The 55,403-nt window shown below is 68.4% G+C and carries 56 protein-coding genes and 2 tRNA genes; 29 read left to right on the top strand and 29 right to left on the bottom strand.

Annotated elements, in window-relative coordinates; genetic code table 11:
* Positions 1-75: 75 nt before the first annotated feature.
* The 4 genes from NKG96_RS08605 to NKG96_RS08590 form a co-directional block, all read right to left on the bottom strand.
* Positions 76-837 (bottom strand): sugar phosphate isomerase/epimerase family protein, encoded by a 762-nt coding sequence (locus tag NKG96_RS08605; protein WP_254534515.1) that lies wholly within the window; start codon positions 835-837, stop codon positions 76-78.
* Positions 838-1,058: 221 nt separating this feature from the next.
* A tRNA-Trp gene (locus tag NKG96_RS08600) sits at positions 1,059-1,238 on the bottom strand.
* A 62-nt stretch (positions 1,239-1,300) separates the two neighbouring features.
* Positions 1,301-1,525, bottom strand: a complete 225-nt coding sequence (locus NKG96_RS08595; RefSeq protein ID WP_254534514.1) for a DUF5795 family protein — start codon at positions 1,523-1,525, stop codon at positions 1,301-1,303.
* Between the two features lie 45 nt (positions 1,526-1,570).
* Entirely contained in the window at positions 1,571-2,584 is a 1,014-nt protein-coding gene (locus tag NKG96_RS08590) for a DUF5794 domain-containing protein (protein ID WP_254534512.1), read from the bottom strand.
* A gap of 468 nt (positions 2,585-3,052) precedes the next feature.
* Here NKG96_RS08590 and guaB point away from each other — a divergent pair, with 468 nt between their 5' ends.
* The 3 genes from guaB to NKG96_RS08575 are packed head-to-tail and all read left to right on the top strand — an operon-like array spanning position 3,053 to position 5,462.
* The gene (guaB, locus tag NKG96_RS08585) at positions 3,053-4,537 is read left to right on the top strand and encodes an IMP dehydrogenase (RefSeq protein WP_254534510.1); all 1,485 of its coding nucleotides are present in this window, start codon (positions 3,053-3,055) and stop codon (positions 4,535-4,537) included.
* A gap of 56 nt (positions 4,538-4,593) precedes the next feature.
* Positions 4,594-5,025, top strand: a complete 432-nt coding sequence (locus NKG96_RS08580) for a hypothetical protein (RefSeq protein ID WP_254534509.1) — start codon at positions 4,594-4,596, stop codon at positions 5,023-5,025.
* A gap of 50 nt (positions 5,026-5,075) precedes the next feature.
* Positions 5,076-5,462 (top strand): pyridoxamine 5'-phosphate oxidase family protein, encoded by a 387-nt coding sequence (locus NKG96_RS08575; protein ID WP_254534507.1) that lies wholly within the window; start codon positions 5,076-5,078, stop codon positions 5,460-5,462.
* A 331-nt stretch (positions 5,463-5,793) separates the two neighbouring features.
* Here NKG96_RS08575 and NKG96_RS08570 read toward each other — a convergent pair whose 3' ends face one another.
* Positions 5,794-6,189, bottom strand: a complete 396-nt coding sequence (locus NKG96_RS08570) for a hypothetical protein (protein WP_254534506.1) — start codon at positions 6,187-6,189, stop codon at positions 5,794-5,796.
* 723 nt (positions 6,190-6,912) lie between these two features.
* Between NKG96_RS08570 and gvpH the strand changes: the two genes are divergently transcribed.
* Positions 6,913-7,413, top strand: a complete 501-nt coding sequence (gvpH, locus tag NKG96_RS08565; protein ID WP_254534505.1) for a gas vesicle protein GvpH — start codon at positions 6,913-6,915, stop codon at positions 7,411-7,413.
* A gap of 326 nt (positions 7,414-7,739) precedes the next feature.
* Here gvpH and NKG96_RS08560 read toward each other — a convergent pair whose 3' ends face one another.
* The 3 genes from NKG96_RS08560 to NKG96_RS08550 all read right to left on the bottom strand — a co-directional run bounded on the left by NKG96_RS08560 (position 7,740) and on the right by NKG96_RS08550 (position 10,686).
* Positions 7,740-9,134: a TIGR00341 family protein gene (locus NKG96_RS08560; protein WP_254534504.1), complete on the bottom strand. Its 1,395-nt coding sequence runs from the start codon at positions 9,132-9,134 to the stop codon at positions 7,740-7,742.
* Positions 9,135-9,914: 780 nt separating this feature from the next.
* Positions 9,915-10,358 (bottom strand): Ig-like domain-containing protein, encoded by a 444-nt coding sequence (locus NKG96_RS08555; protein WP_254534503.1) that lies wholly within the window; start codon positions 10,356-10,358, stop codon positions 9,915-9,917.
* A gap of 254 nt (positions 10,359-10,612) precedes the next feature.
* Positions 10,613-10,686, bottom strand: a tRNA-Lys gene (locus NKG96_RS08550).
* A 167-nt stretch (positions 10,687-10,853) separates the two neighbouring features.
* Here NKG96_RS08550 and NKG96_RS08545 point away from each other — a divergent pair.
* The 3 genes from NKG96_RS08545 (at position 10,854) to NKG96_RS08535 (ending at position 14,197) form a co-directional block, all read left to right on the top strand.
* Positions 10,854-11,171, top strand: coding sequence for a DUF7344 domain-containing protein (locus NKG96_RS08545; RefSeq protein ID WP_254534502.1), 318 nt, complete (start codon positions 10,854-10,856; stop codon positions 11,169-11,171).
* Between the two features lie 271 nt (positions 11,172-11,442).
* Positions 11,443-12,891, top strand: a complete 1,449-nt coding sequence (locus tag NKG96_RS08540; protein ID WP_254534500.1) for a DHH family phosphoesterase — start codon at positions 11,443-11,445, stop codon at positions 12,889-12,891.
* 172 nt (positions 12,892-13,063) lie between these two features.
* The gene (locus tag NKG96_RS08535) at positions 13,064-14,197 is read left to right on the top strand and encodes a citrate synthase/methylcitrate synthase (RefSeq protein ID WP_254534499.1); all 1,134 of its coding nucleotides are present in this window, start codon (positions 13,064-13,066) and stop codon (positions 14,195-14,197) included.
* A 216-nt stretch (positions 14,198-14,413) separates the two neighbouring features.
* Here NKG96_RS08535 and NKG96_RS08530 read toward each other — a convergent pair whose 3' ends face one another.
* From NKG96_RS08530 to NKG96_RS08520, 3 genes are all read right to left on the bottom strand, one after another.
* On the bottom strand, positions 14,414-15,256 hold the full coding sequence (locus NKG96_RS08530) for a VOC family protein (RefSeq protein ID WP_254534498.1): 843 nt from the start codon (positions 15,254-15,256) through the stop codon (positions 14,414-14,416).
* A 74-nt stretch (positions 15,257-15,330) separates the two neighbouring features.
* Positions 15,331-15,615 carry a PRC-barrel domain-containing protein gene (locus NKG96_RS08525; protein ID WP_254534497.1) on the bottom strand — a complete coding sequence of 95 codons (285 nt, stop codon included), beginning with the start codon at positions 15,613-15,615 and terminating at the stop codon, positions 15,331-15,333.
* Positions 15,616-15,669: 54 nt separating this feature from the next.
* Positions 15,670-16,446 carry a helix-turn-helix transcriptional regulator gene (locus NKG96_RS08520; RefSeq protein ID WP_254534495.1) on the bottom strand — a complete coding sequence of 259 codons (777 nt, stop codon included), beginning with the start codon at positions 16,444-16,446 and terminating at the stop codon, positions 15,670-15,672.
* Between the two features lie 368 nt (positions 16,447-16,814).
* Here NKG96_RS08520 and NKG96_RS08515 point away from each other — a divergent pair, with 368 nt between their 5' ends.
* A complete protein-coding gene (locus NKG96_RS08515; protein WP_254534494.1) occupies positions 16,815-17,216 on the top strand; it encodes a thioredoxin family protein in 402 nt (133 codons plus the stop codon).
* A gap of 24 nt (positions 17,217-17,240) precedes the next feature.
* On the opposite strand, the gene NKG96_RS08510 is transcribed toward NKG96_RS08515, so the two are convergent.
* Entirely contained in the window at positions 17,241-18,512 is a 1,272-nt protein-coding gene (locus tag NKG96_RS08510; protein WP_254534493.1) for a S8 family serine peptidase, read from the bottom strand.
* Positions 18,513-18,640: 128 nt separating this feature from the next.
* Here NKG96_RS08510 and NKG96_RS08505 point away from each other — a divergent pair, with 128 nt between their 5' ends.
* Positions 18,641-19,849: a CNNM domain-containing protein gene (locus tag NKG96_RS08505; RefSeq protein WP_254534492.1), complete on the top strand. Its 1,209-nt coding sequence runs from the start codon at positions 18,641-18,643 to the stop codon at positions 19,847-19,849.
* Here the strand turns inward: NKG96_RS08505 and NKG96_RS08500 are convergent.
* From NKG96_RS08500 to NKG96_RS08485, 4 genes are all read right to left on the bottom strand, one after another.
* Entirely contained in the window at positions 19,821-20,696 is an 876-nt protein-coding gene (locus NKG96_RS08500; protein WP_254534491.1) for an alpha/beta fold hydrolase, read from the bottom strand. The genes NKG96_RS08505 and NKG96_RS08500 overlap by 29 nt on opposite strands.
* Positions 20,697-20,925: 229 nt before the next feature.
* Positions 20,926-21,993: a phosphotransacetylase family protein gene (locus NKG96_RS08495; protein WP_254534490.1), complete on the bottom strand. Its 1,068-nt coding sequence runs from the start codon at positions 21,991-21,993 to the stop codon at positions 20,926-20,928.
* Positions 21,990-24,092 carry an acetate--CoA ligase family protein gene (locus NKG96_RS08490; protein WP_254538103.1) on the bottom strand — a complete coding sequence of 701 codons (2,103 nt, stop codon included), beginning with the start codon at positions 24,090-24,092 and terminating at the stop codon, positions 21,990-21,992. The genes NKG96_RS08495 and NKG96_RS08490 overlap by 4 nt, the downstream gene beginning before the upstream one ends.
* Before the next feature lie 252 nt (positions 24,093-24,344).
* On the bottom strand, positions 24,345-24,821 hold the full coding sequence (locus NKG96_RS08485; RefSeq protein WP_254538102.1) for a YbaK/EbsC family protein: 477 nt from the start codon (positions 24,819-24,821) through the stop codon (positions 24,345-24,347).
* Positions 24,822-24,935: 114 nt separating this feature from the next.
* On the opposite strand from NKG96_RS08485, the gene NKG96_RS08480 reads away from it, so the two are divergent.
* The 3 genes from NKG96_RS08480 (at position 24,936) to dpsA (ending at position 26,972) form a co-directional block, all read left to right on the top strand.
* Positions 24,936-25,442: a hypothetical protein gene (locus NKG96_RS08480; protein ID WP_254538101.1), complete on the top strand. Its 507-nt coding sequence runs from the start codon at positions 24,936-24,938 to the stop codon at positions 25,440-25,442.
* Positions 25,443-25,560: 118 nt separating this feature from the next.
* The gene (locus NKG96_RS08475; protein WP_254538100.1) at positions 25,561-26,343 is read left to right on the top strand and encodes a carbon-nitrogen hydrolase family protein; all 783 of its coding nucleotides are present in this window, start codon (positions 25,561-25,563) and stop codon (positions 26,341-26,343) included.
* Positions 26,344-26,420: 77 nt separating this feature from the next.
* On the top strand, positions 26,421-26,972 hold the full coding sequence (gene dpsA / locus NKG96_RS08470) for a DNA starvation/stationary phase protection protein DpsA (RefSeq protein WP_254538099.1): 552 nt from the start codon (positions 26,421-26,423) through the stop codon (positions 26,970-26,972).
* Positions 26,973-27,060: 88 nt separating this feature from the next.
* Here dpsA and NKG96_RS08465 read toward each other — a convergent pair whose 3' ends face one another.
* Complete coding sequence (locus NKG96_RS08465) at positions 27,061-27,204, bottom strand: hypothetical protein (protein WP_254538098.1); 144 nt, start codon at positions 27,202-27,204, stop codon at positions 27,061-27,063.
* Between the two features lie 67 nt (positions 27,205-27,271).
* Positions 27,272-27,961: a DUF7504 family protein gene (locus NKG96_RS08460; protein WP_254538097.1), complete on the bottom strand. Its 690-nt coding sequence runs from the start codon at positions 27,959-27,961 to the stop codon at positions 27,272-27,274.
* Positions 27,962-28,076: 115 nt separating this feature from the next.
* On the opposite strand from NKG96_RS08460, the gene NKG96_RS08455 reads away from it, so the two are divergent.
* A complete protein-coding gene (locus NKG96_RS08455) occupies positions 28,077-28,832 on the top strand; it encodes a DUF7547 family protein (RefSeq protein WP_254538096.1) in 756 nt (251 codons plus the stop codon).
* On the opposite strand, the gene NKG96_RS08450 is transcribed toward NKG96_RS08455, so the two are convergent.
* From NKG96_RS08450 to NKG96_RS08430, 5 genes are all read right to left on the bottom strand, one after another.
* Positions 28,833-29,219, bottom strand: a complete 387-nt coding sequence (locus tag NKG96_RS08450; RefSeq protein ID WP_254538095.1) for a Zn-ribbon domain-containing OB-fold protein — start codon at positions 29,217-29,219, stop codon at positions 28,833-28,835.
* Complete coding sequence (locus NKG96_RS08445) at positions 29,219-30,373, bottom strand: thiolase family protein (RefSeq protein WP_254538094.1); 1,155 nt, start codon at positions 30,371-30,373, stop codon at positions 29,219-29,221. The genes NKG96_RS08450 and NKG96_RS08445 overlap by 1 nt, the downstream gene beginning before the upstream one ends.
* A gap of 86 nt (positions 30,374-30,459) precedes the next feature.
* Positions 30,460-30,771: a DUF8022 family protein gene (locus tag NKG96_RS08440; protein WP_254538178.1), complete on the bottom strand. Its 312-nt coding sequence runs from the start codon at positions 30,769-30,771 to the stop codon at positions 30,460-30,462.
* 1 nt (position 30,772) lies between these two features.
* Positions 30,773-32,347 (bottom strand): acyl-CoA carboxylase subunit beta, encoded by a 1,575-nt coding sequence (locus tag NKG96_RS08435; protein ID WP_254538093.1) that lies wholly within the window; start codon positions 32,345-32,347, stop codon positions 30,773-30,775.
* A 1-nt stretch (position 32,348) separates the two neighbouring features.
* Complete coding sequence (locus tag NKG96_RS08430) at positions 32,349-33,092, bottom strand: beta-ketoacyl-ACP reductase (RefSeq protein WP_254538092.1); 744 nt, start codon at positions 33,090-33,092, stop codon at positions 32,349-32,351.
* Positions 33,093-33,384: 292 nt separating this feature from the next.
* Between NKG96_RS08430 and NKG96_RS08425 the strand changes: the two genes are divergently transcribed.
* The 6 genes from NKG96_RS08425 to NKG96_RS08400 are packed head-to-tail and all read left to right on the top strand — an operon-like array spanning position 33,385 to position 40,899.
* A complete protein-coding gene (locus tag NKG96_RS08425; protein ID WP_254538091.1) occupies positions 33,385-34,542 on the top strand; it encodes an alpha-1 4-glucan-protein synthase in 1,158 nt (385 codons plus the stop codon).
* A gap of 51 nt (positions 34,543-34,593) precedes the next feature.
* Positions 34,594-35,724 carry an extracellular solute-binding protein gene (locus NKG96_RS08420; RefSeq protein ID WP_254538090.1) on the top strand — a complete coding sequence of 377 codons (1,131 nt, stop codon included), beginning with the start codon at positions 34,594-34,596 and terminating at the stop codon, positions 35,722-35,724.
* Between the two features lies 1 nt (position 35,725).
* The gene (locus tag NKG96_RS08415) at positions 35,726-37,315 is read left to right on the top strand and encodes an ABC transporter permease (protein WP_254538089.1); all 1,590 of its coding nucleotides are present in this window, start codon (positions 35,726-35,728) and stop codon (positions 37,313-37,315) included.
* A complete protein-coding gene (locus tag NKG96_RS08410; RefSeq protein WP_254538088.1) occupies positions 37,305-38,450 on the top strand; it encodes an ABC transporter ATP-binding protein in 1,146 nt (381 codons plus the stop codon). Before NKG96_RS08415 ends, NKG96_RS08410 begins: the two co-directional genes overlap by 11 nt.
* 44 nt (positions 38,451-38,494) lie before the next feature.
* A complete protein-coding gene (locus tag NKG96_RS08405; protein ID WP_254538087.1) occupies positions 38,495-40,567 on the top strand; it encodes an ArnT family glycosyltransferase in 2,073 nt (690 codons plus the stop codon).
* A gap of 26 nt (positions 40,568-40,593) precedes the next feature.
* On the top strand, positions 40,594-40,899 hold the full coding sequence (locus tag NKG96_RS08400; protein ID WP_254538086.1) for a CoA-binding protein: 306 nt from the start codon (positions 40,594-40,596) through the stop codon (positions 40,897-40,899).
* 1 nt (position 40,900) lies between these two features.
* Here NKG96_RS08400 and NKG96_RS08395 read toward each other — a convergent pair whose 3' ends face one another.
* On the bottom strand, positions 40,901-41,617 hold the full coding sequence (locus NKG96_RS08395; RefSeq protein WP_254538085.1) for a helix-turn-helix domain-containing protein: 717 nt from the start codon (positions 41,615-41,617) through the stop codon (positions 40,901-40,903).
* Positions 41,618-41,846: 229 nt separating this feature from the next.
* On the opposite strand from NKG96_RS08395, the gene NKG96_RS08390 reads away from it, so the two are divergent.
* Positions 41,847-42,851, top strand: coding sequence for a transcription initiation factor IIB (locus NKG96_RS08390; RefSeq protein ID WP_438267419.1), 1,005 nt, complete (start codon positions 41,847-41,849; stop codon positions 42,849-42,851).
* Between the two features lie 156 nt (positions 42,852-43,007).
* Here NKG96_RS08390 and NKG96_RS08385 read toward each other — a convergent pair whose 3' ends face one another.
* On the bottom strand, positions 43,008-43,298 hold the full coding sequence (locus NKG96_RS08385; RefSeq protein ID WP_254538084.1) for a hypothetical protein: 291 nt from the start codon (positions 43,296-43,298) through the stop codon (positions 43,008-43,010).
* 99 nt (positions 43,299-43,397) lie between these two features.
* Positions 43,398-44,279, bottom strand: coding sequence for a winged helix-turn-helix domain-containing protein (locus NKG96_RS08380; protein WP_254538083.1), 882 nt, complete (start codon positions 44,277-44,279; stop codon positions 43,398-43,400).
* A gap of 86 nt (positions 44,280-44,365) precedes the next feature.
* Here NKG96_RS08380 and NKG96_RS08375 point away from each other — a divergent pair, with 86 nt between their 5' ends.
* From NKG96_RS08375 to NKG96_RS08360, 4 genes are all read left to right on the top strand, one after another.
* Positions 44,366-45,442 carry a glycosyltransferase family 4 protein gene (locus NKG96_RS08375; RefSeq protein ID WP_254538082.1) on the top strand — a complete coding sequence of 359 codons (1,077 nt, stop codon included), beginning with the start codon at positions 44,366-44,368 and terminating at the stop codon, positions 45,440-45,442.
* A 165-nt stretch (positions 45,443-45,607) separates the two neighbouring features.
* Complete coding sequence (locus NKG96_RS08370) at positions 45,608-46,453, top strand: hypothetical protein (protein WP_254538081.1); 846 nt, start codon at positions 45,608-45,610, stop codon at positions 46,451-46,453.
* 72 nt (positions 46,454-46,525) lie between these two features.
* Positions 46,526-47,059 (top strand): gluconate 2-dehydrogenase subunit 3 family protein, encoded by a 534-nt coding sequence (locus NKG96_RS08365; RefSeq protein ID WP_254538080.1) that lies wholly within the window; start codon positions 46,526-46,528, stop codon positions 47,057-47,059.
* Complete coding sequence (locus NKG96_RS08360; RefSeq protein ID WP_254538079.1) at positions 47,056-48,741, top strand: GMC family oxidoreductase; 1,686 nt, start codon at positions 47,056-47,058, stop codon at positions 48,739-48,741. The genes NKG96_RS08365 and NKG96_RS08360 overlap by 4 nt, the downstream gene beginning before the upstream one ends.
* A 352-nt stretch (positions 48,742-49,093) precedes the next feature.
* On the opposite strand, the gene NKG96_RS08355 is transcribed toward NKG96_RS08360, so the two are convergent.
* Positions 49,094-49,780, bottom strand: a complete 687-nt coding sequence (locus NKG96_RS08355; protein ID WP_254538078.1) for a dolichyl-phosphate hexose transferase — start codon at positions 49,778-49,780, stop codon at positions 49,094-49,096.
* A gap of 151 nt (positions 49,781-49,931) precedes the next feature.
* Between NKG96_RS08355 and NKG96_RS08350 the strand changes: the two genes are divergently transcribed.
* The 4 genes from NKG96_RS08350 to NKG96_RS08335 all read left to right on the top strand — a co-directional run bounded on the left by NKG96_RS08350 (position 49,932) and on the right by NKG96_RS08335 (position 51,881).
* Positions 49,932-50,162, top strand: coding sequence for a hypothetical protein (locus NKG96_RS08350; protein ID WP_254538077.1), 231 nt, complete (start codon positions 49,932-49,934; stop codon positions 50,160-50,162).
* Positions 50,163-50,219: 57 nt separating this feature from the next.
* On the top strand, positions 50,220-50,810 hold the full coding sequence (locus NKG96_RS08345; RefSeq protein ID WP_254538076.1) for a rhomboid family intramembrane serine protease: 591 nt from the start codon (positions 50,220-50,222) through the stop codon (positions 50,808-50,810).
* 194 nt (positions 50,811-51,004) lie between these two features.
* Positions 51,005-51,592, top strand: coding sequence for a thymidine kinase (locus tag NKG96_RS08340; protein ID WP_254538075.1), 588 nt, complete (start codon positions 51,005-51,007; stop codon positions 51,590-51,592).
* Between the two features lie 40 nt (positions 51,593-51,632).
* Complete coding sequence (locus NKG96_RS08335) at positions 51,633-51,881, top strand: hypothetical protein (RefSeq protein ID WP_254538074.1); 249 nt, start codon at positions 51,633-51,635, stop codon at positions 51,879-51,881.
* Here the strand turns inward: NKG96_RS08335 and NKG96_RS08330 are convergent.
* Positions 51,878-52,858: an alpha/beta hydrolase gene (locus tag NKG96_RS08330; protein WP_254538073.1), complete on the bottom strand. Its 981-nt coding sequence runs from the start codon at positions 52,856-52,858 to the stop codon at positions 51,878-51,880. The two genes, NKG96_RS08335 and NKG96_RS08330, sit on opposite strands and share 4 nt — an antisense overlap.
* 80 nt (positions 52,859-52,938) lie before the next feature.
* On the opposite strand from NKG96_RS08330, the gene kynU reads away from it, so the two are divergent.
* A complete protein-coding gene (gene kynU, locus NKG96_RS08325; protein ID WP_254538072.1) occupies positions 52,939-54,210 on the top strand; it encodes a kynureninase in 1,272 nt (423 codons plus the stop codon).
* Between the two features lie 32 nt (positions 54,211-54,242).
* On the opposite strand, the gene NKG96_RS08320 is transcribed toward kynU, so the two are convergent.
* Positions 54,243-55,301 (bottom strand): transcription initiation factor IIB, encoded by a 1,059-nt coding sequence (locus NKG96_RS08320; RefSeq protein WP_254538071.1) that lies wholly within the window; start codon positions 55,299-55,301, stop codon positions 54,243-54,245.
* Positions 55,302-55,403: the final 102 nt, after the last annotated feature.

Here is a 55,403-nt window from a genome sequence, read left to right as displayed (position 1 = left end):
GTCACCGTACGATATGGACGGCCGAGGAGATGAACGTGGCGTGCGACGGTGTGGCGGTAACGGGGAACGAGACGGTCACTCGCGCACGCAGCGGACGACGTCCTCTCTCGACTTCATCTCGAGGACGTTGTACGGCGCGCCGATAGCACCGGCGACGGACTCGTAGCCCGGAAGCGGGTCGTGGGCGTCCGAGGCGCCGTCGTTGTCGTGGAGGTGCGCCACGACGATTCGGTCTCCGAACGCCTCGACGAAGTCCCCGTGGTCGACTCCCGACGCCTTGGCGTGTCCGACGTCGAGCGTGACCGAGAGGGGAGGCGACTCGACGTCGACGGCGTCGAGGAACGCCGCGAGGTCCGTCGGCGTCGAGGTGTTGTAGCGCGTCCTCGGCTTGGTGCGCTGGTTCTCGACGCAGAGGGGGACGCCCACGTCCTCCGCGTGGCGGGCCGCGATTCGGACGGTTCGGACGGCCTGCTCGCGGGCGTAGGTCTGCACGCGGTCGGGGTACGCGGCGCTGACGCTGCCGCCGTGGGTCACTACCCCGCTTGCCCCGATGGCCGCGGCGGTGTCGAGGGTTTCCACGAGGCTCTCGGCCATCGCCCGCCTGAGTGACTCGTTGAGGTTCCCCGGGTTCGCGTCGGTGTACGGCGCGTGAACCGTGTACGTGAGGTCGTACGACTCGCGGACCTCCGCGAGTTCTTCGGTGGTCGGTGGGGGCGAGCGGGTGTCCAGATAGCTCTGCCTGAGTTCGACGTGCGAGAGGCCGAGGCCCGCGAGGAACTCGGCGAACTCGGCGACGGAGTCGTCCATCCGCAGGTCCAGTGAGGCGCCGTATCGCATGGTAGGGTCGTTCGGGTCCGACCTGAGCGTGGGACCCGAGCGGAGTTCAGGTTGTCCCGACCGACGGTGCCATCGCTTCGTTCGTCGCGTAGCGCCGTGAGATAGAACAGAGAGATTGAGAATCTCGGTCGCACGTACTCACGTCGTTGCGTGCGTGCTCCCCGGTTCAAAATCCACCTCGTTTCAGTTCCGTCGCTCGCGGAGTTGCTCGCGACAGGAAATGGGGACGGAGGGATTTGAACCCCCGATCGACTGATATCTCCGGTGTGCGCCTCGGTACTCCAGAGGGTCGTCAACACGGCGAGGTGATCAGCCCGCCGCTCGGTATATCAGTCTGGAGTCTCGTCACCGGGCGCGTGGCCTCTGGAGTCAGTCGCCATGCCTGGCTTGGCCACGTCCCCGCATCTCCGAAAACGGTCAACCGCCCTAAAGCGGTTTCGATTCTTCGACTCCCCGAACCGCACTACTCCTCGCGGTCCTGCCAGTCGCACTCCTGACACTTGTAGCCCGTCACGAACGAGGTGACCGAGGGCATGTAGCCCACGGAGAGGACGTCGCCGCCGCACTCGGGGCACTCGCGGTCGGCGTCCTCGATGGACTCGGCGTCCATGACCGACTCGCCCTCGATGAGTTCTGCGAGTGATTTCGGTGTGACCATGCGACCCTGCACGACGCGGTTGTCGGCCATACCGGAACGGCGGGTCGAAGGGGGGTAAAACGCTCGGCTCGGCGACTACAGCCAGGGGGCGCGTTCCGGGTCGCGGGCGCGCGGGTCGTCCCCGTCGGGGGACTGGCCGCCGTCGGCGGCGGCGCTCGCCCCGCGAGCCTCGGGGTCCGAGAACGTCCGGTCGGCCTCGGGGTCGGCGACCGACGACCGCCGGCCACCCTGCGGCGCGTCGAACTGGCCGTCCGGGGTCCCCGCACCCGGGCTCTCGACGCCCGTCCCCGTACCGTCGTCGTAGTCGTCGCGGTCGTCGGTGCCCTCGTCTACCGACCCACTGTCGGGGTCGAGCGAGAGCAGGCACGTCACGCCGAGGACGGCGAGTGCGAGCGGTCGGTCGGCCTCGATGATGCCCAGCAAGGTCAGGGGCAGGACGCCGAGCGCGACGGCGCTGCCGAAGCGGAAGCGGTCGATGTCGACCCAGCGGCGGAGCGTCGGCCCGGCGAGGGCGACGACGAGGGCGAACCCGACGCCGACGCCCGCGGCGGCGACGCCGGCGAGTATCATCGTCGGGTCGGGCGTGACGACGAATTCGAACCCGGAGGGGTCGAGACTCGCCAGCAGGCCGAGGCCGACGATGGTCCCCGGACTCGGGAGGTACTCGCCGATGGTCGAACTCGCCGTCTTCGCCGCGACGGCGAGGATGACGAGGGCGGCGAACCGGGGGAAGACGGCCATGTTGAGCACCGACTCGATGGTCGGGGCGAGTGCCGCCTCGATGGCGGCGACGACGAGGACGACGCTCCCGACCGCGAGGACGGAGAGGGCGCGCTCCCGGCGCGAGCCCTCCATCTCCGCGAGGACGACGGCGAGCGTCGCGCTCCCGCCGAACACCAGGAGACCGACCTCGAGCACCCCCCGGAGCGAAATGGCGTCGCCGCCTGCCGTGGTGAGTGCGCCCGCGAGGACGAGTGCGGGGAAGATACCGTCGACCAGCGGGAGACCCATGACGGTGCCGAGCAGGTGGGTCCCGCGCCCGACGCGTCGCTCCAGACGGAGGGCGATGGGGTGCCGTGACGTGCTCATCGCTCAGGCGCGTTGGCCGTCTCCGGCGGCCGAGCGGTGGTCTCCGTCACGATAGCGCGGGCGAAGTCGTGCGGTCGCGCTCCCGAAGTTGAGGCGCGAGTCCGCAAAGCCCTTCCACATGACGGATTTCCCCGCAAAGTTCCCTGTCGGTATAATAGTCTCCTCGGTGGCGAGCGGTCGGTTGCCAACACGAGCTCCGACGGGACATGCGGAGTCCATACATCAACGAATCAGACATGAAACAATAAACGTTGTGTGAGACGTGCCCTCACGGAACGGCGTCTTGTCAAGCATTATCCCGACTGTCATCGTTTGTCGGCCATGCTCTGCGCGGCAATTCGTACGAACGTCCAGATATCGGACGGATCACGCCCGGCAATATTCGCACCGACCGGGGACGTGTGAGAGTCACAGTCGTTCCGTGGTGAGTCTCGCAACGTTTTTGCGCGAACAGCTATCACCGCTTACATGGCGAAGACTCCCCACGGAACCTTCTCGGAGAAGCTTCGCGTCCCGGAGGCGCTGACGTTCGACGACGTGCTCCTGAAACCGATGGAGAGCCGCGTCGAACCCGACGAGGCGTCGACGGAGACGCGCGTCTCGACGAACGTGACGTTGCAGGTGCCGGTGCTCTCGGCCGCGATGGACACCGTCACCGAGAGCGGCCTCGCCATCGCGATGGCGCGCAACGGCGGCCTCGGGGTCCTCCACAGGAACATGACCGTCGAGGAGACGGCCGAGGAGGTCGAACGCGTCAAGCGCGCCGACGAACTCATCATCCGCGACGTGGTGACCGCCAGCCCCGACCAGACGGTCCGGGACGTCGACTCCATGATGGAACGCCGCGGCGTCTCCGGCGCGCCCGTCGTCGCCGACGACGGCACCGTCCTCGGCATCATCTCGGGGACCGACATCCGCCCGTACCTCGAGGTCGGTGACCGCGACGAGGTCCGCGAGGCCATGACCGACGAGGTCATCACCGCGAGCGAGGACGTCACCGCCCGCGACGCCCTCGAACTCATGTACGAGCACAAGATAGAGCGCGTCCCCGTCGTCGACGACGACGGCAAACTCGTCGGCCTCGTCACGATGCAGGGCATCCTCCAGCGCCGCGAGTACGACCAGGCCGCCCGCGACGACGAGGGTCGCCTCCGCGTCGGCGTCGCCGTCGGCCCCTTCGAGACGGACCGCGCGACGGCCGCCGACGAGGCCGGCGCGGACGTCGTCTTCATCGACTGCGCACACGCGCACAACCGCAACGTCGTCGACTCCGCGCGCGACATCAAATCGCAGGTCGACGCGGACGTCGTCGTCGGTAACATCGGCACCCGGGAGGCCGCGGAGGCCCTCGTCGACTTCGCCGACGGCCTCAAGGTCGGCATCGGTCCCGGCAGCATCTGTACCACACGCGTCGTCTCCGGGGCCGGCATGCCCCAGATTACCGCCGTGTCGAGCGTCGCGGACGTGGCCGTCGAACACGACGTGCCCGTCATCGCCGACGGGGGCATCCGCTACTCCGGCGACGCCATCAAGGCCATCGCCGCGGGCGCGGACGCCGTCATGCTCGGGTCGTACTTCGCGGGGACCGACGAGGCCCCCGGCCGCGTCATCACCATGAACGGCAAGAAGTACAAGCAGTACCGCGGGATGGGCAGCGTCGGCGCGATGCGTTCCGGTGGTGGGGACCGATACCTCAAGGACGAACCCGAGGACGAGGAGTACGTCCCCGAGGGCGTCGAGGCCGCCACTCCTTACAAGGGCAGTCTCGCCAGCGAACTCCACCAGCTCGTCGGCGGGATGCAGTCGGGCATGGGCTACGTCGGCGCCGAGTCCATCCCCGCGTTCAAGGAGCGCTCGGAGTTCGTCCGCGTCTCCTCGGCAGGCCAGCAGGAGAGCCACGCCCACGACGTCGTCATCACCGACGAGGCACCGAACTACTCGCCCGGCGAGTAGCGTCGTCGGCCACGGCAACGGACACCGTTTTCAGGGGAGCCGCCGTCGGATGCGGTATGTCCGACGCGTCGTTTCGAGAGGTACAGCGCTTCAGACAGCGGTGGCTCTGGGCGCTCCTCGCCGTCATCGCCGTCGTGACCGCCGTGGGAACACTCGGAATTGGAACGCTCGTCGTCCTCGGCGTGGCCCTCCTCATCTATCGCATCCGCCTGACGACCGAGGTCCGCGAGGACGGTCTCTACGTCCAGTTCGTCCCCTTCCACCGCACGCCACGACACGTCCCCTTCGCGGATATCGAGGCCGTCGAGACCGAGCGGGTCGGCCTGCTCTCCTACGGCGGCCTCGGCATCCGCTTTTCCACCGGCGCGGTGGCCTACCTGATTTCGACCGGCGAGGCCGTCCGCGTCGTCCGCTCGAACGAGCGCGCAGTGGTCGTCGGGACCGAACGCCCCCTCGACCTCGCCGAGGCCCTCGAGGGTCGTCGCTGAGTTCGACTACCGACCACCGGCTTATCTCCCGGCGACCCCTCCCTTCTCCCATGTCCGCCCCCGAAGCCGTCGAGGAACTCGTCCGCGACGCCCCCCTGTCCGCGTTCCTCGCGACGAGCGTCGACGACCGGCCCCACGTCGCCCCCGTCTGGTACGACTACCGCGACGGCGTCGTCTCGATTCTCACCGGCGGGAAGAAACTCCGGAACGTCCGCGCGAACCCCCGGGTCTCGCTCGCCATCGAGGACGCCCACGGCCCGGACGTCCGCTGGCGCGTCGTCGTGTTCGGCACCGCACGGGTGGTCGAGGACCCGGCAGTCCGGGAGGAGGTCGGTCGGCGCATCTCGGAGAAGTATCGAGGCGAGGAGACGGACGGCGGCGACCCCGGCGGACTGGTCCAGGTTCGCGTCGGGTCGGCGAGCGTGGAACGGTACTGAGGGGGCACTGGACCGGACTCGGACGACCCTCGACCGTTCTGCCCGACGCGCAGTCCTGTCGGCATCCTTCGTGACAGGCCTCCCTCGAAACCGGAGGGTCGTTCGCTCGCCGACGGGACTATCTCGGGATACGTCGGACGGTCGCTCGTGTCACCGACAGAGAACGGGGAGGACTCCCGACGAGGGACGGGTACGGGCATCGCACTCGGCCTCGTCTTCGGCGCGAGCATGGAGGCCGCCGAGTCACAGCGGCGGGAGTCGTAGGTCCCCGACCGGCCAAGCGGTCGCGAACCGGGGGACGCGGTGAGCGTACGCCATCCGGTCCGGGCCGTCACTCGGTGCCGTCACTGCGCCTCAGCGCTCGAATCGCCAAAAGGACGAGGAACGCCCCGCAGGCCCGCACGCCGGGGAGATACCGCCGCCTCCACTCGAAGGGGTCCGACCCGCTGTAGGCGAGTCTGTTGCCGAACTCGACGTACTGCCGCGGAGCGAGGAGCATGAAAGCACCCGCGACGCCGATGTACTTCATGAACACCTCGTACACCCGCCCGCCCGCCAGACAGACGACGGTCACGACCAATCCCTCCAGGCGGACGTACGGGGCGACCCAGCCCCGTTCGGCGAACGCGTCGGGGTTGTCGACCGCGAGGCGCTGCATCAGCGCCAGGAACTCCTTCGGGAACAGTGCCATGACGAGCCCCGCGAGTCCACCCACAACTCTGGACATGGACGAGCGAAGGGACGGAGAGGATATCAATACCACACTCGCCGGCACGACGCGCACTGGTTCGACACGGGAGAACGGACCGAAAGCGACACTCAGTCTAGCGGATGTCGCTCTCGGGATGGACCACTTCGGGCCCGACACGGCCGCGTCCGGGTACCGGAGGGGTTTTGTAGCGATAGCGGGTAGACGGGGGAGACGGCACGGTCAGGTCAGCCACCTTTCAGCCCACGTGGTCGTCACGTGCGGTTGCCGCTGCCTGACCTAAACCGTCACTCTACGAACGACGAGCGACCGCTATCCTCCACCGGAAGATACCGAATCGAGAGCGACGGAGCTGAAAAGACGGGAGAAGAGAGTTCGACCGTTGGTCGCGACGCTCCCCAGTTCGAATCATCTGTAGCCGCTTCGCTCTCCCCTGTCGTTCCTCGCAGAAGCGGGCTGAGAGGGCGTTCGTTCGACCATCGAACGAAACTCCCTTTGGGATCCCTCTGGGCAAACTAATCGCCTACGAGCGACGCTCGTATCACATAATCAATGTAACCTGTGATTGCCACGGTTGCTACGCCAGACCACGTCATCAGTTATAGCAGGAAATACGAACGTACGTTAGACAGTCATCTGAGACACGTCACAGTGGGATAACGTGGCCAGCGGCTTTATCAGGCGGTGGTTGGTACTGTATCGCACGGAACGACGGTCGAAGCTCGACTTCGATGAATTCCCATGAGCCACGACGATACTGACGATCAGGATAACACGGATGAGGAGCAAACGGTCGGGCGCGAGCGCCAACGCGGGATTCGGATCGGACTCCAACCGTTGACCGACCTGCTCGGGGCGTTGATCGAACTCGACATCAACGAACCCTCACCTGGGGAGGAGATGACACCACGGTCAGCAGTCACGAATCCGCGCCGAGCGGAACCCCGGTCAGCCACCGCGCAGTCCGCTGGTGGTCGAAGACGGCGACGCGAAGCCGCAAGCGACCGGTGTCGGATCGATACTCGCCTCGACGACGACACGCTCACCGTCGTCGCCGACTTGCCAGGAGCCACCGAAGACGACATCACCGTCGGAATCAAGCCACAGACGAATCAGCTCGTCATTGGACGAAACGGTGAGGTCGTCGGACGAGTCGATATCCCCTGGGAATCCCCGGAAGCGACGCGCGTCTGGTTCAACAACGGAATCCTCGAGGTGCGTCTGAGCCCCGCGGACGGCTGACTCCACACTGCTTCCGCTACTAGTAGCACCGATACACGGAGTCGATCTACTGGCCGATTCGAGGGGGCAACCAGCGAGCGTGATGAGCCCCTGCCGACGAGAGCGTACCAATCCAACCCATCGGCTCGAGTCGCCGTATAGCGAACAACGCCGGGGGAATGCGATAGCGACGGCGCCTACCGTTCTACCTCCATGAAATCCAGATTTTGGAGTGGTGTGGCAGTACTGAAACCACAGTGCCCTCGATTAGACTAGCGGCGTAGAGATAATAGGTCAAAGGTCTGACGTTGCATTTACGGCGCGGTGTGACAGTTCGAGAATGTGGTCTATACTGACGGTTCTTGAACCGCCGAGTCCATCCACCCCTGGAACCGCTGCTGAGTCGACCCCGACCGGGCTGTCGTCTCGTTCGGGGAGCGTTGGCTTTCGATGAACACGACACGGATCGTCGGCTTCCGATCCGTTTGTGTAGCGAGTCGCTGCCTGATCTGGTCGCTCAATCGAGGATGACTCTGATCCGAAGAGCGCCGAACGGTGACGGTCACTTCCTGTGGTTGTGAGAAGGGCGCTCCGAGGTGGAACTCCGCCTGGACTCCTGCTAGCTCGAGGTCTTCGTATTCGTTCTGTTCGAGGGTCTCTTCGACGGCAACGTTTGCTGTCTGCTCGAAGGCGACGTGGGTCGAAATCAGTCCCCCTGCTGTGACGAACAGCACCAAGAGGACAACTGCGACGGCCATGGAAGAGCCAAACCGACGGAGCGATACGTTCGCCAAGAAGTTCTCCGGGTTCCACGACGCTGGTCGATAACCGAGGTACCAGAGGACGGCAACCCCCGAGACGTGAATCGACGCGGCGTTGACGACGAGGAGGACGAGCGCACCGAACGCGATTGCCGGTGCGGACCAGACGATACCGATTCCGACGGCGGCGGCTGCGGGAATAAGGGCCGCTGCGATCATCACGCCGACGAGGGAAGCGGAGATGCCCGTTGCGATCCCGACTGCACCAGCGGCACCGGCACACACACCGATGATGAGCGACAGCAATCCGGGAGAGATCCGCTGAGCGATCTGCGCCGTCGTCGATGGACGGAGAGAGGGTGGGAGAAACGCACCCGTCTTCAGAAGGAACCCGAAGACGGCAGCCCCCAGAATCGCAAGACCGAGGCCGAGCGCCTGTGTTCGAAACCCCTTGACGATCAAACTCCGCTCGGCGAGGATCGTACCGACACTCGCTGTCAGTGCCGACCCGACGAGCGGGGCGATAACCATCGATCCGACGACGAGCGCCGGTGAGTCGAGCAGGAGACCTGCCGTGGCGACGACTGCACTGAGAAGCGTTAGCAGGTAGTAGGTGAACGCGTCCGGGAGGAGTTCCAGTACCTTCGAGCGGAGTTCTTCGACCGCGAGACTACTGTCTTCCTCCTCGCCGATGACGAACCGGTCTTCGACTTCGCCCATGTTCGTCGAGAGCGCGGAAGTCGCATCGGTCACGACTGTATAGGAGTGCTCGTCGTGGCCCGCCTCCTCGAAGCGAGCGAGGACGACTTCCAAGGCTTGTTCCGGGAGGGGAAACTCGACGATCAATAAGTCTCCACGTCCGCTCGCCTCCTGTGAGACGACGTAGTCGATGTTTTCGTCCTCGAGAATACCGATGATCTCGTCTCTACTCACTTCGTCGATGAGCGTCCTGATAACCCGCATTCGGTACCGAAGGTCCATGCGAGACACACGGAAAAGTAAAGTGGCCGCTAGCCTGTTATGACCGGCATCTATCCTCGAGAGGTCGGACCACTGACGGCGATCGTTCGAGGAACGGATTTGACCCCATACTGACGTGGAAAAAGATGGTCGCCGAAACGAGTGAACTGGCGCTCTATCCACGCGAGGCGTACCTCGCTGCCGACGACGCGCTTCAGGCACACATGGTCGCGACCAATGCCGGATAGTCACCATCTGTTCGACTCGGAGAAAGACTACACGAATCGAGGCGTTCGTCACACGAACGGTTGTCCTGTGGGAATATCGGATGATGTAGAAAAATCACGGCCGTCCGTGGCTGAGGAACGTGTCTCGCAAAAGCGGGTTGAGTGGGATTTGAACCCCGCTCGTTCACTACGTTCACTCGCTGATTCAAAATCCCTCTGTAGCGTTTTCACTGCTCACTGGTGTTCACAGGAAAGCGGGCTGAGAGGGCGTTCGTTCGATAGTCGAACGAAAATTCATTTCAGGTGATCAATAACCCGCGAGAGACGCTGAGACGCGTACCGACAGCTAATAACAATTCTTGTGAGTGTTAGACAGAGAGCGTGAGTGTTGCGACTCTCGGGTGATGTCGATATTGAGGTCCTCTCGCCCGTCACGAACTTCCAGAACGTACTGCATTCGTGGGTCTTCGACGTTCGGCGACGGTGTCGGCGTGTATGAGTAGGTCCATGTCGTTTGCTCCCCCGCCGCGACGTCCAGCCAGATGTCCGTAACCGAGATTGGGATACTGCCCTACTAATCCTGTGACGTCAGATGGATTGTTAGTTCAGAGTCGCCAGTGATACTGATCCAGACATCCCGCTCGTCGTCATCGACCTCCCAGTTGTACACTTCTCCCTCCCCAGATGGGAACCTCACTTCAACCTCGTATGTCCCACGTGTCTCGACAACGTCGTCGAATATCTGGCCCCCATGCTGCGGGAGTGGGCCAACAGTGACCTGTTTAGCGAAGACCACCTCATGATCATCTCGGACTGTCACCTCTATCGTTTGTTCTGTGGATGCATGATTCCGGACAATGATGTCGTATGGATCACCATCGAACCCATCTGCTGTGCCTGACGATTCAGAGTCTGGCTGATCGCTACTCCCAGTGATTCTCCCCACGCAGCCGCTCAAGAGCGCGATTCCTGTTCCTCCGGAGCAGAGGACCGCACGCCGGGACCAAGGGCGATTCATAACAACAATTTATTTCTGACTGAGATATGCTTTCGGGGCACCGTGACCTGACTCGCTGTTATACTCGCGGCACAAGTCTAACAGCTACGTCACCGCCAACCGATACGAAAGAAACGGTGAGAGATACCTCGAGGAGCGGCGCGAGGCACACTTGACGAAGCGTTCGTTCGTCGCTCGAACGATTGTCCTTTGGAGTAACTGATGATGTGGAGAAACCGCGGCCGTCAGTAGCTGAGAGTCCCGTTTTGTAGCTACGGGCTGAGAGGGATTTGAACCCTCGGCCGTCTGGTTAAGAGCCAGATGCTCTGCCTGGCTGAGCTATCAGCCCTCGCCTCGATATCGACTACCGGCGAACGACTCATATACGTTTCCTTCTCGCCGCGGACAGCGACTCCCTGACACCATTAATAGCAGTCGTTAAGAAATTATCTCACCACTAATATTCAACTAAACTTCCTGTTAGCTATCGACCCATAGTTCGATTGACGTGACGTGATGGACACCACCTCGGAACTACTCGATGCGCTCAGCGACCCCCGGAGGCGTCGCGTCGTCTACGCGCTCGCCGACTCGGAGGACAGACTCTCCGTCGACGACCTCGCGCAGATCGTCGCCGACAACGAGACGGGACGGGCCGACCCGGCGCGGGTCGACCGGATTCACCTGACGCTCGTCCACAACCATCTCAGACGCCTCGCGGACGCCGGATTCCTCCAGTACGACGAGGAACGCGAGACCGTCGCGGCCACGAGCACCTCCCCGGAGGTCGAGACACTCGTGGACGCCGTCCGCACTCTCGATGCGACCACGTGACACGGTTGACGGGGGGCCACAAGCGATTTATCGGCACGGGTCGACCCACATCCTGCGGGAGCACGACGGTCGCGTGGGGAATCACGGCGACCGTCGAGTTCGGACGAAGCCGTTCACGGGTGGACGCCGGCAAAGCGCCGGCATTCGGTTTCCGACGCATGGCACGTGGGGCCCCCGAACGCCGGGCGGTCCATCGCTCCCTCATCCGTTCTCGGTGACGACCGGTCGGAGAGAGGAGACTTTAGTATGCGCCAATCGGATGTAGGGTAACATGAGTACCGCCATCACGATGGCGTCGATGTCTACCTACGCGATTCTCGGGTGTGGCAGCGTCGGTCACGCCGTCGCGGAGGAACTCGAGGACGAGGGCAAGGACGTCCTCATCATCGACATGGACGAGGGTCGCGTCGAGGCGCTCCGCGACCAGGACATGGACGCCCGCGCGGCCGACATCCGTGACGCCAGTGTGGCGGACACGGTGTCCGACCGGGACGTCATCCTCATCCTCTCCTCGGACGTGGGGGCCAACGAGGCGGCCGTCGAGAACATCCGCGACCGGGGCGGCGAGCAGTTCATCGTCGCGCGCGCGTCCGACCCCGTCTCCGCGGACGACCTCTCGGACATCGGCGCGGACGTCGTCATCAACCCCTCGGCGGTCATCGCCGACTCCGCGCTCCGCGCGCTGGAGACGGGGGAACTGGAGTTCAAGACCGGCAAACTCGCCGAGGTCATCGACGGCACCGGGACGCGACTCGCCATCCTCACATCCCCGAGTCCGAGTCCCGACTCCATCGCCAGCGCCGTCGCCCTCCAGGCCATCGCCCGCTCGCGCGACGTCGAGGCCGACATCGTCTACGAGGGGGAAATCGGCATCCAGGAGAACCGCGCGTTCGTCAACCTGCTGGGTATCGACCTGCTCTCGCGGTCGGACGTTGAACTCGACCAGTACGACACCATCGCGCTGGTCGACCACTCGCAGGCCGCCGAGGCCACCGTCGACCGACCTGTCGACGTGTACATCGACCACGCCGAACCCGAAATCGAGTACGACGCTCGTTTCGAGGACATCCGTCCGAACATCGCCTCCTCCTCGACCATCCTCACGAAGTACATCCAGGAGTTCGACATCAAGCTCTCCGAACAGGTCGCCACCGCCCTCCTCTACGGCATCCGCGCCGAGACGCTCGACTTCAAGCGCGACACGACGCCCGCCGACCTCACCGCCGCCGCCTACCTCTACCCGTTCGTCAACCACGACACCTTAGAACAGGTCGAGTCGCCGTCGATGAGCCCCGAGACGCTCGACGTCCTCGCGGAGGCCATCCGCAACCGCGAGGTGCAGGGCTCGCACCTCGTCTCGAACGCCGGGTTCGTCCGCGACCGGGACGCCCTCGCGCAGGCCGCCCAGCACCTCCTCAACCTCGAGGGCATCACCACCACCGCCGTCTTCGCCATCACCGAGGACACCATCTACCTCGCCGCCCGGTCGAAGGACATCCGCATGAACATCGGGGGCGTCCTCGAGGACGCCTTCGGCGACATCGGCGAGGCGAAGGGCCACTCCACCGACGCCACCGTCGAGATCCCCCTCGGCATCTTCACCGGCATCGAGACGAACGAGGAGAACCGCGATACGCTCCTCCAGTTGACCGAGGAGGCCGTTCGCCGCAAACTGTTCAACGCGATGGGCGTCGAGACGAGCGACGGGAACGGCAACTGACCACCTCCGACGACCCCGTCGGGAGACAACGATTCTCACGAATCCCATCCGCGGAGCGAACGCTCGACGCACGACTCGCCACGCGACCGACCACTGGTAAGAAGTCCGACGATTTCCCGGCGGCCTCGCCCGCAACACCTGCCGCTAAGTCACGGGTCGGACTACCCCGGGTATGGCAGACGACACCCTCGACCCCGGCCTCGAACACGTCATCGCCGCGGAGACGCGCCTCTCGCACATCGACGGCGAGGCGGGCGAACTGGTCGTCGCCGGGTACCCCCTCGCGGAACTCGCGGGCCACGCGACGTTCGAGGAGACGGTCTTCCTCCTCCGGAACGACCGCCTCCCCACCGAGTCCGAACTCGACGCCCTCCGCGACGACCTGCGCGCCCATCGGGACGTCCCCGAAGTCACCCGTGAACTGCTCCGCGAGGCCGCCGAGCGCGGGAACGGCGCGATGGACGCCGTCCGGATGGGCGCGGCGAGTGCGAGTCTCGTCCGCGAGACGGACGACCCCGAGCGCGACGCCCTCCTCGCCGTCGCCCAGTTTCCCACCATCGTCGGGACCTACTGGCGCTACCGGCAGGGCGAGGACCCACTCGCCCCCCGCGAGGACCTGGGCCACGCCGCGAACTACCTCTACCTGCTGACCGGCGAGGTTCCCGACGAGGCGCGGGTCAGGGGGCTGGAGACGTACCTGAACACGGTCTGTGACCACGGGCTGAACGCCTCGACGTTCGCCGCCCGGGCCATCGTCTCGACGGAGACGGACGTGCTGTCGGCGGTCACGGGCGCGGTCGGCGCGCTGAAGGGGCCGCTCCACGGCGGCGCACCCGGCCCCGTCCTCGACATGCTCCGCGAGGTCCACGAGTCGGGCGACGCCGTGACGTGGGTCCGGGAGGCGCTCTCCTCCGGCCAGCGCCTGATGGGCTTCGGCCACCGCGTCTACGAGGTGCGGGACCCCCGCGCCGCCGTCCTGTCGACGGCCGCCGAGCGACTCTTCGAGGACCGACCGGACGCGGACCTGTTCGAGACGGCCCGGGAGACGGAGCGAGTCGCGGTGGACCTCCTGGAAGAGCACAAGCCGGGGCGACAGCTGGAGACCAACGTCGAGTTCTACACCGCCGTCCTCCTGTGCGGCGTCGGCGTCCCGCAGGAACTGTTCACCGCGACGTTCGGCGTCGCCCGGGTCGCCGGGTGGACGGCCCACTGCCTCGAACAGTTGGCGAACAACCGCATCGTCCGCCCCCGCTCGCGGTACGTCGGGGAGCGAGGGCGAACGTGGGCGGCACTCGAAGCCCGATAGTTACGCGAGCGCCGTCGGCGCGAGCGGCCGAGGCACCCCCGAAGGGGGTGTCGACGGCTTTTCGTCGAGGGTTTGCCAGCGACCGAGCACGGCGAGGGAGCGCAGCAAACGGTCGCGCGGTACGTCGGGGAGCGAGGGCGAACGTGGGCGGCACTCGAAGATCGGTAATTACGCGAGCGCCGTCGGCGCGAGCGGCGGGGCCGTAGTCGAAACCCGCTACCCGATCCGGACCCGGAGGGGGACGCCGTCCGGTCCGGTCGCCTCGATACCGTCGTCGGTGTCCCGGACGGACGTCTCCGCGCCGAGTCGCGTCCCGACCGCGTCGAGGGTCGTCCGGTCCGGGACGACGAGTTCGAGCCACGCGAGTCCCCGCCCGGAGAGCGGGTCGGTCCGGCCGTTCCAGGTGTTGAGCCCGAGGTGGTGGTGGTAGCCGCCAGCCGCGAGGAACAGCACCGAGCGGTCGTCGGTCTGTCGCACCCGCAACCCGAGCGCGTCGACGTAGAACGCGCGGGCCGCGGCCAACGAGGAGACCTCCAGGTGCACGTGCCCCACCGTCGTTCCCTCCGGAGCGACCCTGTCGCCGGTGCTCGCCGCCCGGAGGTCGTCGAGCGCGAGGCGGTCGCTCCCCATCCGGACCCGACCGTCGGGACCGATGGGCCAGACCTCCTTCGGACGGTCGTGGTACAGTTCGACGCCGTTGCCCTCCGGGTCCGTACAGTAGACCGCCTCGCTCACGCCGTGGTCGGACGCGCCGTCGAGTCGCCAGTCCGCCTCGACCCGTTCGAGAGCCGCACCCAGCGAGCCACGCGTGGGGAAGAGAAACGCCGTGTGGAACAACCCCGTCTCGCTCGCGCCGCGCAGGGCCGCCCCGGGGTCGGCGAACAGTTCGAGCAACGGGGTGTCGTCCGCGCCAAGGACGGCGCGCTCCGCGGTCCGACGCTGGACGGAGAGGCCGACGCGGCCCTCGTAGAAGTCGGTCATCTCGTCAAGGTCGTTCACGCGGAGGGCGACGCGACCGATGCGGGTGGTGGCAGGGAGCGTGTCGGTCCGGTCCTCCATGCGACCCGTTGGCTCGACCGGAAGGTAACGCTACTGGACGCGGCGGGACACCCGCGGCGGACGTTCGGGAGTGGCTACGCCGCCGCCTCCTCCTCGGGCTGTTTCATCCGCTCGATGATGTCGTTGATGAGGATGACGTCGCCGACGGCCCGCACCCAGCGGTACGGGATGATGACGCCGCGGGCGCCGCGGGCGCGGTCACGGAACAGTTCGTCGTTGAGGTCCGCGAGGGCGAGCCCCGTCACGGTCTCGGTGTCGAGGTCGAGACGGAGGTCCTCGACCTGGCCGACGAACACGCCATTGTTCGAGTAGACTTCCCGGCCGACGAGCGACGTGATCTCCTGGGGCGTCTGGTCCATACCGGGGCCGTGGGGCGGGGGGGTATTAACCCTTGATGGACCGACGCATTCGACTCACGGGAGCGGTATCGGGTCGGCGTCCGCCCAGACCGACTCGAACAGCGACTCGACCCACAGGACGGCCTCCGGGTCGTCGTTCCTGACGAACGCCCGCAGGCCGTCGTCGCCGTATATCGCGAGGCCGACGACCCGGTGGTCGCCGCGCCGGTGTATCTTCAGTCCGAACTGGGGGGTGGCCGTCGACTCCCGCAGGGTGACCCGACCCGTCGAGAGGACGTCGTCCATGGTCTCCGCGTACTTCGAGAGGAGTCGCCGGAGCGCCGATGGGGGGAGGACGAGCGACACCGACGACCCGGCCGTGATTCCCTCCCGGTAGACGTCGACGAACTGGTCGGAGACGCCGACGACGGTCCCCCGGGTCTCCTCGGCCCACCGGACGAGGTCACAGATGGCCTCGGTGGGTCGCTGCGGCGCGGTCGGGTCCGGTCGGATCACGTCCGCGCCCGAGAAGACGGCGGGATCGAGCGGGACGTCCCCGGGGAACGACGAGAGCAGGTCCGAGACCTCACAGACCCCGGAGAGTTGCGTCTCGAACCGGTCGTAGGCCTCGAGGGCGACCCGACCGCAGAGCGTCACCCGGTAGCCCTCGGGGGTGCGCTCTACGAACTCCATGTGTTCCAGGTCCCTGAGCCCCCGGTCGACGGTCGACCGCGAGACGCCGAGTGCCGACTGGACGGCCGCCTTGGTGGTCGGTCCCTCGTCGAGCGCGCGGAGCATCGGGGCCCGCTGACCGAGCAGGTCGAGTGCGTCCCCCGGCTCTCGGTGCTCCATCTGGCTGTACCAGTCGGCGGACGCACAAGAATCCTGTGCCGTATCGAAGGGTGAGATATAAACTAGGGAAGGAGTTATGTATCAGTACTGTTGCCCCGAACGGCACATCAGGGGGTGAACTGATAATGGTTCACGCCGAACAGTCGTATTGCCGGAAGCCTCTGACAGCCCGGCAACGCGCACTACTGTGCGCACCCGTCGTCGGCTCTGCCCGAACCGACGGCATCTCTCGAGGGGTGACTCCCCTCGCCACTCATCGACATCACCCGACGAGCGGCCGCCACCCCTCCCCGCCCGCGGCGTCGGTTGTGCCCTCCCCGTGCACGAATACACGACCGTTTATGCTCGTCGAGGGAGTATCGTCGGCCATGACCGAAGCCGACGACGAACTCGACGCGATACGGGAGGAGAAGCGGAAACGGCTCGTCGAAGCACAGTCAGTAGCGTCTTCCCCTGCGGAACCCATCCACGTCGACGGGGCAGACCACCTCGCGGAACTCGTCGGGCAGCACGACGTCGTGCTGGTTGATTACTACGCGGACTGGTGTGGACCGTGCAAGATGCTCGAACCGACCGTCGAGTCGCTGGCCGCCGACAGCGCCGCCGCCGTCCTCAAGGTGGACATCGACGCGAACCAGGCGCTCGCCCAGCAACAGGGCGTCCGGGGCGTCCCCACCCTGCAACTGTACGCGGGTGGCGAACTGGTCGAACGCCTGGTGGGCGTCCAAGACGAGGGGACGTTGCGGTCGCTCGTCGACCAGCACGCGTAAAAATCGGCCGTTCGGGGGACCGTTCTACAGGGCGTCGACGACGTTCAGGAAGCCCGCGCCGTAGTAGGCCTTGTCGTAGCCCTCGGGGACTTCTGCGGCCCGCTTGAGGGCGCTCTCGACCTGGTTCGCGTCGTACGACGAGTTCGCGCTCTTGACGAGGGCGGCGGCCCCCGCGACGTTGGGCGCGGCCATCGAGGTGCCGGCCTTCCAGCCATATCCGCCGGGGACGGTGCTCAGCACGAGGTCGTTGAACCAGTTCACTCCCGTCTCGATAGCACTCAGGTCGGCGTCGCCGCCGGGCGCGCCGAGGGTGATGGCGTTCGTGCCGTAGTTGGTGTAGAAGGCGGGACTCTGGGGTGGTGCTTCGAGGCCGTCTTCGCCCCACATGAACCCGATGGGACCCGTCGCGGACACCGACACCGCCTGCGCGCCCTCGTTGGGCAGGCTGATGAAGTTCAGGTCGTGTTGCAGGTCGGCGGAGTCGTTGCCGGCGGAGATGACCAGCAGGGTGCCCTCCTCGTTGGCGTAGGTCATCGTGCTGTTGAGCACCTCGCCGTAGAAGCTCCCCAGGCCCTGTCGCGGGACGGGATACGCCCCGAGGCTCAGGTTCGCCACGTCGGCGTCGATTTCGGCGGAGTAGACGATGGCGGCGAGGATGTCGGCGAACGACGCGCCGGGGTCCGCCGAGAACACTCGGCAGTCGACGAGGTCCGTCTCGGGCGCGGTCCCGACGATACCTGTCTCGTTGTCCAATGCACCGACGATACCCGCGACGTGGGTACCGTGGTCGCCGCCGGCAGGCACGCCTGCCCCCTCGCCGTCGCCGGTGAAGTTTCTCGAGAGTTCGGTGTTCACCTCGAGGTCCTCGTGGCTCGCATCGACACCCGAGTCGATGATGGCGACGCGCGTCCCCGCGCCCTTCGTGGTCTCCCACGCCGTCGTCACGTCGAGGGCCTGCTTGTCCCACTGGAGGTGATACAGGGGCTCGTCGGCAACACCGGCGTCCGCAACCGTCGGTGCCTCGCGGTTCACGTCGGGGTCCGCGAGCGTGAGGCGCAGGTCGGGCGCGACAGTCCCCAGTTTCTCCGCGTCGGACTTCGTCCCCTCGACGACGGCCAGACCGACCGCGCTCAGGTCGTGGACGACGTCGACGCCCTCGGGGTCCCTATCGTCCTTCAGGTCGACGATGAACCGGTCCGTGCTCTCCTGTGCGAGGACGGTGCCGCTCGTCGCGAACATTCCGCCGAGTGCCGCGCCGCTCACCTTCAGAAACGTCCGCCGATTGTGGGTTGGCATCGTACTTACCAAGCGACACCAACATATAAATGTTAAATTTATAATTCATCGGTCGTAGTTATATATCCGATTTCGATAGAGTTTCGAAGGCCGCAGACTTACGAGTGTTCACGGACTACCGGCGGACAATGGTCGAATTCGTGACGTTGCTGGCGCTCGGAGTTGGTATCTTCCTCCTGTTGGGAAACGCGTTCTTCGTCGTCTCTGAGTTCGCGATGACCCGGGTCCGTCAGTTCCCTGAGTCGGAGTTCCGAGGGACGCCGGGGCTCGAGCGGGCCTGGGAGATGACCGAACAGCTAGAGATATATCTCTCGGGCTGTCAGGTCGGCATCACCATCTGTTCGGTCGGGCTCGGCTACGTCGCGGAACCGGCGCTCGCGGCCCTCATCGACCCGGCAGTGAAGGCCGTTGGACTGAGTGGCTTGCTCGGTGGAGGCGGCGAGGGGGGACACACGCTCCTGTCGGTGATACTCGCGCTCGTCGTCATCAACCTCTTTCACATCGTCGTCGGGGAGCAGGCACCCACCTACCTCGGCGTCGAACGGACCAAGTTGGTCTGTAAGTACTGTGCGTGGCCGCTCTACCTCTGGGGGAAGGTGATGTATCCCGCCATCGCGCTCTCCGACCGCATCGCGAAGGCCCTCCTCGGACTGTTCGGTGTGACCATCGAGCGCTCGTGGGCTGACGAGGAGGCGGAAGGAGAGGGCAGTGGGACCACCCCCGGCGAGGTGCGCCGGCAGATGGGCGAACGACTCTCGGGACTCGGACTCACGCAGGAGCGCCGGGAGGAAGTGCTCGCGGCCATCGACATCGACTTCGTGTCGGTCAACGATATCATGATTCCCACCGAGGACATCGTCGCCCTCCGGGCTGGCGATTCCTTCGAGGAGAACCTCGAGCGCATGTCCACGTCGCCACACTCCCGGTTCCCGCTCATCGGGGACTCACTGTCGGACTTCCGGGGCGTCGTCTACGCTCCCGCCGTGTTGCGCGAACTAGACGCGCTCCGGGAGGGCGGGACGACGTTGGAGGACATCGCCGCCCCGCCGATGACCGTCGAGGCGGCCGAAGACGTGGCCGACCTCATCGACCGCTTCCAAGAGGAGGCACAGGAGCTCGCGCTAGTGACAGGCGGTGAGCCGGACGACGACGAGTCCGTCGAGGACCCGGACGCCGACTCCGACGAACTCGTCGGTCTCGTGACCGCGACCGACTGCTTCGAGGCCATCACGGGGGAACTGGAAGACCCCCTCGACCGTGCGGAGACGACGGCCGGCGGGTCGGCGGGGGCCGACCGACGTGGGTCGTCTACGCCCACCACGTCCGGAGACGACTGACGAACACCGACGGTCGTTCCCGCGGCGGCCAGTGCGCGCAGTCTTCGAACACTTCGAGGGTCCCCTCGGGTAGTCGGGCGGCGGCCTGCCGCGCGACCGACACCGGAACCACCTCGTCCGCCGCGCCGTGGACGAGCAGCGTCGGTACCTCGAACCCGGCGAGGCGGTTCGTGTAGTCCGTCCGATAGCCACCCCAGGTCACCTCGTGGCGTCGCCACCGCCGGAAGGCGAACCCCGGGTCGGGTCGCTGGAGGAGGTCGTACACCTCGGCCACGACGGCGTCGTCGAGTTCGCCCGGGTCGACGACCACGTTGCCGAGACTCGCTCGCGTGATACCCTTGCTCCGGGAGAGCAGCGCCAGCGCCGCCTTGTTAGGTACGTCGGTCCGCGAGAGGAGGTAGGTCAGTTTCCCGCCCGGGACGGGCGCGCCGAGGCCGTGACTGTCCACGAGGACGAGTCGTTCGACCCGGTCCGGGTGGTCGAGCGCGTAGCCGAGGGCGACGCCCCCGCCCATCGAGAGGCCGACCGGGACGACCCGGTCCAGCGAGAGGGCGTCGACGAATCCGCCGAAGCGCTCGACGTGTGCGGCGGTCGAGTACGCGGCGTCCTCGGGGCGGTCGCTCTCCCCGTAGCCGAGTTGGTCGAGCGCGAGAACGCGCCGTCCCAGCGTCGTCGCCAACTCGTCGAGGACGCCACCCCACGAGACGTGCGCGGCGTCGATGACGGCCCCGTGGAGGCAGACGAGCGGTGGGTCGTCCCCGCTTCCGTCGGTTCCGGTAGCGTCGCGCCCGTCGCTCTCGATGTAGTGGAGGGTGTCGCCACCGACCCGTACCGTGCCGTGGTCCATAGACGTACGTGCGTCGGCCGATGGTTAGCGGTTCCGGCGCGGTCGCTCGTCGAGTGAGAGTGCGGGGCAGGGGAACCCCGCGTGTGACACTACGGAGCTACGGGAGCTCCACCGGCCGTACCGTTTCGGTACTCTTAAGTCTATGCGGCTTAAGCGGCGTTAAGCACTGCCTACGGATTAGTTTCCGAACACGATGCGGGGAATCTGTCGCTCAGAGAACATCTGTCCACTACCCGGACAGCGCGAGCATCCGGTCGACGTCCGCCCCGTCAGTGAGGAGTTCTCGCATCCGTTCGACCGTGCGGGCGTCCCGCGCCCGCCCCGACCGGACGACGTCCTCGCAGCGTTCGACGGTGGTGATGGTGTCCGACTGGACGAGGACGACCGGGACGCCGGCCTCCTCCGCCCGTCCGAGGACGGCGCCCGGCGGTTCGAACCCGCCCGTGAGGACGAGACACTTGATTCCGGGGGCGTCGAGCGCCGCCGAGTGAATCTCGGGGCGGTCGCCGCCCGTGATGACCGCCGCGTCGCGCGTCCGCCGGAACTGCGTGAGGGCGTCGTCGGCGCTCATCGCGCCCACGGTGAACCGCTCGACGAAGGCGTCGGTCGGCGCGTCGGTGGTCAGCACCCGCCCGCCCAGTTCCGACGCCAGGTCCGCCACGGTCACCCCCGCGAGTTCGCGGACCCGCGGTATCGCACCGAACACCGGGATTCCCTCGCCCTCGAGGAAGGGGATGGCGTCCGCCCTGAGGCCGTCGAGTGCGGCGTCCGGAACGGCGTTGAACAGGACGCCCGCCAGTCGGTCCCCGAGGTGCCGGGCCGCCGAGAGCACCGCGTCGGCGTCCGTCGGGTCCTCGTAGCGAGCGACGAGGACCGCCCTCGCGTCCAGCAGGTCGGCCACGTCGGCGTCCGTGAGGCCCGCGACCCCACCCGTCGCGAACGACCCGCCCCCCTCGACGACCATCAGGTCGTGGTCGGCCGAGAGCGCGTCGTACCGGTCCCGGATGCGGTCGCGGAGCGCCGCCGGGTCCTCGCGCCCGCGCATGACCTGTTCGACGAACGTCCGCGAGTAGACGACCGGTTCGAGGTCCGCCATCCCGGCGTCGAGGCCCAACACCTCGCGGGCGACGAGGGGGTCCTCGTCCAGCGTCTTGCCGACGGCGCTCTGGAGGCGCGTCCCCTTCGGCTTCATGTAGCCGACCGACCGGCCCCGTTCGCGGGCGACCAGCGCCAGCGCCAGCGCCACGGCCGTCTTGCCTGTGCTCTCGTCCGTCGCGGTGATGAGAATCGGGTTCATAGCTCCTCCGGGTCGATGGTCAGGCGCACGTCCACGGCGCACGCGCCCTCGGGGGTGACGACGAGGGGGTTGACGTCCAGTTCGAGAATCGCGGGGAAGTCCGTCACCAGTTGCGAGAGGCGCTGGAGCGTCTCCACGACCGCTCCCTCGTCGACCGGGTCGCGCCCCCGCGCCCCGCGCAGGAGCGGCGCGGCCCGGATGTCGTCCAGCATCTCGGTCGCCTCCCGCTCGCTGATGGGCGCGACTCGAACCGTCGTGTCCTCGAGCACCTCGACGAACACCCCGCCGAGGCCGAACAGGACGAGCGGGCCGAACTGCGGGTCGCGGTTCGCCCCGACGATGGTCTCGACGCCCGCCGAGAGGTCCAGCAGTTCCTGCACCTGTACGCCCAGCAGCGTCGCGTCCGGCTGGTAGTTGCGCGCCCGCGTCACGAGGTCCTCGTAGGCGTCGTACACCTCCCGGTTGGGGACGCCGACGCGCACCCCGCCGATGTCCGACTTGTGGAGGATGTCCGGCGAGACGATCTTCATGACGACGTCGCCCTCGATTTCCTCCGCGGCCTCCAGTGCCTCGTGGGGCGAGGTGACCACCTCGCCCGCGGGCGTCGGGATGCCGTAGGCGGAGAGCAACCCCATCGCCTCCACGCCGAGGCGGGTCTCGCCCCGGTCGGCGGCCTCCTGAAGGACCTCGCGGGCAGCCTCGCGGTCCACGTCGAACGTCGTCGGGGACTCGTACTCCCGCGCTCTGACGGCCGCGTACTCGCGGAGGGCGTCGAGGCTCCGCACCGCGCGCGCCGGGTCGAAGTACGCCGGGACGCCCGCCTCGTTCAGGATTCGGGTCGCCTCGCGCGTCGAGTCGCCGCCCATGAGGCAGACGGCGACGGGTTTCCCCGCCTCCGCCGCCTTTGCCACGACTTCGTCGGCCAGTTCCTCGAACGTGAGGACGGCCACGGGACAGGCGATGACGGCGAGGGAATCGACGTTCGGGTCCGCGAGCGCCGCCTCGATGGCCGCACCGAACCGTTCGACGGGCGCGTCGCCGATGACGTCCACCGGGTTGTAGACGTTCGCCGCCTCGGGGAGCACCTCGCGGAAGCGGTCGAGCGTCTCGTCGGTGAACGAGGCCAGCGAGAGGCCGGAGTCGCCGACGGCGTCGGTCGCCATCACGCCCGGCCCGCCCGCGTTGGTCACGACGGCCACCGACTCTCCTCCGGGGAGCGGTTGGCCCGCCAGTGCCTCCGCGGTGTCGAACAGTTCCTCGACCGTCTCGGCGCGGAGGACGCCCGCCTGCTCCAGTCCGGCCTCGTAGGCCGCCTCGCTGCCCGCGATGGTGCCCGTGTGCGAGGCGGCGGCGTGTGCGCCCGCCTCCGTCCGTCCCGACTTGACGACGACCACGGGCGTCTCGGCAGTGACCTCGCGGGCGGTGTCGACGAACGCCCGCCCGTCGGTGATCCCCTCCAGATAGCCGAGGACGACCGACGTGTCGGGGTCGGAACCCCACGCCTCGACGAAGTCGCGTTCGTCAAGGACCGCCTTGTTGCCGAGCGAGACCACGTCGCGAAAGCCCAGTCCGCGGTCGTTCGCCCAGTCGAGGACGGCGGTGACGAACGCCCCCGACTGGCTCATGAAGGAGACGTCGCCCGGGAGCGCCATGTCCGGGCCGAAGGTGGCGTTCAGCCCCGACCCGGTCGAGAGGACGCCGAGGCTGTTCGGCCCGACCAGCGCGAGGTCGTACTCCCGAGCGACCTCGCGCAACTCGCGCTCCCGGCGTGCGCCCTCGCTCCCCGTCTCGCCGAACCCGGCGGTGACGACGACGACGTGGCCGATGCCCGCCTCGCCGGCCTGCCGGACCACGTCGACCGCCACCGCCACGGGGACGACGACGACGGCGAGGTCGATTTTCCCCGGTACACTGGCCACGTCCGGGTACGCACGCTCGCCGAACACCGTCTCCGTGTTCGGGTTCACCGGCACCGTCTCGCCCGCGAACGAGTCGAGCATGTTGTGCGTCACCGCGCGGCCGACCGACCCCTCGCGTTCGGTCGCGCCGACGACGCACACCCGGTCCGGGTCGAACAGCGCGTCGAGTCGTGTCTCCATCCGTCACCGGGGATTCGCGCGCGCGGGCGAAGTACGTGACGGCGAGTCGAGGGGGTTCGATAACAACGCACCGACGTTCGATAGCAGGAGTTATTATTTACTGAATATATATTATTATCACGGTGTCCCTCCTACACTCGCCGTTCGGTCCTCGCCGGGACGGCCGGCCTCGCGCTCGGATCCCTCGCCATCGCTCTCTTCGGGGTGAGCGCGCTCGTCGACAAGACCACGCTTCCCGACCGGGCACGGACCCTACTCCGTGAAGTCCGCGACGGTCGCCCCTGAGAGGTCCCGGAGGGCGTCGGGGTCGATGGGGAAGACGGCCTCCGGGGTGCCGGCGGCGGCCCACACCGTCTCGAAGTCGGTGAGCGTCTCGTCCATGTAGACGGGCACGGCCGCGTCGTGACAGAACGGCGGGACGCCGCCGATGGACCAGCCCACCGTCTCGCGGATGTCCCCCGCGTCGGCCATCCCCACGGAGTCGGCCGGGCCCCCGACGAGGTCGGCGACCCGCGTCATGTCCACCCGGTTCGCGCCGCTGGTGACACAGACGACGAGGGAGCCGTCGGCGTCGACGACGATGCTGCTCGCTATCTGGGCGACGTCACAGCCGACGGCGGCCGCGGCGTCGGCCGCGGTCTTCGTCCCGTCGTCGAACTCCGTGACCTCGGGGGTGAACTCGTAGCGCTCGGTCGCGCGGGCGGCGAACTCCTCGGCACGCGGGTGCATGGAACCCCCTGTGAACGGCCGCCCCATAGCGGTTCTGGTGGCCGGAGCGGGGTGGTTCAAACGGCTCTCTGTTGCTACCGAAGGGGTATTTCCGTACGGTCACTCCCTGCAGGTATGAAGCGACGTAGCTTCCTGACCACGCTGGCAGCGGGGACGACGATGGCCGTGGCGGGCTGTACCGCCGGCCCGAGCGACGACGGCGCGGGGGGGACCGACCCCAACGACTCGAACGACTCGAACGACTCGAACGGCACGGACGGCGCCTCGGGTGCCGCCGTGAACCTGCTGAACACCGACTTCGAGGTCGTCTCGCAGGACTGCGGACAGGGGACCAACGACTCCGACGTGGCCTACGGCGAGAGCAGCGTCACCGTCGAGGGCGTCGTGAGCGGGTCCGACACCTGCTACACCGCCCGCCTGCAGGACGCGACGTACGACGCCGACGCGGACACGCTCACCGTCGCCGTCGAGTCCTACGTCCCCGAGGAGAACGAGGGACAGGCCTGCGCGCAGTGCATCGTCGACATCCAGTACACCGCCACCGCTGACTTCGAGGGCGGCTTGCCGGCGAAAGTCGTCGTGACCCACGGCGGCGAGGAGGTCGCCTCCGCCGAGAAGTAACGGACCGGACCGACGGGTTGGGGACGGTCCCACACCGGTTTTTACCCGCCGGGCGAGTCACGGACGTCATGCTCGACGTCCCGACCCCCGACCGACGAGTCGACGGCGGTGACCCGCCGTGACGCGCGTCGCCGCCGTCCAGGCCCGCGTCGAGGACCTCGACGTGAACGCGAACCTCGCGCACCTCCGGGAGCGCTGTGCCGGCCTCCCCGATGACGTCTCCGTGGCCCTGTTCCCCGAACACTTCCTGACGGGGTACGCCGCCGACGCCCGGATCGAGGACGCGGCGCTCGACGCTGACGGGCGCGAACTCGGCGCGGTGCGGGAGGTGGCGACGGCCGAGGGACAGGACCTGCTCGTCGGGTTCGTCGAACGGGACGGCGAGACGCTCTACAACGCCGCGGCGTACGTGACCGACACGGGAACGACGGTCTACCGCAAGCGCCACCTCTGGGGGAGCGAGCGCGCCCTGCTCACCCCCGGCGAGAAGCGCGTCGTCGTCGAGACGCCCGTGGGACGGACGGGCCTGCTCACCTGTTACGACCTCAACTTCGTCGGCGAGAGCGCCGCCTTCACCGAGGAGCGCGTCGACGCCCTGTTCGTCGTCGGGGCGTGGCCCGCCGCCCACGGGTCGAACTGGCGACTGCTCGCTCGCGCCCGCGCGCTCGACGGCGTCCGCTGGGTCGTGGCCGTGGGCCGCACCGGGAAGCGGACGGTCGGTGACGAGCGCGTGGCGTACAACGGCCGCTCGCTCGTAGTGAACCCGAACGGCCGCGTCGCCCACGCTCTCGACCGGCGACCCCGCGATCTCGTCGCGACGCTGGATCCCGCCCTCCTCGCGGAGGACCGTCGAGCCGTCGGGATTTTCCTCGAAGCGAGCGAATCGAATGCCAATCGGTAACTCGACTTTTCGAAACACGAAGAAAGCTTCCTGGGAGGCCAACGTTTAAGTGGAGAGCGCCCGATATTCGAAACGAGATGAGCACCCAAGAAGAACACGAGGTCCGTCAGCACGCCGACGAGATGGAGGAGAACGCGCTGCGCATCGACACCGACCGCGCAGAGCAGATCGTCGACGCGCTGAACACCGACCTCGCCAACGCGTACGTCCTGTACCACCAGCTGAAGAAGCACCACTGGAACGTCGAGGGTGCCGAGTTCCGCGACCTCCACCTGTTCCTCGAGGAGGCCTACGAGCACCTCGAGGAGGGCGCGGACATCATCGCCGAGCGAGCACAGGCCATCGGCGGCGTCCCCGTCGCCGGCCCGGCCAACCAGCAGGAGCGCGCCACCATCGAGTTCGAGGGAGAGGACGTCTACGACATCCGCACCTCGCTCGAGAACGACCTCGAGGCCTACGGCGACATCATCGAAGGCATGCGCGACCACATCGAACTCGCGGCCAACCTCGGCGACTACGCGACCGAGGAGATCCTCCGCGAGATCCTCGTCGATGTCGAGGAGGACGCCCACCACATCGAGCACTACCTCGAAGACGACACCCTCGTCCTCGAGGAAGCGACGCACTGAGCGGGCGCTCGACGACCGATTCTCACCGCTTTTTCACGCCGCGGAGCCACCGCTCCGCCGTCGAGGAGAGCGAAGCGCCGTGAGGAGACTACCGTTCGAGGTCGACGACCGTGTCCGTCGCTATCCAGCGGTCCCGGTTGCCTGTCTCGGTGAAGACGGTCCGGTCGGGGGAGGGGTGGTGTGCGGTCACGGGCCGGTCGGCCTCGTCTGGGTTACGCGCCGGGGCGTCCATCGTCGGATTAGGCGAGCCTAAAGCGCAAAAGGGTTTTGGTCCACCTAGACAGTGCCGGTTCGCCCGCTCAGAGGGGGAGCCAGTCCGTCTCGATGTCCTCCTCGCGGAGATGCCAGCGCTGTTCGACGGCGACGGGTCCGTGGAGGTCGACGGCGTGTTCGTCGACCTCCCGGTCGACGGCGCGCACCTCGACGGTGGCGTCGAACAGGTCGGCGAAGCGTTCGACGGCCTCGCTGTCCGCTGAGGCGGGGAGGTGGACGTGGCACATCCCGCCGCGCGAGCGCGTCTCCTCGACCACCGAGGCGAGGAACGTCCGCACCTCCGCCTCGCCGTGTCCGTCGACCAGCGCGCGCAGGGAGTCCACGCAGACGCGCAACTCGGCGGGCGCGAGGTCGCCTGCCTCCCGTTCGAAGGACTCGACGGCGGCGACGACCTCCCGGCGGAGCGTCTCCAGGTCGCTCGAGACGGACGACGACCCCGTCGCGGCGCTTGTGGCCCCGCGCGTCGTGGGGCGGCGGTCGATAACCTGCAGCGTGGTCTGGTCGCCACCGTCAGTGCGCGCGCCCGCGCCGGGCACGCCGTCGGTCAGAACGACCAGCCTGCGCCGGTCACTGGAGGCGGCGTCGCCGAGCAGGCGGCGACAGACCCCGACGTGGGTCTCGCTACAGGCAGCACCCACCACGAGGAGACCGCTACCGCGACGCTTCAACCCTGCGAGCGCCTGTGCGAACACACCGGACCGGGAGTTCGTTGCCATTCCTATTCTTTCGGTACGTCCGTGGTAGTATACAATAAGGATTGTGGCATCGAACTCACCTGTCGAACATCGTGAACGCCGATAGGCGTTTGCCGTCCCCACCCGAACCGGGGCCATGAGCGACGGGTCCACCGACGACGACCTCCGGCACCTGCTCGACGACCTCTCGACCACGCTCGACGCGCTCCGCGGGGAACTCGACGACCGGGACCGGGACGGTCGCGAACGGTCGCGCCACAGTCGCGCGCGCCGCACCCCCAGCGTCGCGCCACCCCGACCCGGGCGGTTCCTCCGGTTCACCGAGGAGTACACCATCCCGACGCTCGTCTCCTTCCTCGAGGCGAACATCCGCGCGCTCGAACTCCTGCAGGGGCTCCTCGGCATCCTCAACGGGAGCGACGACTCCCGCGTCGAGCGCCGGCAGTTCGAGGCGCTCGGCGGCCGGACCATGGACCAACTCGACGGTGTCCTGACCGACCTCCAGGACGCACTGGATGGCCAGCCGACGGACCCGGACGCCCGCGACTTGCTCGAAGACGCCCGCGCGCTCCGCCGCGAGATAGACGACCGCATCGCGGGCCGCGACCTGACCCGGCGCGAGGAGCGTGGGGGACGCGCAGGGGGACGCGACCGGGGGGGTCGTCGGTCCCGCCGCGACGGCGGCCCGGTGAGCATCGACGTGGCCGACGCGGGCGACACGACCGAGCGACCCGAACGCGAGGACGAGGACGCCCCCCGCGACGACGAGGTGGACGTCGACGCCGAACTCGACGCCATCCGCCGGGAGGTCCACGACGGCGAGGCGGACGCTGGCGGCGTGGAACGAGGGGAGAGTGGGGACGGAGACGGAGACGAGGACCGAGAGGACTGACTACTCGACGGGTTCGAAGCGGAACCCGTCCCACTCCTGACTCGCCGGTTCGCGGATGCCCGCGCCCGGTTCGCGCAGTTCCTCGACGTACACCGGGCGGACCTCGTCGCCGATGTCGACGCCGTCGGTGGTGAGTTGTCCGAGCGCGCGGACCGGTTCGCCCTCCACGTCGAACTCGACGATGGCGAGGTGGTTCGGGGCGCGCACGCCGGGCGGTGTCGCGGTACTCGTCGTCCACGTCACGACGGTGGCGGTGTACTCCGAGAGGTCCACCGTCTCCACGGGTTCCGACCCGTCGGGACCGACCGGGTGGCCGGGGTAGCTCAGACTGCCGTCCGCGTAGCGGGTCGCCTCCATCGCGTTCTCGCCGTTCTCGTCGTGGCTCATCAGTTGGCCTCCATGATGGTGGTGATGACGCAGTTGCCGAACCCGCCGACGTTACAGCAGAGGCCGACCTCCGCGTCGACCTGCCGGGCACCGGCCTCGCCCATCAGTTGCTCGTATATCTCCACGCCCTGTGCGACGCCCGAGGCTCCGAGGGGGTGGCCCTTGCTCTTCAGGCCGCCCGAGGTGTTGATGGGCAACTCGCCGTCGCGTTCGGTGACGCCCTCCTCGATGGCCTCCCACGCGTGACCCTTCTCGAAGAAGCCGAGCCCCTCGCTCTGGAGGAACTCGAGGATGGTGAACATGTCGTGGAGTTCGGCCACGTCGATGTCCTCGGGCCCGTAGCCGGACATCTGGTAGGCCTGTTCCCCGCTCTCGACGACGCCGCCCATCGTCGTGGGGTCCGCACGCTCGTGGACGACGTGGGTGTCCGTCGCGCCGCCGACGCCCGACAGACGCACGTAGTCGTCGGTGTACTCCTCGGCCACCTCGACGGGACAGAACATGAGCGCGGCGCTCCCGTCGGTGATGGGACAGAAGTCGTAGAGGCGAAGCGGGTCGGCAACGATGGGCGACTCCAGTGCCGTCTCCAGCGTAATCTCCTTCTGGAACTGCGCCTTGGGGTTGTCGACGCCGTTCTTGTGGTTTTTGACAGCCACCTTCCCCAGACTCTCGCGGGGGGCGTCGAACGTATCGAGGTAGAGGCGGGCGGTCAGCCCCGCGAAACTCGGGAGGGTGACGCCGTGTTTGTACTCGACGGGGTGCGTGATGGAGGCGATGACGTCCGTCGCCTCGCCCGTCGTCCGGTGGGTCATCTTCTCGCCGCCGACGAGCAGGGTCATGTCGCTGGCACCGCTGGCGACCGACTGCCACGCGGCGTACATCCCCGCGCCCCCCGACGAAGACGTCTGGTCGACGCGCTGTGCGTACGCCGGGAGCACCCCGAGGTCGTGGGCGAGGGCGTTCATCACGCCCGTCATACCCTCGAACTCGCCGCTGGCCATGTTCGAGACGAGGAGGTGGTCGACCTCGTGGGGGGCGACGTCAGCGTCGTCGAGACACTCCATGCCCGCCTGCGCGAGGAGGTCCATCACCCACTCCCCCTCGCGCTTGCCGAACTTCGTCATCGACGCGCCGATCACTGCCACGTCTGTCATCTGTCGGCCCTCATACCGCGGTGTTGCTAACGCGGGCGAGTTAAGTGTTCGCGGCTGTCTGATTCTCGACCAGTTCCGGACGCCGGCTACCAGCGACGCGTCCGCCCGGCCATCTTCCACTCCTCGCCCCGGTCGACCCGCCGCGGGAGGTCACCCCTCGAACGCGCGCCGTACCGACCCGCGAGCGACCACTTGTTGGCCTGCCGGGGACCGCCCCCTGCCGCCGCGGCCGCCACCAACTGGTCGTTGAGGTGGGCACCGATGGCACAGGCGAGGGCCGCCGCCTCGCCGCGCGTCGCGTCGTCGGGGATGGTCAACCGGACGTCGCCCGCCCCGGTGGACAGGTCGACGGTCGTGGTCGTCCCCTCGTCGTCCGTCCGTTGACTGTCGCCCCCCATGTCAGAGCGGGATGTTGCCGTGGTCCTTCGCGGGCGTCTCGGCGCGCTTGCGTTCGAGGAGGTCGAGGTCCTCGACGAGGCGCGTGCGGGTGGTCTCCGGTTCGACGACGTCGTCGATGTACCCCCGCTGGGCGGGCTTGTACGGGTTGGCGAACTCCTCGCGGTACTCGTCCATCAACTCCTGTCGCCGCGCCTCGGGGTCGTCGGCGTTCTGGAGTTCCTTCCGGTAGAGGATGTTCACCGCGCCGCGCGGGCCGAGGACGGCCATCTCCGCGCCGGGCCACGCGTAGTTGAGGTCAGCGCCGAGTTCCTTCGACCCCATGACGATGTACGCGCCGCCGTAGGCCTTGCGCGTCACGACGGTCAGCAGGGGGACGGTGGCCTCGGCGTAGGCGTAGATGAGTTTCGCGCCGTGGCGGATGATGCCGTTGTGCTCCTGGTCGGTCCCCGGCATGAACCCCGGCGTGTCCACGAGGGTGATGACCGGGACGTTGAACGAGTCGCAGGTGCGGACGAACCGTGCCGTCTTCTCGCTGGCCTCGATGTCGATGGTGCCCGCGTTCGCGCGTGGCTGGTTGGCGACGATTCCCACGGGACGGCCGTCCATGTGGGCGAAGCCGACGACCATGCTGCGCGCCCACGAGCCGTGAACCTCGAGGAACGACCCCGTGTCGACGAGTTCGTCGACGACGTCCACGACGTCGTAGGGCTTCTTCGCCTCGTCCGGGACGATGTCGCGGAGGCCGTCACACGACCGCTTGGGGTCGTCGTACGGTTCGGCCCGCGGCGGGTCCTCGAGGTGGTTCGACGGGAGGAAGGCGAGGAGGTCCGCGACGGAGTCCAGCGCCGTCTCCTCGCCGGGACAGGCCATGTGGGCCACCCCGGAGGTGCCGGCGTGGGTCCCCGCCCCGCCGAGTTCCTCCTTCGATATCTGCTCGCCGGTGACCGTCTCGATGACGTCCGGCCCCGTTATCATCATGTGGCTGGTGTCCTCCACCATCAGGGTGAAGTCGGTGAGGGCGGGCGAGTACGTCGCCCCGCCCGCACACGGCCCCATGATGGCCGAAATCTGTGGGATGAGGCCCGACGCCTTCGTGTTCCGGCGGAAGATGCGCGCGAACCCGACCAGCGAGTCCACGCCCTCCTGGATGCGCGCGCCGCCGGAGTCGTTCAGGCCGACGACGGGCACGCCGTTCTCGATGGCCTTGTCCATGGCCTTGCAGACCTTGTCGGCGACCACCTCCCCGACGGACCCGCCGAGGACGGTGAAGTCGTGGGCGAAGACGTACACCGGCCGGCCGTCCACCTCCCCCCGCCCGGTGACGACGGCGTCGCCGGGGTAGGTCTTCTCGGCCATGTCGAAGTTCGTCGACTGGTGTTCGACGAAGGTGTCGAGTTCGCGGAACGTACCGTCGTCGAGGAAGTAGTCGATGCGCTCGCGGGCGGTCATCTTGCCCAGCGAGTGCTGGCGGTCGATTCGGTCCTCCCCGCCGCCGAGGTGGGCGGCCTCGCGGCGACGACGCAGCTCCTCGACGGGGTCCTCCTCCGACGCCGTCTGCTGTGCGTCCCCGCTCATCTCACCACTCCATGCCGCCGTTGACGCCGAGGATCTGCCCGGTCATGTAGCTGGACTCCTTACTGGCGAGGAACCGCACGATACCACTGACGTCGTCGACGGTGGCGAACCGGCCGAGGGGAATGCGCTCGATGATCTTCTCCTGGACGCGGTCGGGGACCACTTCGAGCATGTCCGTCTCGACGAACCCGGGCGCGACGCAGTTGGCGGTCGACCCGGAGCGGGCCATCTCGAGGGCGATGGTCCGCGTGAACCCGAAGAGGCCGGACTTGGTGGTCGCGTAGTTGGCCTGCCCGTAGTTGCCCTGCTGGCCCACCACCGACGAGATGTTGATGAGACGGCCCTCGTCGGCGTCCTTCAGGTCCTCGAAGAACACCTTGGTGCAGTTGTAGACACCCCCGAGGTTCACGTCCATCACCCGGTCCCAGTCCTCGCGGGTCATGTTCGCGAACGTCTTGTCGATGGTCAGGCCCGCGTTGTTCACGAGGACGTCCGGCGCGCCGAAGGCGTCGTGGGTCGCCTCGCCCATCGAGGCGACGGCGTCGAAGTCCGCGACGTCTGCCTGCACCGCGATGGCTCGCCCGCCCGCGGCCTCGATCTCGTCGACGACTTCGTGGGCTTCCGATTCGGACGAACGGTAGTTCACGACGACGTTCGCCCCGTTGCTCCCTAGTTCTGTGGCGATACCCCGACCGATGCCGCGCGAGGCACCGGTCACGACGCAGGTCTGTTCTTCGAGGATCATGGTTACAGGTAGTCCGTGGATACGAGGACCGTCGGGTCGCGACCCGCACCGGCGGGACGATTTCGTTTCGACGCATCCGGGGCCGGCGATAAATCGTTACCCATCCGGGCGACGACAGACCCGACGTCGCCGGTGGCGACGACCCGTCGTTCCGGCACCAACTGTCGACACATACCACACCTCTCGACGCGCCCCGGGGCCTTAACGGTGTGTCACGACTCCACCCACCACGAGGCGACGGACGCATTGCGACACATATTTTTAGGTGGCCCTAAACACATCGGACGAGCGAATGTCCGCCGACACCTGCGTCATCGTCCCGACAATCCGGGAGTTCGAGTGCGTCCGCGAGTACGTGGAGAACGCCCGCGAGTACGGCCACGCCGACCGACTGCACTTCGTCCTCGTCACGGAGGACTTCTGTGACACCGACGCGATGCGCGCGATGCTCGACGACCTCGACGTCGTCGGCGAGGTGTTCGACGGGTCCCGCCGCGAGGCGTGGTACGAGGCGCAGGGAATCGAGGAGTTCTCCCACCTCGTCCCCGCCGCCAGCCACGCCGAGACGAGTTTCGGCCTGCTCTACCTCTGGGCGCACCCCGAGTTCGACTTCGGCGTCTTCATCGACGACGACACCCTCCCCCACGAGACGGACTTCTTCGGTCGACACTACCGCAACCTCGCCTACGAGGGCGAGGTGGCCGCCGTCGAGAGCGACGAACGGTGGGTGAACGTCCTCTACCAGAACTTCGACGACCACGGCCTCTACCCCCGCGGCTACCCGTACAGCGCGATGGACGAGACGGTCGAGGTGGGCACCGAAGCGGTGGAGCGAGTCGTCGCCTCGCAGGGTCTCTGGACGAACGTGCCCGACCTCGACGCCGTGCGCATCCTGATGGACGGCGACCTGCGGGGACAGGCCCGGACCCGGACCACGCGCGAGGACTACGGCGAGGAGTTCGTCGCCGTCCGGGGCCAGTACCTCACGGTGTGTTCGATGAACCTCGCGTTCCGCCGCGAGGTGGTCCCCGCGTTCTACCAGTTGCCGATGGACGACAACCCGTGGGACGTGGGCCGCTTCGACGACATCTGGTCGGGCGTCTTCCTCAAGCGCGCCTGCGACATCGTCGGCACGCAGATTCTCAACGGCTACCCGCTCTGTGAGCACAACAAGGCCCCGCGCTCGACGTTCGACGACCTGAACAACGAGGTTCCGGCGCTGGAACTCAACGAACACGTCTGGGAGGTCGTCGACGACGCCGGGGAGGACACCGACTCCTACGGCGAGGCGTTCGCCGCCATGGCCGACGCCCTCGTCACCCACGAGAACGACTACAACAACAGCGAGTTCCTCACCTTCGTCGGCGAACACATGCGCGAGTGGCTGGACTGCCTGGACGCCCTCGGGACCGAACCGGTCCGGGCCGCGCCCGCCCCCGCGGACGACTGAGACGGCAGGGAACCAGCAGCTATAAGTGTTTTAGGCGAGCCTAAACGATCAATGAGCGACAACGGCCACCGGCGGCGCCGGGTGCTTCAGGCGGTAGGAGCAGTCGGCACTGCCGGACTCGCGGGCTGTCTCGACGTGTTCGGCGGTGGCGGTGACAACCAGACCTTCCAGCCGGGCCAGATCGGGTCGGGTCGCGGCGGCGACTACGTCCCCGCGGGGACGCCCATGGAGGCGATGCCGGACCTCTCGGGGACCATCGACGTCTACTCGGGGCGCGGACAGGCCCTCGTCGGTCGCCTGTTCGACTACCTCCACGAGCAGTACCCCGACCTGACCATCAACCCGCGGTACGAGGACTCCATCACGCTCGTCAACAAGATACGGGAAGAGGGGTCGAACAGCCCCGCGGACGTCTTCTACTCGGTCAACGCGGGGTCGCTGGGCGCACTCGCGGAGGCGGGCCGGACCGCGACGCTCCCCGACGACGTTCTCGGCCTCGCGAAAGAGGAGTTCCGCGACCCGGAGGGCGAGTGGACGGGCACCTCCGGGCGCGCGCGGACCATCCCGTACAACACCGACACGTTCGGCGAGGGGGACATCCCCGACGACATCTTCGCGTTCCCCGAGGCCTCCCGGTTCGACGACGCGATGGGCTGGGCACCCTCCTACGGGTCGTTCCAGGCGTTCGTCACCGCGATGCGCGTCCTCAACGGACGTGAGAAGACCAAGCAGTGGCTCCAGGGGATGCTCGACTCGGGCGTCCAGGAGTACGCCGACGAGTTCGCCATCGCGCAGGCGGTGGCCGACGGCGAGATTCAGGCCGGGTTCGCGAACCACTACTACATCCAGCGGGTCCTCGACGCGCGCCCCGACGCCCCCCTCGCGACGGCGTTCACGACGAACGACGCGGGCGCGGTGTTCAACGTCGCGGGCGCGGCGGTCGTGGACACGGCAAACGACACCGACATGGCCGCGAACTTCGTCCGCCACCTCCTCTCGGCGGAGGCACAGGAGTACTTCATCACCCAGACCTACGAGTACCCGGTCATCCCGGAGGCACAGCCGATCGGCGACCTGCCGCCCGTCGAGGAGTTGAGCCCGCCGCCGGAACTCGACCTCTCGCAACTGGCGGACTACGGGCCGACCATCGAACTCCTGCGGGAGGTCGGTATCACCGTCTGAGATGGCGACCAACACCGTCGAGGAGCGAGTCGGGGGCCGGTCGGTCGGGCTCACCCTCGTCGCGGGGGCCATCGCCGCCGTCGTCCTCTCACCGCTCGTCTGGTTGCTCGCGGGCGCGTTCGAGGCCCGCGACAGCCTCTCGCTCCTCGTCGCCGACACGACCGTCGAGGTGTTCGTCAACAGCGTCGCCCTCGCCGCGGGCGTCACGGGCGCGTCCATCGTCATCGGCGTCCCCCTCGCCTTCCTCACCGTCAGGACCGACCTGCCCGCGAAGCGCCTCTTCACCGTGTTGCTGGCGATGCCCCTCGTCGTCCCCTCCTACATCGGCGCGTTCGCGTTCGTCTCGGCGTTCGGCCCCCGCGGGCGACTGCAGGGTATCCTCGCCCCCCTCGGCGTCGAGTCCCTGCCCTCCATCTACGGGTTCGGCGGGACCGTCCTCGTCCTCACGCTGTACACCTACCCCTACGTGTTCATCACGACGCGCGCGGCGCTGAAGACGGTCGACACCTCGCTCATCGACGCCGCACGCACCCTCCAGCACGACGGGTGGGAGACGTTCAGGCGCGTCACCTTCCCGCAGATTCGCCCCGCAATCGGGGCCGGGTCGCTCCTCGTCGCCCTCTACGCGCTCTCGGACTTCGGGACGCCCCAGATCATGCGCTACGACGTGTTCACGCGCGTCATCTTCTCCGCCCAGAAGTACGACCTCGACCTCGCGGTGTTGCTATCGCTTCAACTGGTGGTCGTGACGCTCGTCATCCTCGCAATCGAGTCGCGCGTGCGCGGCGGCGGCGTCCAGTCCGACCACCCCGGACGGCGGGCCTCGTCGCTCCGACTGGGCCGACTGAAGGTCCCCGCGGTGCTCGCCTGCCTCGCGGTGCCGACGCTCGCACTCGCCGTTCCCCTCGGTATCCTCGGCCTCTGGCTGGTCAACACGGGCCGGACGACGAGTTCGCTCGCCTTCCAGCCGGAGTACGTCCTGAACTCGGTGGGCCTGTCGTTCGCGGCGGCCCTCGTCGCCGCCGTCTGTGCGCTCCCCATCGCCCTCGTCGCGGCGCGACAGAGAGGGCTGGTTCCGGCCGCCCTCGAACGCTCTGCGTACGTCGGCTACGCGATTCCGGGGCTGGTCATCGGCCTCGCGCTGGTCTTCTTCGGGGCACACTACGGCGGCGAGTTCTACCGGCAGGGCGTCATCCTCCTGCCCCTGCTCGTATTCGCCTACGTCGTCCGGTTCCTCCCGCAGGCGGTCGGGTCGACGCGCACCTCCTTCGAGCAGGTATCCTCGACGCTCGAAGAGGCCGCCCGCACCCTCGGGGAGCCGCCCTCGCGGGCGTTTCGGCGGGTGACGCTCCCCCTCGTCGCCCCCGGGGTACTCGGCGGGGCGGCGCTCGTCTTCCTCACGACGATGAAGGAACTGCCCGCGACGCTCCTGCTCAGACCCGCGGGGTTCGACACCCTCGTGACGCACCTCTGGTCGGCCGAACAACAGGGCTATTACGGACAGGCCGCCATACCTGCACTCGTGTTGTTGCTGGTGAGTGCGCTCTCGTTGCTCGTCATGGTCAGACTGGAGGGGTACGATGTCGAATGAACTCCTCTCGGGACGGACGGGGTCGGGGAGTACCGAGACGACGGACCGGGCACCATCGCCCGGCGAGGTGGTCCTCGAACTGGACGGCGTCTGCAAGTCCTTCGGTGACACGCGCGTCATCGACGAACTCGACCTCTCGGTACGCGAGGGCGAGTTGCTCACCATGCTCGGTCCCTCGGGGTGCGGGAAGACGACCACCCTGCGCCTCATCGCGGGTCTCGACCGACCCGACGAGGGGGAGATTCGCCTCCGCGGTGACCCCGTCGCCGGTCCCGGCGTCGGGTTCGTCCCGCCCGAGGAACGCGACATCGGCGTCGTCTTCCAGGAGTTCGCGCTGTTCCCTCACCTGACCGCCGCGGAGAACGTCGCCTTCGGCCTGAAGGAGATGGACGAGGAGTCGACGGACCGGCGCGTCGCCAACCTCCTCGAACTCGTCGGCCTCCCCGGCAAGGACGACGCGATGCCCGACGAACTCTCCGGCGGCCAGCAACAGCGGGTCGCGCTCGCGCGTGCGCTCGCACCCGAACCGCAACTGCTCCTCCTCGACGAACCCTTCTCGAACCTCGACGTGGACCTCCGCGTCGAGATGCGCGAGGAGGTCCGTCGCATCCTGAAGGAGGCGGGCGTCACGGCCATCTCGGTCACCCACGACCAGGAGGAGGCGATGTCCATCTCCGACCGCGTCGCCGTCCTCCACCGGGGCGAACTCGACCAGGTCGACCGCCCCGAACAGGTGTTCCAGCACCCCGAATCGCGCTTCGTCGCCAGCTTCCTCGGGCACGCGAGTTTCCTCGCCGGCCGGGTCGAGGGCGACGCCGTCGAGACGGGCCTCGGCGACGTGTCACGCGCGGCCGTCCACGGTCTCGCCCCCGAGTACGACGGGTCTGCCATCGACATCCTCGTGCGCCCGGACGACGTGCAGGCCCACCCAGACGGCCCGACGAACGGCGAGGTGGTCAACCGGCGCTACCTCGGCCCGACGGTGCTCTACCGGGTCGAACTCGACTCCGGCGACACCATCTCGTGTATGCACAACCACGCCGACGAGGTCGAACTGGACGAGCGCGTCCGGGTGGAACTGACCGCGGACCACGATCTGGCGTGGTTCCCGCAGGGGAGCCCCCGGGCGATATGAACGGCTCCGACACTGCCTGCCGCCCCCGTCGACTCGACCCCTGAATGGCCCGGCGCAGTCGTCCGTCCCCCGAGACGCTCGCGCTCCTCGCCCTCTCCTTGTTCGCGGGCGTCGTCCTCCTGACCGTCGCACGCGACCTCTTCCCCCTCCTGTCGGAGAACCACGACGAGGGGGTGTACCTCCAGCAGGCCGCGATGTTGCTGGAGGGGAAACTGTGGCTCACGACGGACCACCCCGGCGCGTTCCGCCCGTGGTTCTTCGTGGTCGACGGGGGCCGCCTCTACCCCAAGTACTCGCCCGTCACGGCGGCCCTGTTCGCGCCCGGCGTGGCACTCGGCGTCCCCCGGGTCGGCCCCGTACTCGTGGGGACGGGCATCGTCGCGCTCACGGGGCTACTGGCCCGCGAGGCGTTCGACCCGCCGGTGGGCGTCCTCGCGAGCGCGATGGTCCTCGCCACGCCCTTCTTCCTGCTCATCACGCCGAACTACCTGCCCTACGCGCCGACGCACCTCCTGAACCTCGCCTTCGCGCTGGGGTACGTCCGTGCGCTCAGGCGACTCGACGCGGGCCGGACGCGCGCGAGTCTCGCCTACGCCCTCCTCGCGGGGGTGTCGGTGGGACTCGCGTTCTTCGCGCGCCCCTACACGGCGGTCCTGTTCGGCCTGCCGTTCGTCGGCCACGCCCTGCTGCTCGTCGGTCGGGACGTACGGACCGGCGAGGTGACGCCCCGCGTGACCCGACTGGCCGTCGTCGCCCTCCTCGGACTGGCGGGCGTCGCCCTCGCCCTCGCGTACAACGTGGTCGTCACGGGTCACGCCCTGCTGTTTCCCTATCAGGCGTTCGCACCGCTGGACGGCCTCGGGTTCGGGCGGCGCGAACTGCTGGGGTACAGTCGGAACTACACCCCCGCGCTCGCCGTGCGGGTCGCGGGCCAGTTGCTCTGGGAACTCGCCACCCGATGGACCGTCGCCGCACCCCTCGGGACCCTGCTCGCGTTCGTCGGCCTGCGGTCCCTGCGGTCCGACGGCGGAGGGACCGAAACGCTCCCCGACCGCACCCTCCGTCGCCTCCTCGCGGGCGTCGCCCTCTCGGTGGTCGTCGGGAACGTCGCGTTCTGGGGGTCGCTGAACGTCCTCGGGAACGTCTCCGACCCCACAGACGGCTTCATGGGCGCGTTCGGCCCGTTCTACCACTACGACCTCCTGCTCCCCCTCTCGGTGTTCGGAGCGGTCGGCCTCCGGGACGTGGCGAACTGGACGCGGGCGCGTCTCGGGGCGCTCCCCCGTCGGCAGGCACGGGCGGCGGGACTCGCCGTCCTCCTCGTCGCGGCCCCCGTCGTCGCCGGGGCGCAGGTCGCCGCGATGGACGAACCCGTCGCGGACCACGAGCGGACGACGGAGGACCTCCGGCGGGCGCTGGAACCGTTCGACCGGGAGTTCGAGGACGCCCTCGTCTTCCTCCCGCGGACGTACGGCGCGTGGCTCAACCACCCGTTCCAGCCCCTGCGCAACGGCGGGTCGCTGGAGTCCGGCGACGTGCTCTACGCGCAGGACCGCGGCGCCGCGGGCGACTTCGCCGTCGTCGACGCCTACCCGGACCGGCGGCTCTATCGCTACTCGTTCCGCGGGGAGTGGGACCTCGGCCCGAGTCCCGTCACGCCCCACCTCCAGTCCCTCGCGGTCCGCGAGGGGTCCCGCCACGAGTTCACCACCACCGTCGGCGTGGTGGGTCGCCCCTCGACGGTTCGGCTAGCGGCGAACGGCACGTCCCTCGTTGACGGCGTCAGCGCGGAGGACGGCACCGCGACGGTCGAGTGGGCGGTCAACGACACGCACGCGACGCTCGGAAGCGGGAGTGTCCCGCTCGGTCGCTTCGAGGAAGTCACCCTGACGGTGACGTTCGTTCAGGAGGGCGGCGCGACGCTGACCTACCGACAGGAGGTGGACGTGGCGACGGGCGACGGGCGCGTCCGCGTCCTCTGGCCGGGCGAGCGGTCGGTCTGTCGGCTCACCACCGACTGTGGCTCGGCGGGCACCTACGTCCCCGGCGGGGACTACCTGCCCGGCGTCTCCTTCGAGACGACGGTTCGAACGCGGAACGCCTCGGGGCAACCCTGAACCGTTCCTGTCGCCTCACGGAACCCATGCCCGTCGAATCCGACGAGGAACTGCGGGAGGCACTGGGCGGCAGGCGCGTGGCGGTCGTCGGGGCGTCCACCACCGAGGGGAAGGCGGCCCACGAGATACCGAAGTACCTCGTCGAGCACGGCTACGACGTGGTGCTGGTGAACCCCTACGCCGACGAGATGTTCGACCGCGACGGCGTCGCGATGGTGTGGCACCAGTTGGGCATCACCAACGACGGGACCGGAAAGCGCGTCGAGGAGTCGGGCAGGAAGTTCGTCCAGGACCACTGCATGAAGGTCGAACACGACCGTCTGCTGGGCTGAGTCACCGCGTCGCGTCCACGAACGCCCGCGCGAGCCACGCCTCGGCCCGCTGGAGGCGATACTGGAGCGTCGAGCGTGGCACCCCGAGCGAGTCGGCGAGGTCCGCCACGGTCGCCTCGCGGGGCGTCCGGTAGTAGCCGCCGTCGACGGCCGCGATGAGCGCCTCGCGCTGTTCCGCGGGCAGGTCCGCGACGGTGACCGCCCGCTCGCACCAGTGGTCCGGCGTCCCGAGGTGCGTGAGGTTCAGTCGGACGCCGGGCCGCAGGTCGCTCTGGAGGGCGTCGTACAGGCCGCCCACGCTGTCCCCGTCCCGAAGGAGGACGCGCCACTCGTAGCGGTCGCCCGTCCGCGTCGTCTCGAACAGGAGGCCGTCGCCGAGGTGAGACGTCGCGAGGTAGGGAATCGAGTGGCAGTGTTCGACCTCGGGGCGGAAGGTGTAGACGGTGAGACTCCCCGGCGTCCGCCGGAGCACCTCGTACTGGCAGGTCGCCCCGCAGTCCTCGTGGCCGATGCACTCGTTGCACCGCCCGTCGAGGAAACACGCCTCGACGGCGTCGAGGGCCGCTGGCGACCCCGTCAGCCGGTCGAGTCGCCACATATTCCGGGCGGTGACACAGCAGGCGAGAGAGGCCCCCATCGCGTCGGGGTGGTCGATGAAGGCGTCCGCGAGTCGGTCGACGCCCGCGTCGTACTCGACCGTGAAGACGAACTCGCGCATCGCCACCACTCTCGTCGCAGGCTGAATAGCGCTTTCGTCGGGTGGGGGGTCCGAGTCCGTCCCGGCCCGCGAGCGCCGAGGAGGGTCGATTCCGCTCGGGACCCGACGAGAACCGGAGTTGGCATCTGCCAGACGAAGGGTCTTGCTGGACGCTAACGTACCTGCGTGTACGCTGCAGGCATGTCGCGCAGACACCGCCGCAGAGTCCGGATACGGACCGGACGTGTCCATCACTTTGTCGACGATAACACGCTACAACCGGGAAGAGGTGACGACGGCCGACGAGGCGGAGACCCGCCGACGAACGGCCGAGAGCGAACGCCTCGACTGTCCCGAGTGTGGTGGTCGACTCGAAGTGGACAGCGAGCACGGCGAGACGGTCTGTGCGGACTGCGGACTGGTCGTCGCCGAGGACGAGATCGACCGCGGCCCCGAGTGGCGCTCGCTGGAGGGCGAGAGCGCCGACGAGCGCCGACGAGTCGGCGCACCCACCACGCGGATGATGCACGACAAGGGGCTTTCGACCAACATCGGGTGGGAGAACCGCGACGCCTTCGGGAAGGTGCTGTCGGGCCGCCAGCGCGCGAAGATGCAACGGCTCCGCACGTGGGACGAGCGCTTCCGCACGCGCGACTCCAAGGAGCGCAACCTGAAGCAGGCGCTCGGCGAAATCGACCGCATGGGGTCGGCGCTCGGCCTCCCGAAGAGCGTCCGCGAGACGGCCAGCGTCATCTACCGCCGCGCGCTCGTGGACGGCCTTCTGCCGGGGCGGTCCATCGAGGGCATCGCCACGGCGGCGGTGTACGCGGCGCTCCGGCAGGCCGCCATCCCCCGGACCATCGACGAGGTGGGGATGGTGAGCCGTGTCGACGACCAGGAGTTCAAGCGGGCGTACCGCTACCTGGTCCGCGAACTCAGACTGGAGGTCCAACCCCCCGACCCGGAGGACTACGTCCCCAAGTTCGCCTCCGAACTCGACGTCAGCGAGGAGGTCGAGGCCCGGGCGCACGCTCTCCTCCGGCGGGCGAAGGAGGTCGGCGCGCACTCCGGGAAGTCACCCGTCGGTCTCGCGGCGGCGGCCCTCTACGCCGGCGGCCTGCTCACCAACGAGCACCTGACGCAGGGAGCCGTCTCGGAGGTGACGAACGTGAGCGAGGTCACCATCCGCAACCGCTACAAGGAACTGCTCGCCATCCAGGGCGACGGCCCGGACACCGGATCCGCCCCCGCCTGAGACGGCGCGCCGACTCGGCTTCTCGACGTCGACAGATGACGAGCGACGCGGACGGAGGACGGCAGACGAGGAACGACGAACGGTCGCCGACTCGCGGGACGGGGAAAAACGCGAAGTGGGAGGGCCGAAGCGGGGTGGTGGTCGTGCGGGGCGATGCTAGTGCTGGGGGTCGCTGCCGAGGCCGGGGACGCGGGCGAGAACGCCCCCCTCGCCCTTCGAGAACGTCACGTGCGCCCAGACGGTGAGGCCGCCGGCGGCGAAACTGGCGGCGACGAGGGCGGCGGTCGCGGGGTAGCTGACCACCCACAGCGTCAGCGGGACGACCAGCGCGAACAGGTACGTGACGACCAGCGACCGGCCGGACACGGAGGGGGGTTCGGTCGTGCCGAGCGACAGGGTGGACGACCGGAACAGAGGCGTCGAGCGGTCGGAGTGGTTCCGTCTCATTACAGGTGAACGGACGCCTCTGACGGACATAAGTGTAATCTGAAATGCATTTCTGTAGGCCGGATTACTGGAATCGCGTTCGGTAAGGTTCCCGACAGTTCAGCGGTCGACGGCGACCACGTTCAGGTCGCCGTCGAGGGTCACCGCGAGGGAGTCCCCGTCGAGTTCGACGGTGACCGTGATGTCCCACGGGTCGCGCGAGGCGACGGCGGTGCTCTCGTCGCCGACACACCAGTCGAGTGTCCAGTAGGGACGCGAGGAGAGGTCGACGCCGTGGTCGCTGTAGAAGGCGACGACGGGGCTCTTGTCGAGGAGGCTCAGCCCGACGGTCGAACACATCGCGTAGTTGCACTGCGCGCAGACGTGGTCGGCCCGGAGGCCGCCGCCGAGACAGCACTCGCCTTCCGTCTCCAGTCGCGTCTCCATCCGTCCGTTGCACTCGGGGCAGACGCCGTCGGCGGCGAGACAGTGCAGGTGGCGGACTCGCTGGTCGAACGCCCGCATCACCTCCTCGTCGGTCCGGTCGTTCAGACCGCCCGGAGGAAAGGAGTACTTCCCGTGTCGGCGCTCGCAGTCCGCACAGACCACCGAGAGCATCTCGTCCTCGTAGTGGGCCTCGAGGGGGCCGTCACACCACGCACACGACCCCTCGACGGGGAACGGGTCGACGTGCGGGTGTTCGTTGAACGACCCGGCGAGGATGGCGCGGACCACCTTCTCGCCGGCGTGGCGGAGGTCGTAGCCCGCCTCGGACTTGCTGACGAACTGGTCGGTGAGTTTCCCCAGGTGGTAGTTGAACTGGGCGCTGTCGCGCATCCCGACCGCCTCTCGGAGTTCGGAGAACCGCACGGGACGTGACTCGGCCCGCCAGAGGGCTTCGAGGATTCGGAGGCGGGTCTCGTTGGCGATGAGGGAGAACGCCTCCTCGGGAGCGACGCAGTCGGAACACACACCGAGACGCCCCTCGCTCGCTTCGCTCATGGAGGAGGGTTTCCCCTCAGCCACCTAAAACGTTCGTGACCAGCGACCGGACCACTCATGTCGCCGGGCGGTGCCATTCTCCCCAGATGCGCGTCGTCCAGGTCACCCACCGGTACCCGCCCCGCGTCGGGGGCGTCGAGCGTCACGTCTCCGAACTGGCGACACGACTGGCCGCACGCGGTCACGACGTGACCGTCGTCGCCGCCGACCGCGACCGGAACGACCCGCGAACCGAGACCCGGGACGGCGTGACGGTGCGGCGGTGTCGGGCACTCGCCCCGGGCGACGCCTACTACCTCGCGCCGGGCGTCCCCCCGGCGGTCCGACGACTCCGGCGCGAGGCGGACGTCGTCCACGCCCACAACTACCACGCCCTTCCGCTGGCGCTCGCGGCCACGGCCGTCGAGGGGACGGCGTTCGTCGCCACGCCCCACTACCACGGGCAGAGCGCCTCGCCGGTCCGCGACGCGCTCCTCCGCCCCTACCGACTCGTCGGGCGCCGGGCGCTCGCGCGGGCGGACGCCCGCATCGCCGTCAGCGAGTGGGAGCGCAGGCGACTGCGGGAGACCTTCGGTCTCGACGCGACCGTCGTCCCGAACGGTCTCGACACCGACCGCTTCGCCGACGCACCACCCGAGGAGCACGACCGGCCGTACCTGCTCTCGGTCGGGCGACTGGAGTCGTACAAGGGCGTCCACCACGCCATCCGGGCGCTGTGCTCGCCCGACCTCGCCGAGTACGACCTCCTCGTCGCCGGGGACGGGCCGTACCGCGAGGAACTCGAATACGTCGCCGAGACCGTCGGCGTCGCCGACCGCGTCTCCTTCCTCGGCTACGTCGACGACGACCGACTGCCGGGCCTCTACGCCGGCGCGGACGCCCTCATCGCGCTCTCGACGATGGGGGCTTACGGGATGACCGTCGCCGAGGCGCTCGCCGCGGGGACCCCCTGTGTCGTCCGCGAGACGGGCGCGCTGGCCGAGTGGGGTCGACGGGAGGACTGCGCGACGGTCGACGAACCGACCCCGCCCGTCGTCGCGCGGGCCGTCAACCGCCTCCGTGGTGTCGACGCCCCCGCCGCGCCGCTCCCCGACTGGAAATCCGTCGTCGACGACGTCCTCGACGTCTACAGCGAGGCGACGGCGACCGACACGACCGGGTAGGACACCGAACCACGGAGGGTCGCGAAGGACGTGGCGCGTTCAGAGCCCGTGAGGGGCCGCTCCGTCCTCGCCGGACGGCCGAATCGGTGTGAAATTCATCATAGGTTTAATGTATCTATAACCACACATACATCTATGTCAGCACATTCACTCGGAGAGACCAACGTGAGTGACGGACTGACCGTACTGGGTACCACGGTCGGTGTCCTCGTCGCAGGGGTCGCCGCCTCGTGGCTCGAGGTTCCCCCCGAGTACCTCGTGGCGGTGCTCGTCGGTCCGGCGCTCCTCCTCGGACCGCGCGTCGCGTGGGGCGGCGTGTTCGGCGTCGTCCTCGCCGACCTCGGGTCCGGCGTCGTCGGGCCGTGGACCGTCCTGTTGGCCGTCTGGACCGCCGGTGTTCCCTACGCCGCGGCGGTCCTCCGGGGGGACGACGGGTGGCGCTCGCCGCGAGCGGTGGGCTCGTACGTCGTCACCCTCGTCGTCGCCGTCGCGTGTACGCTCGCCGTCGTCGCGTGGCTGGCGGCTCTCCTGGGGAGGGCACCCTACCTCACGAACGTCTGGACGTACCTCGTGGGCGCGGCGCTCTCGCTTCCAGTCGGACTGGCCGTCCTCGTCGCCGCCGACTACCACCTCGTGGACGGGACGAGCGCGTCGACGCACCTCTCGGCGGACGGCGGGAGCACCGGCGGACGGTTCGCGACGGCCGCCCTGTTCGTCGTCGGCGTCGGGTGGCTGGTCGCCGGGACGGGTCTCGCGACGCTCACGCACGACGTCCGCGTCTTCACGTCCCGCCCGGCCGTGGTGGACTACGCGACGGGGCTGGCCGGGGACGGAACCCTCGGCGAGATCGCGTCCGGGGTGCTCTTGGCGCTCTACTGGCACGGCGACCTGTTGGTCGCGCTCCTCGGTATCGCTGGGTTCCTCGCGCTCGCCGCCCTCTGGCCACCCCTGCGGTGGGCTCGGGCGGACCGACTTCCCGTCGCGTTCTCGGAGGGATTCTCCCGTGAGTGAACCAGCGCGGCCCCTCCCCTCGACACGCGCGACGATACGACCCTTCACGGGCGGCGGCCGGGGGTGGTACCGGTGACCCTCTCGCGACGCGACGCGCTGGCCGCGCTGGCGGGGACGACGCTCGGCGCGACGGCCCTCGGCTACGGGCCGGGGGCCCTCGCGGCGGACGGAGCGGACGAACCGGCGACGGACGCCCGCGTCGCGGCGGCGACGGCAGTCGCTGCGGTGGTCTACCCCTCGGCGGTGACGGTGGACGCCTCGTTCGTCCGCAGGCGGGTGTTCGGGCGACCCGAACCGCTCCCCGGCCACTTCGACGGGCTGGCGCGAGCCATCGACACCGTCGACGAATTCTGCGTCGCGCGGTTCGACCGGCCGGTCGCTGCCCTCGACCCGGCCGACCGCCACCGGGCGCTGGCGCAACTGGGCGTCTACGCCGTCCACGCGAACCCCGAGGGGAGCGTCGCCGAGCGAGTCAGGTACTACCTCGTCAACGACCTGCTCTACGCGCTGTTCACCCACCCGACGGGCGGCGAACTCCTCGGGAACCCGAACCCGCCGGGGTGGCCGGGGGGGACGGACGTCTACCAGCGGGGGCCGGGGCGATGACGGGGACCGACCGCGCTGACCGACGACCGGTCGCGAGCGCGGACGTGTGCGTCGTCGGGTCGGGGCCCGGCGGGGCGCTGGTGGCGGACGCGCTGGCGGGGAAGGGCCACTCGGTCGTCGTGCTGGAAGCCGGCGAGCGCCACTCCGTCGAGGACCGCACTCGCCGGATGGAACTGTGGCTCCGGTCGGACGTGTCGCACAACGCCTTCTGGCTGGAGGAGGAACGGGACCGCTACACCTCCTCGGGGAGCCTCTTTGCCCGCCTGAATCAGGTGCGGGCGAAGGGCGTCGGTGGCTCGTCGCTCCTCTGGAACGGGAACACGCCCAGACTCCACGAGAAGGACTTCGAGATGGCGTCGCGCTACGGGGTCGGCGTCGACTGGCCCCTCGGCTACGCCGACCTCGCTCCCTACTACGACGCGGCCGAACGCGAGATGGGCGTCTCCGGGAGCGACGACAACCCACACGGGCCGCCCCGGAGCGAGTCGTTCCCGATGCCAGCGTTCCCGCCCTCGCACAGCGACGGCATCTTCGCGCGAGCCTGCGAGTCGCTCGGCATCGACATGGCGAGCCAGCCGAAAGCCATCGCCTCCGAACCCTACGACGGCCGGGCGTCCTGTTCCGCTACGGGCGTCTGCAACGCCTGTCCGGTCGGGGCTCGCTACACCTCCGAGCACCACGTCGACCGGGCGGTGGAGCGCGGCGCGCACGTCGTCGACCGGGCGCAGGTGCTCGAACTCCACACCGACGACCGGGGCGAGCGTGTCGTCGCGGCCGAGTACGCCACCCCCGGCGGCGAACGTTACCGGCAGGAAGCCGACGTGTTCGTCCTCGCGGCGGGGGGCATCGAAACGCCTCGCCTCCTGTTGCTCTCCGACTCCGACGCCCACCCGGACGGACTGGCCAACGGGAGCGGTGCCGTCGGGCGCTACCTGATGGACCACGCCGAAATCGAGGTGCGCGCGACGGTGGACGAACCGACCTGGCAGAACACCGTCGGGTTCACCACCAGCAGGTCCGACCAGTTCTACGTCCCCGACGGTCCGACCCCGGGGACCTTCGCGCTCGTCTTCCTCAACACCGCGGGGGGTGGCGTGGGGGAACACACGCGCAAGTCCGCCGCCATCAAGCAGGTGTTCGGCGCGCTCGGCGACCCCGGCGTCGGGACGCTGACGGACGCTGCCGCCGACCCGTTCAACAGCAGCACGTTCGGCGACGCACTCCTCGACGGCGTCCCGGAGTCCGGCGGGAACGTCCTCGGGATGCGCGCCGTCGCCGAGGTACTCCCGCGTCCCGAGAACCGCGTCACCCTCGACCCGTCGACGACCGACAACCACGGGCGGCCGGTGCCGAACGTCTCGCTGTCGTACGGCGACCACGAACGCCGGACGCTCGAACGCGCCGAGGAGGTCTGTCGGGAGGTCATGGCCGAACTCGGCGCGACGGACACCCTCGTCGTCGGCTACGAGGACTCCGACATGGGGTCGCACCACCTCGGGACGACCCGGATGGGGACCGACCCGGCGACGAGCGTCGTCGATGCGACCGGGCGGACCCACGAGGTCGAGAACCTCTACGTCTCCTCGTCGTCGGTGTTCCCGACGGGCGGGGCGGTGAACCCGACGCTCACCATCGCGGCGCTGGCGCTCAGAGTGGCGGACAGCGTCGACGCACGCCTCTGAGTCGGCACCTACCGCCGGAACATTTAGTCGCTCGTCATTCATCTGTGGCCACCTACTCGACGCGTGGACGCCACAGAGACGGGCCGGGTCGTCGTCCTCACCGGGGCGAGCCGGGGAATCGACCACCACACGTCGCGGACGCTCCTCACCGACGGGTACCGGGGCTGTGCACTCGACGTCACGAACGCAGCGCCCGCTCCGGGAGAACCCTCCGAGGCTACCCCGGAGCACCGGAACCGCGTGTCGTCGAAGCGTCACCGCAACCGCCGTCACACTCGAATTCCATATAGCACTATACGATGTACGAGTTGCCTGCAGAACGAGAACGAGATGCGGAAATTCTCCGTGAGGACTATCTGAACCGCTCCTGCAGGCACACCTCGACGATGGAGCGGGCGATCTCCCACCCGCCGGTCAGCGGGTCGAGTTTGGTCTCGCCGAGGCGTTCGGCGTACTCGATGGGTTCCTCGCGCACGCGGTAGCCGCGCGCGCGAGGGCGAAGGAGCAGTTCCGCGGAGAGGCCGGTGTTCTCCGTCCACTCGATCTGTTCGATCAGTTCGCGTCGGTAGGCGCGCATCCCCGTCGTCGTGTCGTGGACGCGCTTCCCCAGGAGAGCGCTTGCCAGCAGGGCGAAGGCGTGGTTGCCCAGTCGGTTGAACCGGGGCATCGTCTCCGCGCCGTGGTAGAGGCGGTCGCCGCTGACCACGTCGTAGCCCTCGTTGATGTAGTCGAGAAAGCGCGGGAGGGCCTCCATCGGGTAGGTGTCGTCGCAGTCGGTGGTGACGACGACCGGCCGGTCGGCGGCGAGCAGGGCCGTGCGGACCGCCACGCCGTAGCCCTGTGGCTCCTGTTCGACGACGCACGCGCCGTGCTCGCGGGCGATGTCGGGCGTGCGGTCGCTCGACCCGTCGACACAGACGACCTCCGCACGCCCGTCAGTGACGCGGTCAACGTCCGCGAGGACCTGCCCGATGGCCGCCTCCTCGTTGTACGTCCCCATCACGACGCTCACGTCGTCGAAAGTGAACCCCTCTGTCATCGGTCGAGAGTCCCACGAGCGCCCACTTTAGGTTTACCAAAATCTCCGGAGGTGCGTCGCTCGGCAAGCCTGAGTCCAACATTAACATTTATGATAGATAGCGACGATTAGAGAGACAGGCGGTGGTCAGCCGACCGCCGCGGCACACACTATGACGAACGAACTCACCCGGTACTCCCCCGAAGACGAAGACGCCCCACTGGTTCCCGAACTCCCCCGTCAGACCCCCATCCCGCGGACGGACGGCGGCCGAGGCCCGACGACGACGGCCCGACGGCTGGCCGAACGCCCCGTCGACACCACCTACGCCGAGGGGCGGACCCGCGACACCGAGGAACTGCTCCCGCTCGTCCCGGACCTGACCGGGCGATACGCCGACTGACGGCCGGCCCGGACGCCACGACCGACGATTGATAGGGCTCGGACCCCCAGACTCCGTATGCGACGGGGCCTCCGGAGTCCGACCCTCACCACCCTCGCCGTCCTCCTCGTCGTGTTCTGCTTCCAGAGCGTCGCGACCGAATTCGGCGTCGGTCGGAACCTGTTTTCGCTGTCCCTCCCGCTCGACCGCCACCCGTGGACGGTGGTGACGACGGTGTACGCCCACGACAGCCTCACGCACCTCGCGGTGAACGCCCTCGGCGTCGCCATCCTCGGGGTGGGCATCGAGCAGGTCACGACGCCCCGGCGCTTCCACGCCTTCTTCCTCGGGACCGGTGTGCTCGCCGCGCTGACCGAGGTGACCGTCTGGGGCCTGCTCGGCGAACGCGTCGCCGTCGTGGGCGCAAGCGGGGCCGTCCTTGCACTGTTCGGCTACGCGATGGTCGGCAACCCCCTCTCGCGGACGCTCCTCACCCGCCTCGGCCTCGGGCCGCGCGGCGAGTCGGTGCTGTTCGTCGGCCTCGCGGCGCTCATCACGCTGGTCGCCGCCGCCCCGCGCGTCGCCCTCGTCGCCCACTTCACGGGACTCCTGCTCGGCATCCTCGCGGGCCGGACGCACCTGCTCCGCCCGGGTCGGGCCCCCGCGTGACAGTTCGCACGAGTTATTACTCGCCGGCGAGCAGACGCGCACGTGACACGACGCTACGGGACCGGGGCCGCGCGAGCGAGGGACTCGCGCTCCCGGCGGGACAGCGACGGGAACCGACGGACGACGGGGGCATTCGGGTGGCGAAGTCGGGGCGAGTGACAACGGTTTTGTCCTCACGCTCGTCCGGTGAGGGCATGCACGCCATCACCCGGAGCGGGTGGGTCGAGGTCATCACCGGCTGTATGTTCTCCGGGAAGACCGAGGAACTCATCCGGCGACTCCGGCGCGCCGAAATCGCGGGCCAGTCGGTCGCCGTCTTCACCCCCGCGCTGGACGACCGCTACGGCGAGACCACCATCGGGTCGCACGACGGCCAGCACTGGGAGGCGACCGTCGTCGAGAACGACGGCGAGGACGTCTACGAACTGCTCGACCACCTGAACGGCGAGCAGGTCGTCGCCATCGACGAGGCCAACTTCTTCTCCGAGGACCTCGTCGGCGTCTGCGAACGCCTCGCGGCCGACGGTCGCCGCGTCATCGTCAGCGGCACCGACCAGACGTTCCGGGGCGAACCGTTCGACCCCGTGCCGCAACTCGTCGCGCTGGCGGAGTACGTCGACAAACTGCAGGCCATCTGCACCGTCTGTGGCGAACCCGCCTCGCGCAACCAGCGACTCATCGACGGCGAACCCGCCCACGCCGACGACCCGACCATCATGGTCGGCGCCGAGGAGTCCTACCAGGCGCGCTGTCGGAACTGCCACACCGTCCGCAGGGACTGAGCGACCAAGCCTTTTTGTCGTGTCGGGATTCCAACCGGACATGGAGAACCCACTCGTCGCCGCGGGGGCACTCGTGACGGTGGCCGGCCTGAGTCTCCTCGTCGCCGGACCGCTCGGCCTCGTGTTCGTCGGCGTCCTCTTCCTCGTCGCCGGCGTCGTCGGGGCGAAGGAGGGCGACGGGGGGACGGTTGGGTCGGGCGGCGACGCGGCGAAGACGAACTGTCCGCACTGCGGGGCGCGAAACGACGCGGACGCCGACGCCTGCCACCACTGCGAGGAGGGCCTCTAGAGGTTCGAGCGTACCCGGTCGGCGATGGTGTCCATCGCGCGGTCGGCCACGTCCACCTCGTCGGTGAGACTGAGAAAGCCGTGACACATCGACGGGTAGTGTTCGTGGTCGACCGGTACGTCGGCCGCCGCCAGTCGGTCGGCGTACGCCCGTCCCTCGTCGCGAAGCGGGTCGTAGCCGGCCGTCACCACCGTCGCCGGAGCCACCCCCGAGAGGTCCGGCGCGCGAAGCGGCGACGCGAAGGGGTTGTGCCCGTCGACGGGACTGCGGAGGTACTGCGTCCAGAACCACTCCATGTCGGCCGACGAGAGCAGGTGGCCCTCGCACTCCTCGTAGGACGGCCTGTCGAAGGCGTGGTCCGTGATGGGGTACAACAGCAACTGGTAGGCGAGGTCGACGGTGCTGGTCGGCCGGTTGGAACCCTCCCGGCGACACCCGGTCCACGACGCCTCGCCGTTGACCGTCCGGACGCGGAGGGCCATCGCCGCCGCGAGGTTCCCGCCCGCGCTGGTGCCCGCGACGCCGATTCGCGTGGGGTCGCCACCCAGCGATGGGGCGTTCGCCGCCGTCCACTCGAGGGCGGCGTAGGCGTCGTCGACCGCCGCGGGGAAGGGGTGTTCGGGCGCGAGGCGGTAGTCCACGCTGACGACGACACACCCGGTGCGGTCGGCGAGTTCGCGACAGACGCTCTCGACGGAGTCGAGCGTCCCGAGCACCCACCCGCCGCCGTGGTAGTAGACGAGGACGGGGTGGGGTTCGTCGCCCTCCGGGCGGTAGACGCGGATCGGGATGTCGCCGTCCGGCCCGGGCACCGAGAGGTTCCGGACGAGTTCGACGGGCGGGCCGGCCCCGCCGGAGAACACCTCGTCCTCGACGCGACGAGCGCACTCGACCCCCATCGCGTGCCACTCGGGGACTCCCTGCCGGTCGATTCGGTCGATGACGGAGGCGACTTGGGGGTCGAGGGGTTCGCGCACGGTGGTCCAATCACCACCGCCACGGAAACCGCTTGCCCTCAGTGCAGAAGGACCAACAGGGGTCCCCCCGTCCCCGGGGTATGAGCTTCGACGCCACCCGCGAGGCCGCCCGGCGGCGCGACGAGGCGGACCCCCTCTCGTCGTTCCGCGAACGGTTCGCCCTCCCCGACGACCTGTACATGGACGGCAACTCCCTCGGGCCCCTCTCGTCGGACGCCGAACGGACGCTCGACCGGGTCGTCGACGAGTGGCGCGAGCAGGGCATCCGCGGGTGGACGGACGGCGACCCGCCGTGGTTCGAGTACGCGGAGTCCCTCGGCGAGCGACTCGCACCCCTCGTCGGGGCGAGGGGCGACGAGGTGGTGGTCGCCAACTCCACGACGGTCAACGTCCACACCCTCGTCGCGACGTTCTACGACCTGCTGGAGGGAACCCCGAAGATACTCGTCGACGAACTCGACTTCCCGACGGACCACTACGCCGTCCGCGCGCAACTGCGCCAGCGGGGGCTGGACCCCGACGAGCACCTCGTGCAGGTGGAGTCGCGCGACGGGCGGACCATCGCCGCCGAGGACGTGGTCCGGGCGATGGACGCCCACGACGTGGGACTGGCCTTCCTCCCGAGCGTCCTCTACCGATCGGGCCAGTTGCTCGACGTCGAGCGAATCGCCCGCGCCGCCGACGAACGGGGGGTCCTGCTGGGGCTGGACCTCGCACACTCCGTCGGCGTCGTTCCCCACGACCTCTCGGCGCTCGGCGTGGACTTCGCCGTCTGGTGTCACTACAAGTACCTCAGCGCCGGGCCGGGGGCCGTCGCGGGCCTCTACGTGAACCGCGAGCACCACGGCGTGACGCCGGCGCTCGCGGGGTGGTGGGGCCACGAGAAGGGGACGCAGTTCGAGATGAACATGGAGTACACCCCCGCCGAGAGCGCCGGGGCGTTCCAGATCGGCACGGTCCCGATGCTCGCCGCCGCCCCTCTCGAAGGGGCACTCGACGTGGTCGAGGAGGCCGGCATCGACGCCATCCGCGAGAAGTCGGTCGCGCTGACCGACTACCTCGTCTCGCTCGTGGACGAACGCGTCCTCGAGTGCGACGTGGGGACGCCCCGCGAGGCCAGTCGTCGCGGGGGTCACGTCGCCGTCGAACACCCGGAGGGCGACCGCATCAGTCGGGCGCTGAAGGAACGCGGGGTCGTAGTCGACTTCCGCCCGCCGAACGTCGTCCGGGTCTGTCCGGCCCCGCTGTACGTCGGCTTCGAGGACGTCTGGCGGGTGGTCGACCACCTGCGCGACATCGTCGAGACGCGCGGCTACGAGGCGTTCGACACGAGGGGAGGAGGTGTCAGTTAGGGAGGAGGACGAGCGTCAGGGGGAGGGGAGGTTCAGTCGGCGGCCACCGCGTGGTCCTGACTGCCCTGCTCCGCCTCCAGCAGTTCGCGGTAGCGGTTGCGGATGGTCACCTCGCTGATGTCCGTCGCCTCCGCGACTGCCCGCTGGGTGAGCGTCTCGTTGGTGAGCAAGCCGGCGGCGTACAGGGCGGCCGCGGCGAGGCCCACCGGCGACTTGCCCGAGTGGATGCCCGCGTTCTTCGCGGTTCGGAGCAGGCTGTGGGCGCGCTCTTCGAGTTCGTCGCTGACGCCGAGTTCGGAGGCGTGCTGGGCGACGTAGTCCTCGGGGTCCGGCGGCTGGACCTCCAGTTTGAGTTCGCGGACGATGTAGCGGTACGTCCGGGTGAACTCCTGTTCGCCGACGCGGCTGACGGCGGCGACGTCCCCGATGGTCCGCGGCAGGGACGCCTGCCGTGCGGCGGCGTACACCGCGCTCGTCGCGACCCCTTCGATGGACCGGCCCGGGAGCAGGTCCTCCGCCAGTGCGCGGCGGTAGATGACGCTGGCCGTCTCGCGGACGTTCTTCGGGAGGCCGAGCGCCGACCCCATGCGCTCTATCTCGCCGAGCGCCTGCTTGAGGTTGCGCTCCTTGGAGTCACGCGTCCGGAAGCGCTCGTTCCAGGTGCGCAGGCGCTGCATCTTCGCGCGCTGGCGCGAGGACAGGGAGTTGCCGTAGGCGTCCCGGTCCTGCCAGCCGATGTTCGTCGACAGGCCGTTGTCGTGCATCATCTTCGTGGTGGGCGCGCCGACGCGTGACTTGCTGTCGCGCTCGGCCGAGTCGAACGCCCGCCACTCGGGGCCGTGGTCGATCTCGTCTTCGTCCACGACGAGACCGCACTCTCGGCAGGTGGTCTCGCCGTGCTTGCCGTCGTGTGAGAGCTGGCCGCCACACTCGGGGCAGACCAACCGCTCGTCGTCCTCCGTCGTCTCCTCGGTCCCGTCCGCTCGTTCGTCGTTCGTTTCCGTGCTGGTCCGGTTCCGTCGGAACGTGGTGTGGGTGGTAACTGGTTCGGCCGGACGCGTGGTGACGCCCGGTACGGGAAGCGGAGTCAACGCTTCACTCTTCGGAACGGGTCGAACCGATATCAGTCTCACTTCGGCGCTCGCCGAATCGTGTGGGCCGGTGGTCCGGTACACGGTTCGAGGAGTGGGCGA

Origin of the sequence: Halomarina litorea, assembly GCF_024227715.1 — an archaeon.
GTDB classification, from domain to species: Archaea; Halobacteriota; Halobacteria; order Halobacteriales; family Haloarculaceae; genus Halomarina; species Halomarina litorea.
This window is presented reverse-complemented; position numbering and strand designations above follow the sequence as displayed.

Bases quoted from the DNA above. Each gene is read 5' to 3' on its own strand.
- NKG96_RS08440 (WP_254538178.1), bottom strand. From the start codon at position 30,771: ATGGGGGGCGACAGTCAACGGACGGACGACGAGGGGACGACCACGACC.
- NKG96_RS08380 (WP_254538083.1), bottom strand. From the start codon at position 44,279: ATGAGCGAAGCGAGCGAGGGGCGTCTCGGTGTGTGTTCCGACTGCGTC.
- NKG96_RS08340 (WP_254538075.1), top strand. From the start codon at position 51,005: ATGCACGCCATCACCCGGAGCGGGTGGGTCGAGGTCATCACCGGCTGT.
- NKG96_RS08580 (WP_254534509.1), top strand. From the start codon at position 4,594: ATGTCCGACGCGTCGTTTCGAGAGGTACAGCGCTTCAGACAGCGGTGG.
- NKG96_RS08455 (WP_254538096.1), top strand. From the start codon at position 28,077: ATGAGCGACGGGTCCACCGACGACGACCTCCGGCACCTGCTCGACGAC.
- NKG96_RS08435 (WP_254538093.1), bottom strand. From the start codon at position 32,347: ATGAGCGGGGACGCACAGCAGACGGCGTCGGAGGAGGACCCCGTCGAG.
- NKG96_RS08350 (WP_254538077.1), top strand. From the start codon at position 49,932: ATGACGAACGAACTCACCCGGTACTCCCCCGAAGACGAAGACGCCCCA.
- NKG96_RS08420 (WP_254538090.1), top strand. From the start codon at position 34,594: ATGAGCGACAACGGCCACCGGCGGCGCCGGGTGCTTCAGGCGGTAGGA.
- NKG96_RS08445 (WP_254538094.1), bottom strand. From the start codon at position 30,373: ATGACAGACGTGGCAGTGATCGGCGCGTCGATGACGAAGTTCGGCAAG.
- NKG96_RS08490 (WP_254538103.1), bottom strand. From the start codon at position 24,092: ATGGAGACACGACTCGACGCGCTGTTCGACCCGGACCGGGTGTGCGTC.
- NKG96_RS08385 (WP_254538084.1), bottom strand. From the start codon at position 43,298: ATGAGACGGAACCACTCCGACCGCTCGACGCCTCTGTTCCGGTCGTCC.
- NKG96_RS08530 (WP_254534498.1), bottom strand. From the start codon at position 15,256: ATGGAGGACCGGACCGACACGCTCCCTGCCACCACCCGCATCGGTCGC.
- NKG96_RS08405 (WP_254538087.1), top strand. From the start codon at position 38,495: ATGGCCCGGCGCAGTCGTCCGTCCCCCGAGACGCTCGCGCTCCTCGCC.
- NKG96_RS08335 (WP_254538074.1), top strand. From the start codon at position 51,633: ATGGAGAACCCACTCGTCGCCGCGGGGGCACTCGTGACGGTGGCCGGC.
- NKG96_RS08575 (WP_254534507.1), top strand. From the start codon at position 5,076: ATGTCCGCCCCCGAAGCCGTCGAGGAACTCGTCCGCGACGCCCCCCTG.
- NKG96_RS08515 (WP_254534494.1), top strand. From the start codon at position 16,815: ATGACCGAAGCCGACGACGAACTCGACGCGATACGGGAGGAGAAGCGG.
- gvpH (WP_254534505.1), top strand. From the start codon at position 6,913: ATGAGCCACGACGATACTGACGATCAGGATAACACGGATGAGGAGCAA.
- NKG96_RS08510 (WP_254534493.1), bottom strand. From the start codon at position 18,512: ATGCCAACCCACAATCGGCGGACGTTTCTGAAGGTGAGCGGCGCGGCA.
- NKG96_RS08595 (WP_254534514.1), bottom strand. From the start codon at position 1,525: ATGGCCGACAACCGCGTCGTGCAGGGTCGCATGGTCACACCGAAATCA.
- NKG96_RS08480 (WP_254538101.1), top strand. From the start codon at position 24,936: ATGAAGCGACGTAGCTTCCTGACCACGCTGGCAGCGGGGACGACGATG.
- NKG96_RS08495 (WP_254534490.1), bottom strand. From the start codon at position 21,993: ATGAACCCGATTCTCATCACCGCGACGGACGAGAGCACAGGCAAGACG.
- NKG96_RS08400 (WP_254538086.1), top strand. From the start codon at position 40,594: ATGCCCGTCGAATCCGACGAGGAACTGCGGGAGGCACTGGGCGGCAGG.
- NKG96_RS08505 (WP_254534492.1), top strand. From the start codon at position 18,641: ATGGTCGAATTCGTGACGTTGCTGGCGCTCGGAGTTGGTATCTTCCTC.
- NKG96_RS08465 (WP_254538098.1), bottom strand. From the start codon at position 27,204: ATGGACGCCCCGGCGCGTAACCCAGACGAGGCCGACCGGCCCGTGACC.
- NKG96_RS08395 (WP_254538085.1), bottom strand. From the start codon at position 41,617: ATGCGCGAGTTCGTCTTCACGGTCGAGTACGACGCGGGCGTCGACCGA.
- NKG96_RS08410 (WP_254538088.1), top strand. From the start codon at position 37,305: ATGTCGAATGAACTCCTCTCGGGACGGACGGGGTCGGGGAGTACCGAG.
- NKG96_RS08555 (WP_254534503.1), bottom strand. From the start codon at position 10,358: ATGAATCGCCCTTGGTCCCGGCGTGCGGTCCTCTGCTCCGGAGGAACA.
- dpsA (WP_254538099.1), top strand. From the start codon at position 26,421: ATGAGCACCCAAGAAGAACACGAGGTCCGTCAGCACGCCGACGAGATG.
- guaB (WP_254534510.1), top strand. From the start codon at position 3,053: ATGGCGAAGACTCCCCACGGAACCTTCTCGGAGAAGCTTCGCGTCCCG.
- NKG96_RS08570 (WP_254534506.1), bottom strand. From the start codon at position 6,189: ATGTCCAGAGTTGTGGGTGGACTCGCGGGGCTCGTCATGGCACTGTTC.
- NKG96_RS08485 (WP_254538102.1), bottom strand. From the start codon at position 24,821: ATGCACCCGCGTGCCGAGGAGTTCGCCGCCCGCGCGACCGAGCGCTAC.
- NKG96_RS08345 (WP_254538076.1), top strand. From the start codon at position 50,220: ATGCGACGGGGCCTCCGGAGTCCGACCCTCACCACCCTCGCCGTCCTC.
- NKG96_RS08605 (WP_254534515.1), bottom strand. From the start codon at position 837: ATGCGATACGGCGCCTCACTGGACCTGCGGATGGACGACTCCGTCGCC.
- NKG96_RS08545 (WP_254534502.1), top strand. From the start codon at position 10,854: ATGGACACCACCTCGGAACTACTCGATGCGCTCAGCGACCCCCGGAGG.
- NKG96_RS08430 (WP_254538092.1), bottom strand. From the start codon at position 33,092: ATGATCCTCGAAGAACAGACCTGCGTCGTGACCGGTGCCTCGCGCGGC.
- NKG96_RS08500 (WP_254534491.1), bottom strand. From the start codon at position 20,696: ATGGACCACGGCACGGTACGGGTCGGTGGCGACACCCTCCACTACATC.
- NKG96_RS08460 (WP_254538097.1), bottom strand. From the start codon at position 27,961: ATGGCAACGAACTCCCGGTCCGGTGTGTTCGCACAGGCGCTCGCAGGG.
- NKG96_RS08540 (WP_254534500.1), top strand. From the start codon at position 11,443: ATGAGTACCGCCATCACGATGGCGTCGATGTCTACCTACGCGATTCTC.
- NKG96_RS08560 (WP_254534504.1), bottom strand. From the start codon at position 9,134: ATGGACCTTCGGTACCGAATGCGGGTTATCAGGACGCTCATCGACGAA.
- kynU (WP_254538072.1), top strand. From the start codon at position 52,939: ATGAGCTTCGACGCCACCCGCGAGGCCGCCCGGCGGCGCGACGAGGCG.
- NKG96_RS08525 (WP_254534497.1), bottom strand. From the start codon at position 15,615: ATGGACCAGACGCCCCAGGAGATCACGTCGCTCGTCGGCCGGGAAGTC.
- NKG96_RS08375 (WP_254538082.1), top strand. From the start codon at position 44,366: ATGCGCGTCGTCCAGGTCACCCACCGGTACCCGCCCCGCGTCGGGGGC.
- NKG96_RS08355 (WP_254538078.1), bottom strand. From the start codon at position 49,780: ATGACAGAGGGGTTCACTTTCGACGACGTGAGCGTCGTGATGGGGACG.
- NKG96_RS08415 (WP_254538089.1), top strand. From the start codon at position 35,726: ATGGCGACCAACACCGTCGAGGAGCGAGTCGGGGGCCGGTCGGTCGGG.
- NKG96_RS08425 (WP_254538091.1), top strand. From the start codon at position 33,385: ATGTCCGCCGACACCTGCGTCATCGTCCCGACAATCCGGGAGTTCGAG.
- NKG96_RS08520 (WP_254534495.1), bottom strand. From the start codon at position 16,446: ATGGAGCACCGAGAGCCGGGGGACGCACTCGACCTGCTCGGTCAGCGG.
- NKG96_RS08590 (WP_254534512.1), bottom strand. From the start codon at position 2,584: ATGAGCACGTCACGGCACCCCATCGCCCTCCGTCTGGAGCGACGCGTC.
- NKG96_RS08360 (WP_254538079.1), top strand. From the start codon at position 47,056: ATGACGGGGACCGACCGCGCTGACCGACGACCGGTCGCGAGCGCGGAC.
- NKG96_RS08535 (WP_254534499.1), top strand. From the start codon at position 13,064: ATGGCAGACGACACCCTCGACCCCGGCCTCGAACACGTCATCGCCGCG.
- NKG96_RS08450 (WP_254538095.1), bottom strand. From the start codon at position 29,219: ATGAGCCACGACGAGAACGGCGAGAACGCGATGGAGGCGACCCGCTAC.